The 53412-nt window shown below is 63.6% G+C and carries 44 protein-coding genes and 1 pseudogene (1 of these 45 only partly in view); 16 read left to right on the plus strand and 29 right to left on the minus strand.

Annotated features, from left to right (window positions below; all coding sequences use genetic code 11):
* Positions 1–1018, minus strand: partial view of an ATP-NAD kinase family protein gene (locus LU684_RS19035; protein WP_016484732.1) — the 5' portion only. The gene continues 38 nt to the left of window position 1, outside the view; only the first 1018 of its 1056 coding nucleotides appear in the window; it begins with the start codon at positions 1016–1018; the stop codon falls past the left edge of the window.
* 283 nt (positions 1019–1301) lie between these two features.
* Between LU684_RS19035 and LU684_RS19040 the strand changes: the two genes are divergently transcribed.
* Entirely contained in the window at positions 1302–3155 is a 1854-nt protein-coding gene (locus LU684_RS19040; RefSeq protein ID WP_016484733.1) for a sigma-54-dependent Fis family transcriptional regulator, read from the plus strand.
* A gap of 64 nt (positions 3156–3219) precedes the next feature.
* Here the strand turns inward: LU684_RS19040 and accC are convergent, their stop codons facing one another.
* The 6 genes from accC to LU684_RS19070 form a co-directional block, all read right to left on the minus strand.
* The gene (gene accC, locus LU684_RS19045; RefSeq protein ID WP_016484734.1) at positions 3220–4575 is read right to left on the minus strand and encodes an acetyl-CoA carboxylase biotin carboxylase subunit; all 1356 of its coding nucleotides are present in this window, start codon (positions 4573–4575) and stop codon (positions 3220–3222) included.
* A gap of 17 nt (positions 4576–4592) precedes the next feature.
* A complete protein-coding gene (gene accB, locus LU684_RS19050) occupies positions 4593–5054 on the minus strand; it encodes an acetyl-CoA carboxylase biotin carboxyl carrier protein (RefSeq protein WP_016484735.1) in 462 nt (153 codons plus the stop codon).
* Between the two features lie 98 nt (positions 5055–5152).
* A complete protein-coding gene (aroQ, locus tag LU684_RS19055) occupies positions 5153–5608 on the minus strand; it encodes a type II 3-dehydroquinate dehydratase (protein ID WP_003255330.1) in 456 nt (151 codons plus the stop codon).
* Between the two features lie 179 nt (positions 5609–5787).
* The gene (locus tag LU684_RS19060) at positions 5788–7560 is read right to left on the minus strand and encodes a protein-disulfide reductase DsbD (protein ID WP_023048388.1); all 1773 of its coding nucleotides are present in this window, start codon (positions 7558–7560) and stop codon (positions 5788–5790) included.
* Between the two features lie 176 nt (positions 7561–7736).
* A complete protein-coding gene (locus tag LU684_RS19065) occupies positions 7737–9698 on the minus strand; it encodes a methyl-accepting chemotaxis protein (protein ID WP_102667923.1) in 1962 nt (653 codons plus the stop codon).
* A gap of 154 nt (positions 9699–9852) precedes the next feature.
* Positions 9853–11211 carry a diguanylate cyclase gene (locus LU684_RS19070; protein WP_016484738.1) on the minus strand — a complete coding sequence of 453 codons (1359 nt, stop codon included), beginning with the start codon at positions 11209–11211 and terminating at the stop codon, positions 9853–9855.
* A gap of 248 nt (positions 11212–11459) precedes the next feature.
* Here LU684_RS19070 and LU684_RS19075 point away from each other — a divergent pair, with 248 nt between their 5' ends.
* Both LU684_RS19075 and LU684_RS19080 read left to right on the plus strand, forming a co-directional pair.
* The gene (locus LU684_RS19075; protein ID WP_016484739.1) at positions 11460–12527 is read left to right on the plus strand and encodes a DUF2333 family protein; all 1068 of its coding nucleotides are present in this window, start codon (positions 11460–11462) and stop codon (positions 12525–12527) included.
* A gap of 2 nt (positions 12528–12529) precedes the next feature.
* The gene (locus tag LU684_RS19080; protein WP_016484740.1) at positions 12530–13066 is read left to right on the plus strand and encodes an NUDIX hydrolase; all 537 of its coding nucleotides are present in this window, start codon (positions 12530–12532) and stop codon (positions 13064–13066) included.
* Here LU684_RS19080 and LU684_RS19085 read toward each other — a convergent pair.
* Positions 13057–13668 carry a transferase gene (locus LU684_RS19085; protein ID WP_191087233.1) on the minus strand — a complete coding sequence of 204 codons (612 nt, stop codon included), beginning with the start codon at positions 13666–13668 and terminating at the stop codon, positions 13057–13059. The two genes, LU684_RS19080 and LU684_RS19085, sit on opposite strands and share 10 nt — an antisense overlap.
* Before the next feature lie 252 nt (positions 13669–13920).
* Between LU684_RS19085 and LU684_RS19090 the strand changes: the two genes are divergently transcribed.
* From LU684_RS19090 to LU684_RS19100, 3 genes are all read left to right on the plus strand, one after another.
* Positions 13921–14292 (plus strand): translation initiation factor Sui1, encoded by a 372-nt coding sequence (locus tag LU684_RS19090; protein ID WP_012270332.1) that lies wholly within the window; start codon positions 13921–13923, stop codon positions 14290–14292.
* Positions 14293–14443: 151 nt separating this feature from the next.
* On the plus strand, positions 14444–16357 hold the full coding sequence (gene speA / locus LU684_RS19095) for an arginine decarboxylase (protein WP_016484742.1): 1914 nt from the start codon (positions 14444–14446) through the stop codon (positions 16355–16357).
* Positions 16358–16523: 166 nt separating this feature from the next.
* Positions 16524–16979 (plus strand): REP-associated tyrosine transposase, encoded by a 456-nt coding sequence (locus LU684_RS19100; protein WP_232894911.1) that lies wholly within the window; start codon positions 16524–16526, stop codon positions 16977–16979.
* 122 nt (positions 16980–17101) lie between these two features.
* Here LU684_RS19100 and LU684_RS19105 read toward each other — a convergent pair whose 3' ends face one another.
* Positions 17102–18439: an MATE family efflux transporter gene (locus tag LU684_RS19105; RefSeq protein ID WP_016484744.1), complete on the minus strand. Its 1338-nt coding sequence runs from the start codon at positions 18437–18439 to the stop codon at positions 17102–17104.
* Positions 18440–18717: 278 nt separating this feature from the next.
* Here LU684_RS19105 and LU684_RS19110 point away from each other — a divergent pair, with 278 nt between their 5' ends.
* Positions 18718–23619 carry an alpha-2-macroglobulin family protein gene (locus tag LU684_RS19110; RefSeq protein ID WP_232894912.1) on the plus strand — a complete coding sequence of 1634 codons (4902 nt, stop codon included), beginning with the start codon at positions 18718–18720 and terminating at the stop codon, positions 23617–23619.
* Positions 23620–23783: 164 nt separating this feature from the next.
* Here the strand turns inward: LU684_RS19110 and LU684_RS19115 are convergent, their stop codons facing one another.
* A complete protein-coding gene (locus LU684_RS19115; protein ID WP_016484746.1) occupies positions 23784–24077 on the minus strand; it encodes a hypothetical protein in 294 nt (97 codons plus the stop codon).
* 77 nt (positions 24078–24154) lie between these two features.
* On the opposite strand from LU684_RS19115, the gene pbpC reads away from it, so the two are divergent.
* Both pbpC and LU684_RS19125 read left to right on the plus strand, forming a co-directional pair.
* Positions 24155–26497: a peptidoglycan glycosyltransferase PbpC gene (gene pbpC, locus LU684_RS19120; protein WP_060519225.1), complete on the plus strand. Its 2343-nt coding sequence runs from the start codon at positions 24155–24157 to the stop codon at positions 26495–26497.
* A 92-nt stretch (positions 26498–26589) separates the two neighbouring features.
* A complete protein-coding gene (locus tag LU684_RS19125; protein WP_232894913.1) occupies positions 26590–28254 on the plus strand; it encodes a ShlB/FhaC/HecB family hemolysin secretion/activation protein in 1665 nt (554 codons plus the stop codon).
* Positions 28255–28395: 141 nt separating this feature from the next.
* On the opposite strand, the gene LU684_RS19130 is transcribed toward LU684_RS19125, so the two are convergent.
* The 8 genes from LU684_RS19130 to LU684_RS19165 form a co-directional block, all read right to left on the minus strand.
* A complete protein-coding gene (locus LU684_RS19130; protein ID WP_024717599.1) occupies positions 28396–29172 on the minus strand; it encodes a response regulator transcription factor in 777 nt (258 codons plus the stop codon).
* A gap of 119 nt (positions 29173–29291) precedes the next feature.
* Positions 29292–29762: an A24 family peptidase gene (locus tag LU684_RS19135; RefSeq protein WP_016484750.1), complete on the minus strand. Its 471-nt coding sequence runs from the start codon at positions 29760–29762 to the stop codon at positions 29292–29294.
* A gap of 317 nt (positions 29763–30079) precedes the next feature.
* Positions 30080–30649, minus strand: coding sequence for a DUF4136 domain-containing protein (locus tag LU684_RS19140; RefSeq protein ID WP_016484751.1), 570 nt, complete (start codon positions 30647–30649; stop codon positions 30080–30082).
* Between the two features lie 19 nt (positions 30650–30668).
* A complete protein-coding gene (locus LU684_RS19145; protein ID WP_016484752.1) occupies positions 30669–31304 on the minus strand; it encodes a DUF4136 domain-containing protein in 636 nt (211 codons plus the stop codon).
* Between the two features lie 20 nt (positions 31305–31324).
* Positions 31325–32074, minus strand: coding sequence for a methyltransferase (locus LU684_RS19150; protein WP_016484753.1), 750 nt, complete (start codon positions 32072–32074; stop codon positions 31325–31327).
* Positions 32071–32376 carry a MazG-like family protein gene (locus LU684_RS19155; protein WP_016484754.1) on the minus strand — a complete coding sequence of 102 codons (306 nt, stop codon included), beginning with the start codon at positions 32374–32376 and terminating at the stop codon, positions 32071–32073. The genes LU684_RS19150 and LU684_RS19155 overlap by 4 nt, the downstream gene beginning before the upstream one ends.
* A gap of 64 nt (positions 32377–32440) precedes the next feature.
* Entirely contained in the window at positions 32441–33292 is an 852-nt protein-coding gene (locus LU684_RS19160; RefSeq protein ID WP_060519222.1) for a MaoC family dehydratase, read from the minus strand.
* A 2-nt stretch (positions 33293–33294) separates the two neighbouring features.
* Positions 33295–34647, minus strand: coding sequence for a 3-oxoacyl-ACP reductase (locus LU684_RS19165; protein ID WP_060519221.1), 1353 nt, complete (start codon positions 34645–34647; stop codon positions 33295–33297).
* A gap of 118 nt (positions 34648–34765) precedes the next feature.
* Here LU684_RS19165 and LU684_RS19170 point away from each other — a divergent pair, with 118 nt between their 5' ends.
* Both LU684_RS19170 and LU684_RS19175 read left to right on the plus strand, forming a co-directional pair.
* Complete coding sequence (locus tag LU684_RS19170; RefSeq protein ID WP_232894914.1) at positions 34766–36043, plus strand: acetyl-CoA C-acetyltransferase; 1278 nt, start codon at positions 34766–34768, stop codon at positions 36041–36043.
* Between the two features lie 118 nt (positions 36044–36161).
* On the plus strand, positions 36162–36941 hold the full coding sequence (locus LU684_RS19175) for an AraC family transcriptional regulator (RefSeq protein WP_016484758.1): 780 nt from the start codon (positions 36162–36164) through the stop codon (positions 36939–36941).
* 130 nt (positions 36942–37071) lie between these two features.
* Here the strand turns inward: LU684_RS19175 and LU684_RS30770 are convergent, their stop codons facing one another.
* The 5 genes and pseudogenes from LU684_RS30770 to LU684_RS19195 form a co-directional block, all read right to left on the minus strand.
* Positions 37072–37839, minus strand: coding sequence for a methyl-accepting chemotaxis protein (locus tag LU684_RS30770; RefSeq protein WP_371855233.1), 768 nt, complete (start codon positions 37837–37839; stop codon positions 37072–37074).
* Positions 37840–37929: 90 nt separating this feature from the next.
* Positions 37930–39015, minus strand: a pseudogene (locus tag LU684_RS30775) (cache domain-containing sensor histidine kinase); the annotation flags it as partial.
* 166 nt (positions 39016–39181) lie between these two features.
* Positions 39182–39592 carry a Cu(I)-responsive transcriptional regulator gene (gene cueR / locus LU684_RS19185; protein ID WP_016484760.1) on the minus strand — a complete coding sequence of 137 codons (411 nt, stop codon included), beginning with the start codon at positions 39590–39592 and terminating at the stop codon, positions 39182–39184.
* Positions 39589–41988 carry a heavy metal translocating P-type ATPase gene (locus tag LU684_RS19190; protein ID WP_232894915.1) on the minus strand — a complete coding sequence of 800 codons (2400 nt, stop codon included), beginning with the start codon at positions 41986–41988 and terminating at the stop codon, positions 39589–39591. Before LU684_RS19190 ends, cueR begins: the two co-directional genes overlap by 4 nt.
* Positions 41989–42040: 52 nt before the next feature.
* Positions 42041–42427 carry a hypothetical protein gene (locus LU684_RS19195; RefSeq protein ID WP_016484762.1) on the minus strand — a complete coding sequence of 129 codons (387 nt, stop codon included), beginning with the start codon at positions 42425–42427 and terminating at the stop codon, positions 42041–42043.
* Between the two features lie 145 nt (positions 42428–42572).
* Here LU684_RS19195 and LU684_RS19200 point away from each other — a divergent pair, with 145 nt between their 5' ends.
* Positions 42573–42770 carry a heavy-metal-associated domain-containing protein gene (locus LU684_RS19200; protein ID WP_016484763.1) on the plus strand — a complete coding sequence of 66 codons (198 nt, stop codon included), beginning with the start codon at positions 42573–42575 and terminating at the stop codon, positions 42768–42770.
* Positions 42771–43014: 244 nt separating this feature from the next.
* Complete coding sequence (locus tag LU684_RS19205; RefSeq protein ID WP_232894916.1) at positions 43015–44196, plus strand: multidrug effflux MFS transporter; 1182 nt, start codon at positions 43015–43017, stop codon at positions 44194–44196.
* On the opposite strand, the gene LU684_RS19210 is transcribed toward LU684_RS19205, so the two are convergent.
* Positions 44147–44344, minus strand: a complete 198-nt coding sequence (locus tag LU684_RS19210; protein WP_080640992.1) for a hypothetical protein — start codon at positions 44342–44344, stop codon at positions 44147–44149. The genes LU684_RS19205 and LU684_RS19210 overlap by 50 nt on opposite strands.
* 489 nt (positions 44345–44833) lie before the next feature.
* On the opposite strand from LU684_RS19210, the gene LU684_RS19215 reads away from it, so the two are divergent.
* Entirely contained in the window at positions 44834–45547 is a 714-nt protein-coding gene (locus LU684_RS19215) for an ArsR/SmtB family transcription factor (RefSeq protein WP_016484765.1), read from the plus strand.
* Positions 45548–45566: 19 nt separating this feature from the next.
* Here the strand turns inward: LU684_RS19215 and LU684_RS19220 are convergent, their stop codons facing one another.
* The 5 genes from LU684_RS19220 to LU684_RS19240 form a co-directional block, all read right to left on the minus strand.
* Complete coding sequence (locus LU684_RS19220) at positions 45567–46514, minus strand: adenosine deaminase (protein ID WP_016484766.1); 948 nt, start codon at positions 46512–46514, stop codon at positions 45567–45569.
* Between the two features lie 86 nt (positions 46515–46600).
* The gene (locus tag LU684_RS19225; protein ID WP_232894917.1) at positions 46601–47287 is read right to left on the minus strand and encodes an SDR family oxidoreductase; all 687 of its coding nucleotides are present in this window, start codon (positions 47285–47287) and stop codon (positions 46601–46603) included.
* Positions 47288–47657: 370 nt separating this feature from the next.
* Positions 47658–48242: an IMPACT family protein gene (locus tag LU684_RS19230; RefSeq protein WP_016484768.1), complete on the minus strand. Its 585-nt coding sequence runs from the start codon at positions 48240–48242 to the stop codon at positions 47658–47660.
* A 9-nt stretch (positions 48243–48251) separates the two neighbouring features.
* The gene (locus LU684_RS19235) at positions 48252–48914 is read right to left on the minus strand and encodes a TetR/AcrR family transcriptional regulator (protein WP_016484769.1); all 663 of its coding nucleotides are present in this window, start codon (positions 48912–48914) and stop codon (positions 48252–48254) included.
* Positions 48915–49004: 90 nt separating this feature from the next.
* Positions 49005–49925, minus strand: coding sequence for a LysR family transcriptional regulator (locus tag LU684_RS19240; protein ID WP_024717596.1), 921 nt, complete (start codon positions 49923–49925; stop codon positions 49005–49007).
* A 115-nt stretch (positions 49926–50040) separates the two neighbouring features.
* Here LU684_RS19240 and LU684_RS19245 point away from each other — a divergent pair, with 115 nt between their 5' ends.
* Both LU684_RS19245 and LU684_RS19250 read left to right on the plus strand, forming a co-directional pair.
* Positions 50041–51387: an aspartate aminotransferase family protein gene (locus tag LU684_RS19245; protein WP_016484771.1), complete on the plus strand. Its 1347-nt coding sequence runs from the start codon at positions 50041–50043 to the stop codon at positions 51385–51387.
* Between the two features lie 73 nt (positions 51388–51460).
* The gene (locus LU684_RS19250; RefSeq protein ID WP_016484772.1) at positions 51461–52954 is read left to right on the plus strand and encodes a CoA-acylating methylmalonate-semialdehyde dehydrogenase; all 1494 of its coding nucleotides are present in this window, start codon (positions 51461–51463) and stop codon (positions 52952–52954) included.
* The last annotated feature ends 458 nt before the right edge of the window (positions 52955–53412 follow it).

Raw genomic sequence — 53412 nt, forward strand, 5'->3', positions numbered from 1 at the left:
GCACGGTCAGCAGGTGATGGCGGGCGGCATGCGCCAGGACCGCCTCGACGTCCACGCTCAGCGGCCCTTGGTGGTCGAGCGTGATGGTGGGTGTATCGTGTTCGGCGAATTCGATTTCGCGCTCGCCGTCCAGGGCCAAGGTGCCGCTGGAAAGGCTCAGGCGATGGGCGACGCCAGGCATAAGCGTGCCGCTGGCGGTGATGCCGCAACCTTGCAGCAGGCCGGGCGCCAGGGGCGCGAGCAGCGCCTGTTCGGCACCGGGGTTCAAGCGCACCCAGACGCCATGGGGGGCCTGGCGCGATACCGGGCACCACAGCCCGCACAGGGCTGACAGGCCAATGGCATGGGGCTCGGCGAAGCAGGCAAAAACCTCGCACAGGTCTTCGCTGCGGCTGAGCGCACGGGCGCCGATGAAGCGCTGGGGCGAGACTGCCACCTCCACCAGTGCCCACTCGGCAAGCTGTTGTTCGGGCACTTTGACCAGCAGGCGCTTGTTGCGGCGCAGGCCGACATCGGTCGGTACCCGCCCGCAGGCGAGCAAGCCGCCGGCCAGACCGGCGCTGGTGGCTTCACGCAGTTCGGGGAAAGCATTGTTGGTGCCGGTGGACAAGGTCAGCAGCGGTACGTCACCCGCCTGGGCAGCGACCGCCTTGTGGGTGCCGTCGCCGCCGAGCACGGCGATCATCGCCACGCCACGCTCGACCATGCGGCGGGTAGCCAGATGCGTGTCGGCAACGGTCTGGGTCAACGGCAGGTCGAGTATTTCGATGGCTGGCCAATGCTGGTCACGGGCGACCGGACCCTGGCTGGCCTTGAGCACGGCGGCGGCGATGCCCGTCATGTCGCTGGGCAGCAGCACCTGGCCGACGCCGGTAGCACCGAAGGCAGCCAGCAGCCGCTGGATCGCCGAGGCCTTGTCGGTGCTCGAATAGAGCCCGGCATTGGCGGTCAGGCGGCGCAGGTCGCGGCCAGAGGCAGGGTTGGCAATGATCCCGACGATCGGGGCGGGTAGCGGCATGGCGCACCTCGTATTTTTGTTTGCAAGGGCAGGAGCAAGCCCGGTGCCAGCTTTTCATGGCTTGGCTGAAGCGCCCGTGCCAGAGCGGTTTGCTTGCACGGCAGTACGTGCCCCTGGTGGCGTCCACGAGACGCTGGGTGCCAACGGGGGACGTTGGTTGATGAGACGCTGAGACGCAGCGTCTCAAGCCAGCCGGTAATCACACAGTGCTTGTCGGGGCATGCGTGGAAGCGCTTAATGGCCGGACAACGATAAAAACAGCAACGAGAACCGGAGGGCCTGAATGCTTGCCGCGAACTCCCGAGCCCATGTCGACTGCGTCAGCCGGGTGCTGAAGAATGCCGACCGCCTGCCCCAGGCACCGGTGCCAGCGCTGATCCTCGATTCATGGCGCCGTTCCATGGAGCTGTACCGCCTCGACCCCGGGTCCCAACAGGGGCCGCGCATCCTGTCCCAAAGCCTGCTCAACGAATGCCGCGAACGCGCCGAACTGTTTCTGCGCATCGCTGGCGATGCCGTGGCACGCCTGCACGAGCGGGTGCGCGGCGCCGACTACTGCGTGCTGCTGACCGATGCCCAGGGGCGCACCATTGATTACCGGGTCGAATCGGCCATCCGCAATGACTGCCGCAAGGCCGGGCTGTACCTGGGCACTTGCTGGTCGGAAGGTGAGGAGGGCACCTGCGGTGTGGCGGCGGTGCTGACCAGCAAGGCGCCGGTCACGGTGCACAAGCGCGATCACTTCCGCGCAGCCTTCATCGGCCTGACCTGCACCGCAGCGCCGGTGTTCGACCCGCAGGGCGAGTTGCTGGGCGTGGTGGATGTTTCGGCCCTGCAGTCACCGGATGATCGCCGCAGCCAACACTTGATCCGCCAGTTGGTCGAGCAGACTGCCCGTGAAATCGAAAACGCCTTCTTCATGCACAGTGCACAGGGCCACTGGGTGATGCGTGCCCATGGCACACCGGGTTATGTGGAAAGCCAGCCCGACTACCTGCTGGCCTGGGATGCCGACGGCCGCTTGCAAGCCATCAACAGCCTGGCGCGCAAGCGGCTGGTACAGCACTTGGGGCGCTTGCCTGAGCACATTGGCGAACTGTTCGACATGGGGCAGCTACGGCGCGTCAACACCTCGTCCGCCCAGCGCCTGCCGGGCCTGGGCGGGCTGTATGGCCGTGTCAGCGCCCCGCAGCAGCGCCCGCGCGTGCAGCCCTTGCGTCAGGCTCAGGACCCCCGCATCGAGCAGCACTTGCGGCTGGCCACGCGGGTCAAGGACTGCAACCTGGCGGTGCTGGTACAAGGCGAGACGGGGGTCGGCAAAGAAGTTTTCGCCCGTCAGTTGCACCAGCAGAGCCAGCGCCGCGACGGCCCGTTTGTCACGCTGAACTGCGCCGCCATCCCGGAAAACCTGATTGAGAGCGAGCTGTTTGGCTACGTGGCCGGGGCCTTCACCGGGGCTTCCAGCAAAGGCATGCAGGGGCTGTTGCAGCAGGCTGATGGCGGCACCCTGTTCCTTGACGAAATCGGCGACATGCCGCTGAACCTGCAAACCCGCCTGCTGCGCGTGCTGGCCGAAGGCGAAGTGGCGCCGCTGGGTGCTGCACGGCGCGAACGCGTGGACATTCAGGTGATCTGCGCCACCCACCGTGACCTGGCAACGATGGTGGCGGACGGGCGTTTTCGTGAAGACCTGTACTACCGCCTGGCCAATGCCCGCTTCGAGCTGCCGCCCTTGCGTGAGCGCGAGGACCGCCTGGGGCTGATCCACCAGTTGCTGGCCGAAGAAGCCGAAGCCTGTGGGGTCGACGTGGTGCTGGCCGATGATGCGCTACAGGCGTTGCTGGTTTATCGCTGGCCGGGCAACCTGCGCCAGCTGCGGCAGGTCTTGCGCTATGCCTGCGCGGTGAGTGAAGTCGGGCAGGTTCGCTTGCTGGATTTGCCACAAGCGGTGCGGGGCGAGGCAGTCGTTTCGAGTGACAGCGGTGTATCGTGCCCGGCCCGGCAGTTGCTGCTGGACGCGCTGATCCGCCATCGCTGGAAACCGGCCGATGCGGCGCGGGCGTTGGGGATATCGCGGGCTACCTTGTATCGGCGTGTGCATGAGCACTGCATCGAGATGCCGCGGATGAAGGGGTAGGGCCCCGGCAGGCAATAAAAAACCCCGGAACCAGTCCGGGGTTTTTCGACATCGCACTGCTCGATCAGTCCTGGTTAGCCAGTTTGTGCTCGAGGTAGTGAATGTTCACGCCGCCTTTGCAGAAACCTTCATCACGTACCAGGTCACGGTGCAGCGGGATGTTGGTCTTGATGCCGTCAACGACGATCTCGTCCAGGGCATTGCGCATGCGCGCCATGGCTTCTTCGCGGTCCTTGCCGTAGGTGATCAGCTTGCCGATCAGTGAGTCATAGTTCGGCGGAACCGAATAGCCGCTGTACAGGTGCGAATCGACGCGTACGCCATTGCCGCCCGGGGCGTGGAAGTGTTTTACCTTGCCTGGGCTCGGGATGAACTTCTTCGGGTCTTCGGCGTTGATCCGGCACTCCAGCGAGTGGCCACGGATCACAACGTCTTCCTGGCGGAACGAAAGCTTGTTGCCAGCGGCGATGCTCAGCATCTCCTTGACGATGTCGATACCGGTAACCATCTCCGACACCGGGTGCTCAACCTGCACACGGGTGTTCATCTCGATGAAGTAGAAGCTGCCGTTCTCGTACAGGAACTCGAAAGTACCGGCACCACGGTAGCCGATCTCGATGCACGCATCGACGCAACGTTTGAACACTTCCTGACGGGCTTTCTCGTCGATGCCCGGGGCTGGTGCTTCTTCCAGAACCTTCTGGTGACGGCGCTGCAGCGAGCAGTCACGGTCGCCCAGGTGGATGGCGTTGCCTTGGCCGTCGGACAGAACCTGTACTTCCACGTGGCGTGGATTGGTCAGGAACTTCTCCAGGTAGACCATCGGGTTGCCGAAGGCAGCACCGGCTTCGGTACGGGTGAGCTTGGCCGAGGAAATCAGGTCCTCTTCCTTGTGCACCACGCGCATGCCGCGACCACCACCGCCACCGGCGGCCTTGATGATCACCGGGTAGCCGACGTCACGGGCAATCGCCAGGGCGACTTCTTCGTCTTCTGGCAGCGGGCCATCAGAGCCCGGTACGGTCGGCACGCCCGACTTGATCATCGCGTCCTTGGCCGAAACCTTGTCGCCCATCAGGCGAATGGTATCGGCTTTCGGGCCGATGAAGGCGAAACCGGATTTTTCAACCTGTTCGGCGAAGTCGGCGTTTTCTGCCAGGAAACCGTAGCCCGGGTGAATCGCGGTGGCGCCGGTGACTTCGGCGGCAGCGATGATTGCCGGGATATGCAGGTAGGAATCCTTGGACGATGCAGGACCGATGCAGACCGACTCGTCTGCCAGGCCCAGGTGCATCAGTTCACGGTCGGCGGTGGAGTGCACAGCGACGGTTTTGATGCCCAGCTCTTTGCAGGCACGCAGGATCCGCAGGGCAATTTCCCCACGGTTGGCGATCAGGACTTTTTCGAGCTTCCCAGACATCGTTGGCTCTCCGCGATTCAAACGACGGTGAACAGCGGCTGGTCGAACTCAACCGGCTGGCCGTCTTCTACCAGGATGGCGTCGATGACACCGCCAACATCGGCTTCGATGTGGTTCATCATCTTCATGGCTTCGACGATGCACAGGGTGTCGCCTTTCTTCACGGTCTGGCCAACTTCAGCAAAGTTCGGCGAGGTCGGCGAAGGCTTGCGGTAGAAGGTACCTACCATTGGCGAGCGGATCACGGTGCCTTTCAGGGCCGGGGCTGCGGCAGCGGCTTCGGCGACTGGAGCAGCAGCGGCAACCGGGGCAGCAGCAGGTGCAGCGGCCATCGGTGCTGGTGCGTAGAACTGTTGGGCAGCTGGGGTCTTGCTGTGACGGCTGATACGGACCGACTCTTCGCCTTCCTTGATCTCCAGTTCGTCGATGCCAGACTCTTCCAGCAGCTCGATCAGTTTCTTGACTTTACGGATATCCATTAATCATCAACTCCCAAAGGTTCGGTCAGGGGGCGAAATTTAAAAAACGTATCGATACGTTTCTATCGAACCCTGGCCGACTGAGGCCAGGGTTTTCATCATTTGGGCTGTGCGTTGGCAGCCAGTTGTTCCAGCGCGGACTCCAGGGCCAGGCGATAACCGCTGGCGCCCAGACCGCAGATCACCCCTACGGCAACATCGGAAAAGTAGGAGTGGTGACGGAACGGTTCGCGTTTGTGCACGTTGGACAGGTGCACTTCGATGAATGGGATGCTCACTGCAAGCAATGCGTCACGTAATGCGACGCTTGTGTGGGTGAAAGCAGCCGGATTGATCAGGATGAAGTCCACACCCTCGTTGCGTGCGGCGTGAATGCGGTCGATCAGTTCGTATTCGGCATTGCTCTGCAGGTACTGCAGATGGTGGCCTGCCGCGCGGGCACGTTGCTCCAGGTCCTGGTTGATCTGGGCCAGGGTCACGGCGCCGTAATGGCCTGGCTCGCGGGTACCGAGCAGGTTGAGGTTGGGGCCGTGGAGCACCAGTAGCGTTGCCATCTGCGGATTCCTTGGATTTGTAGGGCAATTCGACACAGCGCGGCGAGTGTGCCGTAAAGCGACGGCAAGTGTCCAGTTCCCGGCAATAGCCAGCACGATGTCCGAGATTCGCGCGAAGTATGTGACCAAATAATTAAATCTGGTCATCTATTTCAGGATTTTTCCCGGCACGCGGGAAGTTATAGACCTACTTTGCCGCGCACGCGGGCCAGAATTTGCGCGAATTCACCGGCGTTTATCTCGCCAATCACCCGATCAGCGGTAATTTCGCTGCCGTTCGCGGCAAAGAACAACAGGGCAGGTGGGCCGAACAGCTGGTAGCGATCGAGCAGTTTGCGTTGCTCGGCATTGCTCTCGGTGATGTCGAAACGCAACAGCTTGAAGCCGGCCAGCTGCGCCTGCACCTGCGGCGCGTTGAGCACTTCATGCTCGATCACCTTGCAGCTGATGCACCAGTCGGCATACCAGTCCAGCAGCACCGGCTGGCCGGCCGCTTTGGCCTGGGCCAGTGCGGCGTCCAGTGCGGTGGGGGTGGTGATGGTCTGCCAGGCGTCCGTCTTTGCCGCCTGGCTGCTGCCGGTGGCCGCAAGTGCTGCAACGGGCAGCGGGCGAAGCGGGTCGCCTTGGCCACTGAGGGCGCCGTACCAGCAGGCCAGGGCGTATACCAGCAAAGCCAGGCCTAGCAGTTGGGCCAGGCGCTGGCGTGCGGTCTTGACGACGAACTCCAGGGCGCCCAGGAAAAGTGCCACGCCGGCTGCGAGGAACCCCACCAGCAGCAAGGTCACAGGGCCCGGCAGCACGCGGCTGAGCAAGCCAATGGACAGCCCCAGCAGCAGCACCCCGATGGCGTTTTTCACCGTGTTCATCCACGGGCCGCTTTTTGGCAGCCAGGCCGCGCCACCGGTGGCCACCAGCAACAAGGGTGCACCCATGCCCAGGCCCAGGGCAAACAGCTTGAGTGCGCCACCCAGGGCATCGCCGCTGGCACTGATATACAGCAGGGCGCCAGCCAGGGGGGCTGATACGCAAGGCGAAACCAGCAGGCTGGAGAGCACGCCCAGCACTGCCGCACCCAGCAGCGAGCCACCCCGGGTGTGATTGGCGACGTTGTTCAGGCGGTTGCTCAGGGCCTGGGGCAGCTTCAGCTCGAACAGGCCGAACATGGCCAAGGCAAATACCACGAAGAACAGGGCGAAGGGCACCAGCACCCAGGCCGACTGCAGGCGCGCCTGCAGGTTCAGGCCCGCGCCGAACAGGCCCATGAGCGCGCCGAGCGCTGCGAAACTGGCCGCCATCGGCAGCACGTACGCCAGCGATAGCGCCAGCCCGCGCAGCCCACCCACCTGGCCGCGCAGCACTACGCCCGACAGGATCGGCAGCATCGGCAGTACACACGGGGTAAAGGTCAGGCCGACCCCGGCGAGAAAGAACAACAGCAGCGATTTCCAGTTCCAGCCGTGTTCGGCCGTTGCGGGTGCGTTGGCACCGCCTTCGCCATCAATACTCAGGCGTGCGGTTTCCGGTGGGTAGCACAGGCCTTTATCGGCACAGCCTTGGTAGCCCACCAGCAGGGTGAAGGCACGCGGGTCGGTGCGCGGCAGTTCGATGTCGAGCACGCCGTGGTACACCTCGACGTCGCCGAAGAATTCATCGTGCTTGGCCTCGCCCTTGGGGATGTTCGGCGCGCCCAGGGTGATGTCTGCCGGCTCGGTGTGGAACTGGAAGCGGTGGCGGTAGAGGTAGTAGCCCTCGGTGGCGACGAAGCGCAGCTTGAGGGTGTGCGCGTCGGCCTGGACCAGGCTGAGCTTGAAGGCGTCGTGAACCGGCAGGAAGTCGGCGTTGTTGGCCAGCGAAGCGGCGCCGAGGGTAGCGCTGGGGCGGTTGTCGAGCAGGCCCGTGGCGAAGGCAGGGCTGGCCAGCAGCAGGAACAGCAGGAAAAACAGGCGGCGCATGGCGGACTCGCGAGGTGGAACGTGCTGCGCATGATAGCGGAGTTGGTGCGGGTTGGGGCCAGCAGCGCTTGCCGTGACATGTTTGGCGCCTGGCAGATCGAGCGCCGCCCGCGCGGCGCAGCTCGCGATGCGCCGCGCGGGCGGCGCTCGATCTGCCAGGCGCTGAAAGGCCCAACTCAAACCCTAAAAGCCCGCACCGCCCGGTTCAGCTCACCGCCCAGGCTGAGCAACTGCTCGCCTTGCACGCGCCCTTCACCAATGCGCTGCAGGTTGTCTTCGCCCAGCTCGTGAATCCGCTCGCTGTGGTCACGAATGTCACTCACCGCACCACTCTGCTGCGCCGTGACATCGGCAATGCGCACCGCTGTGTCGGAAATGGTGCGGATGGCACAGACAATCTCGTCCAGCGCGCCATCCGCCGCCTGAGCCTGGCTGGCCGTAGCCTCGGCATGCTCAAGCTGCGCGCGCATCCCTGCCACCGAACCTTTCGCCGCTTGCTGCAGGCGGTCGATCAGTGCCTGAATCTCGCCGGTCGCCCCCGTGGTGCGCTGCGCCAGCGAACGCACTTCATCGGCTACCACAGCAAAGCCACGGCCCATTTCCCCCGCTCGTGCCGCTTCGATCGCAGCGTTCAGCGCCAGCAAATTGGTCTGTTCGGCAATCGAGCGGATCACTGTCAGCACCCCGCCGATGGTCGCCGACTCTTCCGCCAATTGCTCGATCATGCGGGCGTTGCCTTGCACTTCATCAACCAGCTCGCGCAAGCCCGACAGGCTCTGGCCAATGACCGCCTGGCCCTGCTCCACCGCCCGCCCGGCATCGCGGCTGGCATCGGCGGCGGCGCTGGCATCCCCCGCCACTTGCTGGATGGTCGCCTCCAGTTCACCCAAGGCGTCGCGGATCTGCCCGGTATCGCCCGCCTGGCGCTCGGCGCCGTCGTGCAGGGCAGCGCTCATGCCGGCCAGGGCGTGGCTGCTGCCAGCCACCTGCTCGGCGTTGTGGCGGATGGTACCGACCAGCTCCACCAGGTACTGGCGCAGGCGGTTGAGCGACTCCTGGATATCGTGCAGTTCGCGGTTGGTCTTGCCCAGGGAGATGGCTTGGGCAAAGTCGCCCTCGGCCCAACATGACAAGGCTGGGGCAAGGCTGGTGAGGGTGCGGGTCAGGCGCCGCTGCAAGGTGTCGATCAGCAAGGCGATGAGCAGTATCAGGCCGATCATCAGGCCCTGGATGATGCGCACCTCGGCGGCGATCTTTGCATGCTCGCCGCGTACTTCGGGTTCCAGCGCGGCAATGGCTTGCTGCACCGCCTCCAGGCGCTGACTGGTGCTGGCGGCCAGGGCGGCGCGGCGTTCGATCTGTTCGCGGGTGCGTTGCAGTTCGGCCGGGTAGCGGCTTAGCAGGCTTTGCAGTTCACGCTTCAGGCCCACCGCAATGTCTTCCTGCTGGGCGCTGGCCTGGGTTTCCAGGCCCATCATGGCGGCGAAGTCGTCGGCAACGGATTCGGCTGCGCGGGTCACGCCCAACAACGGCACGCCGTCGATGGCTTGCGCCTGGGTGCGGATCAGTTGCAGTTCACGCTCTACTTCGTCGGCCAGCTCCGGGCGGCCGCTGCTGACCAGCTTGTCCCTTGCCAGCGACAGGCGACCGAGGTGCACGGTGGCGTCGAGCACTGGCAACAGGTAGCGGTTGGCATCGGCGCTGCCGCTGTCGCGGGCGTAGCCGGCCAGTTGTTCGAGGTTGGCCCCCAGCTCCCGCTCGGCCTGCAACAGCAGGGCTTGCGGGTCACCAGCCAGTTTACCGGCGGCCAGCAGCTCGTTGGCGGTGAAGGCCTGCAGGCTGTCGAGGCTGGGGCGCAGTTTGCCAGCCAGCTCAGTGGGCCACTCGGTCAGGGTGGCCTGAAGCTGCTGGTTGGCCTCCATGGCGGCGGCATGGCGCAGGGCATCGCCGCTGCCAAGGTAGAACTGGATATTACGTGCTGCCTGGTTCTGGAACTGCTGAGACAGGCCCAGGTAGCGCTCCATCATCTGGTAGGGGCGCTCCAGGGCACGCTGCGACCACCACAGGGTGGCGCCCAGGGCGAGACACACCGTTACCAGCAACAGGGTGTTGAAATTGGTCAGCCACTTCAGGCGCATCGCCGCGAACTTCCTGCGAAGGGGAGAGGTAGGCGCCTGAAGTTATTGCGATTTTGTGACGGGGTGATGACGACAGGGGCTTGGTGCCAGAAAAAAGTGGCACAGTGCCTTCATTTGTTTCACCTGCTCCGGCCTCTTCGCGGGTAAATCTGTTTCAAGGCTCCACTCGCACTACGCAATTACGCCCCGCATGCTTGGCCCGGTAAAGCGCTTCGTCCGCTGCACTGGCCATGGTCAGCGCGTCCAGCACCTCATCCAGCTGCACCACCCCGGCACTGAAGGTGCACTGCAAATCCCGCGGCTGCGCCGGGTAGATGATCTCTGCAAAGCGCCGGCGAATCTCGTCCAGCACCTTGTGCGCCGCGTCCAGCGCGGTATTGGGCATGACAATGGCGAACTCTTCACCGCCATAGCGGCCAATGAAATCGGTCTTGCGCAAGCGTTGCTTGAGGAACAGCGCCAGGCTCTTGATTACCCGGTCGCCCATGGGGTGGCCGTGGCGATCGTTGATCTTCTTGAAGTGGTCGATGTCGAGCATGGCAAAGCTCAACGGCTGCTGCTCACGGCGGGCGCGGAAGCTGCAGTCTTCCAGCAGTTGCAGGATGTGGGTGTGGTTGTACAGCCCGGTCAGGCTGTCGCGCACCATGCGCGCCTTCAGGTGCCGGGCGCGGGCGGCACGGTTGCGCACGGTGGTGATCAGGTGGCGTGAGCGAAACGGCTTGGTCAAGAAATCATCACCGCCCTCGCTCATGGCATCCAGCTGCTTGTCCAGGTCGTCCTCGGCAGACAGGTAGATGATCGGCACGCTCACATAGCGGTCGCTGTGGCGGATCACCTTGGCCAGTTCCGGGCCGGTGCAGGCTGGCATGTACAGGTCGAGGATGATCAGGTCGGGCTGGAAATCGGCAAGCTCTGCCATGGTGCGGATCGGGTCGGTCAGGCTACGGGTGACCATGCCGGCGCTGGCCAGCACGCGCTCGGTATGCAGGGCCTGGGTGCGCGAATCGTCGATGATCAGCACACGCAGGGGGTCGTGCGGGGCGGCGTTGGTCAGCAACTCGACCTTTTCCAGCAGGCTGGAAGCCTCCAGGCTGCCGGTGAGAAAGTCCTGGCCGCCGGCGCGCACGGCCGCCAGGCGGGTCGGGGTGTCGGCTTCATGGTGGCTGAAGAACAGCAGCGGAACAGGTTGCGCCACGCCCTTCTGCAGCTGGGTGGCCAGCAGCAGGCCTTGGCCGGCACCGGTGAAGTCGACATCCATGATCACGGCCGAGGGCGGGTATTCGCTGATCGAGGCGAGAAACGCCGCAGCGCTGGGCAGCGCTTGCACTAGCAGACCAAAAAATTCCAGTTGTTGAGCCAGGCGCTGGGCACGCTCGTGGTCCTGCAGCAGGATGTACACCGGTTTGCGCAGGGGCGGCTTGAGCACCTGATCGAGTGGGTCATCCTTGCGCAGGCCGCTACGCGTCAGCTGCTGGGCGGGGCACAGCGGGCTCGGCTCGACTGCTTGGCTCATGTCCTGGCTACTTATAGGTTGGGGTGTGCAGGGGCGATGATGGCTCTATGCTAGCAGCTCTTTTCAAAGACGTGACTGCCCTGTATCAACAAAGCGGCCAGAACGAATATTCAGTTGCTGACTGACAGGTCGCTTATGCGTACGGTGGTGTCTGCTTTATAGTGCTGCCATGCGGGCTTGCCGTGGCACCCTGGCGCAGGCCTGTGGTCCAAGCCCTAGAACCGTCGTGACTGATTAAGGACAAAGCCATGCTGGACTGGAAAAACCGCGAGGCCAAAGCCGAGCCCCGTGAGCGTGTCGACGGCCGCGGCGCTGCCGCCCGTAGCTACCTGGGCGGCCTTTGGAGCCGTGCCCTGGGGACCCTGATCGGGTTGTACCTGCTGGTGTGCATCGGCCTGGGCTGGTACTGGAGCCAGGAGCCGGACCTGTTCCCGGTTCAGCAGAATGCCCAGTCTGCCGCTGAGCGCGGTGGCCAGCAGATGGTGGTGGGCTACACCACCATCGAAACCCTCAAGACCGTGGCCGGTACCTTGCTGAACAAGCCTGGTGGCTACATCTCCAACGACCGCTTCCCGCCAGGGCTGTGGATGGACAACATGCCGAGCTGGGAATATGGCGTGCTGGTCCAGGTACGCGACTTGTCCCGCGCCCTGCGCAAGGACTTTGCCCGCTCGCAGTCGCAGTCCACCGAAGATGCCGACCTGGCCAAGGCCGAGCCGCGCTTCAACTTCGACAACAAGAGCTGGATCCTGCCATCGAGCGAGTCGGAGTTCGAAGAGGGCATCAAGTCGCTGTCCCGTTACCAGACGCGTCTGGCTTCTGGCGACAAGGGTGCGATCTTCTACACCCGCGCCGACAACCTGAACAACTGGCTGGGTGACGTGGCCACTCGCCTTGGCTCGCTGTCGCAGCGCCTGTCGGCCAGCGTTGGCCGGGTCAAGCTCAACACCACGTTGAAGACCGAGTCGGTCGTTGCCGGCCAGGCACCGCAGGTGGACGAGGAGGTGGTGGAAACCCCATGGCTGCAGATCGACAACGTGTTCTACGAAGCCCGCGGCCAAGCCTGGGCGCTGTCGCACCTGCTGCGCGCCATTGAGGTGGACTTCGCCGACGTGCTGGCGAAGAAGAATGCCACGGTCAGCGTGCGTCAGATCATCCGTGAACTGGAAGCCTCGCAAGAGCCGCTGTGGAGCCCGATGGTGCTCAATGGCAGTGGCTTTGGCATGTGGGCCAACCACTCGCTGGTCATGGCCAACTACATTTCCCGGGCCAACGCTGCGGTCATCGACCTGCGTCAGTTGCTGTCGCAGGGTTGAGAATGGCCATCAGCCCAAGCGAGGCCGCCCACCGGGCGGCCTCCGACCGCGAGCTGGTTGCCTGGGTGGACGAAGCCGACCAGGTGCTGGGGGCCTTGCCCCGCGCCGAACTGCGTGAGCGACGGCTGATCGGGCGTTGCACGTTCATCCTGCTGTTCAACAGTGCCGGTGAGCTGTGCGTGCATCGGCGTACCCTGAGCAAGGCGCTATACCCCGGTTACTGGGATGTGGCGGCCGGCGGCATGGTGTCGGCAGGGGAGGCTTATGCCGACTCGGCGGCCCGTGAGCTGGCCGAAGAGCTGGGAATCGAAGGTGTCGAGTTGCGTTTTCACGAGCGGTTCTACTTTGACCAGCCCGACAACCGCCTGTGGTGTGCTGTGTATTCGGCGGTGTCGGATGCGCCTTTGCGTTTGCAGCCAGAAGAAGTAATCGAGGCGCGCTTCATCGGGTTGGAGCAGGCAGAGTCAGAAAGCCAGACCCAATCCTACTGTCCGGACTCTTTAGTGGCATTGCAGCGCTACAAGGCCAGTCAGTCGTAGGCAAACTGGTCGACTAGCCCAAGGCGCGGCACGCGGGTACCCGGCAGAAGCAACGCACCCGGCGCGATGACTGCATTCGCGCCAATTTTGCAGCCATCGCCTATCAACGCACCGAACTTGTTTGCGCCAGTGGCGATGACCGCCTGGCCATGGCGAATCCTGATCATTGCCCCGTCCAGTTCATTGCGGTAGTTGGCGATGATTGCCCCGGCTTCGATATTGACGTTTTCGCCGATCAGCGAGTCGCCGACGAAGTTGAAGTGTGCCAACTTGCTTGAGCTGAGCATGAAGCTGCTTTTCACCTCACAGCCTGGTCCGACAATGCAGTTGCTACCGATGTATACCCCGCCGCGCAGGTAGGCGCCCGCAGCCACGAAAGCCTGCGGGCCAATGATAATCGGCCCTTTCAGTACTGCACCGGGTTCGACGATGGCCGTTTCGTGAATGGCGCAATCGCCTTCGCGCCGATAGCCCCTTTCGAGCTGCTCAATGAGTGACAGGACGTTGCTTTCACATGTCAGGGTTACCTGCCATGGTGTCGCGTGCGCTACGCCCAGCTTGGGCCACTTGGCAATGAATACGCCGATTTCAGGTATCGTCACGGGCCTGTCTCCTGAGGAAGGCGCCCCAGTTTGCACCCGCGCGGGCGACGACAGGCGCTGAAGTCGCAAAACATTCGCAAAATGGCGCATTCCAGTACTTAGCAACAGCCGGATTTATCGTTACACTGCGCGCCCTTTTCGGGCTGTCGCAAGTCTTGCGGCAGTAGCGCCGCCCCTGCCAGAGTGGGGCTTCGCGGTCGGCCTCAACCCCAGGGCACGACCAGTTTTTGTCCTCAGCACAGAGGAACAAAAGTGGCCAAGAAAGCTTCTTCCTTTTCCGCCCTTGGCGGTCTCGTTTACTCCACCGATGCCGGTCGGCACTGCCCCGACTGTGGCCAGCCGGTGGATGCATGCATCTGCAAGCAGCAAATCATCCCCGAAGGTGACGGCATTGCCCGTGTGCGCCGTGAGAGCAAAGGCCGTGGCGGCAAAACCGTGACCACTGTCACCGGCGTGCCGCTGCCGCCCGACCAGCTCAAAGAGCTGGCGACCACGCTCAAGCGCCGCTGCGGTACCGGCGGCGCCCTGAAGGACGGGGTTATCGAGATCCAGGGCGACCATGTCGAGCTGTTGATCGGCGAGCTGACCAAACAGGGTTTCAAGGCGAAAAAGTCCGGCGGCTGAGGCCATCGCGCGATTTTTTGCCCAGCGCTTTCTAAACTCGTTCCCGTGGTCAGGGTCTATGCCTGAGCACGGATGAATCGTCATTTTCAGCTTTTACACTCGCTCCGCTGCCTGCGGGGCAGTGTCTTCGACTTATCTATAGGGGACTTGAATGTCCGTACGACGCACACGCAAAGACGATGGTAGCCAGTGGACCGTGGCCGACAGCCGCAGTGTTTATGGCATCCGCCATTGGGGCGCTGGTTATTTCGCCATCAATGAAGCGGGGCGCGTCGAAGTGCGCCCCAACGGCCCCGACAGCGCGCCGATCGACCTGTACGAGCAGGTTGACGAATTGCGCCAAAGCGGCCTGTCGCTCCCCTTGCTGGTGCGCTTCCCCGACATTCTGCAGGACCGCGTACGCCAGCTGACCGGTGCGTTCGATGCCAATATCGCGCGCCTGGAGTACCAGAGCCAGTACACCGCGCTGTACCCGATCAAGGTCAACCAGCAGGAAGCGGTGGTGGAAAACATCATCGCCACGCAAAACGTCTCCATCGGCCTGGAAGCTGGCTCCAAACCCGAGCTGCTGGCAGTGCTGGCGCTGGCACCGAAGGGCGGTACCATCGTCTGCAACGGCTACAAGGACCGTGAGTTCATCCGCCTGGCGTTGATGGGCCAGAAGCTTGGCCACAACGTGTTCATCGTCATCGAGAAAGAGTCGGAAGTGGCCCTGGTGATCGACGAGGCCGCCGAGCTCAAGGTGAAACCCCAGGTCGGCCTGCGCGTGCGCCTGTCGTCGCTGGCCTCCAGCAAATGGGCCGACACCGGTGGCGAGAAGTCCAAGTTCGGGTTGTCGGCTGCCCAGTTGATCTCGGTGGTGCAACGCTTCCGCGATGCCGGCCTGGACCAGGGCATCCGCCTGCTGCACTTCCACATGGGCTCGCAGATCGCCAACCTGGCCGACTACCAGCACGGTTTCAAGGAAGCCATCCGTTACTACGGCGAGCTGCGTGCGCTGGGCCTGCCGGTCGACCACATCGACGTTGGTGGTGGCCTGGGCGTGGACTATGACGGTACCCACTCGCGCAATGCCAGCTCCATCAACTACGACATGGACGACTATGCTGGCGTGGTGGTGGGCATGCTCAAGGAGTTCTGCGACGCGCAGGGCCTGCCGCACCCGCACATCTTCTCCGAGAGTGGCCGCTCGCTGACCGCGCACCATGCCATGCTGGTGATCCAGGTCACCGACGTCGAGAAACACAACGACGACGTACCCACCATCGAGAACAAAGAAGCCCTGCCCGAGACCGTGCAGTGGCTGGCCGACCTGCTTGGCCCGACTGACATCGAGATGGTGACCGAGACTTACTGGCGCGCCACCCACTACATGGGTGACGTGGCGGCACAGTACGCCGATGGCAAGATCAGCCTGAGCGAGAAAGCCTTGGCCGAGCAGTGCTACTTTGCCGTGTGCCGTCGCCTGCATAATTCGCTCAAAGCCCGCCAGCGCTCGCACCGCCAGGTGCTCGACGAGCTGAACGACAAGCTGGCCGACAAGTACATCTGCAACTTCTCGGTGTTCCAGAGCCTGCCGGACACCTGGGCCATTGGCCAGGTGCTGCCGATCATCCCGCTGCACCGCCTGGACGAAGAGCCGCTGCGCCGCGCCGTACTGCAGGACCTGACCTGCGACTCGGACGGCAAGATCAACCAGTACGTCGACGAGCAGAGCATCGAGACCAGCATGCCGGTGCATGCGTTGAAGGAGGGCGAGGACTACCTGCTGGGCGTGTTCCTGGTCGGTGCCTACCAGGAAATCCTGGGCGACATGCACAACCTGTTCGGTGACACCGACTCGGTGAACATCTACCAGAACGCTGACGGCAGCGTGTACCACGCCGGTATCGAGACCCACGACACCATCGAAGACATGCTGCGCTACGTGCACCTGTCGCCGGAGGAGTTGATGACTCACTACCGCGACAAGGTGGCCAGCGCCAAAATCACTGCGCGTGAGCGCACGCAGTACCTGGATGCCTTGCGCCTTGGGCTGACCCGGTCTTCGTACCTGTCGTCGTAATTGCTGGGGCCGCTCCTGCAAAAGCCTGTGCTGCCTTTTGTGGGAGCGGCCTTGCGTCGCGATATGAGGGCGAAGCCCTCACCAGCGTCACAACCGGTAAATTTCCGGCCCTGGTCCATCGCACCAATGCCGCTACCTTTGAATGCAATGTTCAAAGGAGGACGACATGCAACGTCCAGGCTCCCATCGTTTACGTGGCGGTCGAGTGTCTGAATCCGGGCGCCTTTATCTGCTCACCACAACCACTCGTAACCGAACGCCGTTGTTCAATAATTTTCGATTCGCCAGGACCGTGGTCCAGCAATTGCGGTTCAGTGAAGAGAGCATGGCTTGTCGATCTCTGGCCTGGGTCTTGATGCCTGATCATCTTCACTGGCTTATCGAGCTTGGCCCGACGAACCTGGGGACGCTGATGTGTGGGTTCAAGTCCAGAAGCAGTTGTGCTTTGTACAAGGTGGGCGCTGACAGGCGACATATCTGGCAGACCAGCTTTCATGACCGGGCTCTGAGACGTGAGGAGGATGTCCGGGCGGTTGCCCGCTACATCATCGCCAATCCCATTCGGGCTGGCCTGGTCCGGCGAGCGGGCGAGTATCCGCATTGGGATTGTGTGTGGCTGTGAAACCGCAGGTGAGGGCTTCGCCCTCATTTCGCGACACAAGGCCGCTCCCACATTGACCGGCGTATGCAGGCCTTTTGTGGGAGCGGCCTTGTGTCGCGATGGGCCGCAAAGCGGCCCCAACATCACCGAATCCACTCACCCTTCTGCTGCAACCGCCACCCCACCCAGCCCAACGTCACCGCCCGCAACCCCATGAACCCGAGAAACGCCAACCACAACCCATGGTTGCCGAACCCGCTCATGGCCACCGCCACCGGCAGTGCAATCAGCACCGACACCAACATCGCATTGCGCATCTCCCGTGCCCGGGTCGCGCCGATGAACAGGCCGTCCAGCAAGTAACTCCACACCGCAATCAGCGGCAGCAACGCCAGGTACGGCAGGTACGGATAAGCCGCCGCCCTTACACTGTCGATGTCGGTCTGCAAGTCGATGAACAGGTGCCCACCCAGCAGGAACAACCCGGCAAACCCCAGACTGGTGATCAGCGACCAGCCGCAGGCCACCACCAGCGAACGGCGCAGGGTGTCGCGGTCGCGGGCGCCAATGGCATGGCCGCACAGCGCTTCCACAGCATGCGCCAAGCCGTCGAGTGCGTAGGCCGTCAGCAACAGGCCGTTGAGCAGCAGGGCGTTAGCCGCTACCGTGGCTTCACCCAGGCGCGCACCCTGCACGGTAATCAGCAGAAACACCAGTTGTAACGCCAGGCTACGCAGGAAAATATCGCGGTTTACCGCCAGCAGCGGGCGCCAGGCCTGCCAGCGTTTGAGCGCCGCCCATACGACTTGCCCCGGGTAGGCCCGCAGGGCCGGGCGGGTCAGGGCCAGGCCCAGCAGGGCTGCACTCCACTCGGCGATCACCGATGCCCGCGCCGAACCCAGTACACCCCAATCCAGCCCCAGGACGAACCACAGGTTCAAGACAATGTTCAGCAGGTTGGTCGTCAGCAGGATGGCCAGCGGTGCCCGGGCGTTCTGGGTCCCCAGAAACCAGCCAACCAGCGCGTAACTGGCCAACGCTGCAGGCAGCCCAAGCAGGCGCGTGTGGAAGAAGTTTTCGGTGGATTGCTGCAAGGCTGCGCTGGGTTGCATCGCATGAAGTGCAAGCTGGCTGAACGGCAGGGCCAGCAGGCCGATCACAACGGCAAAACCGACCGCCAGCAGCAACCCTTGCACCAGCACCTGGCGCAACGCTGCACCGTCACCACGGCCAGCGGCCTGAGCGGCGAAGCCGGTGGAGCCCATGCGCAGGAAGCCCATCAGGCCGACCATGAAGGTGAACAGCGTGGCGCCCACCGCCACGGCACCCAGCTGGTGGGCGTGGGGCAGGTGGCCGATGACCGTGCTGTCGACCAGCGCCACCAGCGGCACAGAGATGTTGGACAGGATCATCGGCGCAGCCAGCGCCCAGACCTTGTGATGGGTGGGGCGGTGGCGCCAGTCGGCAGCGAGTTGGGGCATTTGCATTCCATGAGACCTAGGGCCGTTGTGCGCCCCTCCGCAGGCTTGCCCGCTCCCACAGGAAAGTGTTGCTCTTGCGGCCGGCGCCAAACCTGTGGGAGCGGGCAGGCCCGCGAAGGGGCGCACAGCGGCCCCCTTTAACGAATGCCACAGTGTAACGACCGGCAACCATTTAGCGCGACCATGGTCTCACTTGCCGCGCAACGCCCGGGTGCTGCACCTGACGTTGAGCTATAGTTGCTGCCCTCACGTACACGCTGCCTAAGAGTTCCTACTCCATGTTCAACAAAGGATTGTTGCTGGCCTGCGCGCTGGCTTTGCTCAGTGCCTGTGACTCTTCGACGCCGGACAAACCGGCGCCGGTCGAGAAACCCGTAGCTACAGCGCCCGTCGAAACCCAAGCGCCCAAGCGCGAAGACCCTGCTGTGCTCGCCAAGCGCTACGAGGGCCGCGAGCTTGCGGTGCTGGATGTTTCTGAAGTGCAGCTCGATGGCGCGGCAACGCTGTCGATCAGCTTCTCCGCACCGCTGGATGCCAAGCAGGACTTCGCCACCAAGGTGCACCTGGTCGACACCGTCAAGGGTAAGCTCGACGGCGCCTGGGAACTCTCCGACAACCAGATGGAGCTGCGCCTGCGCCACCTGGAGCCGCAGCGCAAGCTGGTGCTGACCGTCGACAAGGGCTTGCTCGCGGTCAACGGCAAGCAACTGGACAGCGAGTCGGTCACCCGCCTGGAAACCCGCGACATGCAGCCGACCATCGGCTTTGCCAGCCGCGGTTCGCTGCTGCCCACGCGCCTGGCCGAAGGCCTGCCGGTGATTGCCCTGAACGTCGACAAAGTCGATGTCGAGTTCTTCCGCGTCAAGCCGCAAATGCTCTCGACCTTCCTCGCCAGTTGGGGGCGCAACAGCAGCCTGTACTACTACCAGTCCAAGGAAACCCTGGACATGGCCGAGCTGGTCTATAGCGGCCGCTTCGACCTCAACCCCGCCCGTAACACCCGCGAAACGGTGCTGCTGCCCATCGCCGGCATCAAGCCGCTGCAGGACCCGGGCGTGTACCTGGCGGTGATGCGTGCCTCGGGCACCTATGACTACTCGCAGCCAGCGACCCTGTTCACCCTCAGCGACATCGGTGTGTCGGCGCACCGTTACCGCGACCGCCTCGACGTGTTCGCCCAGGCGCTGGAAGGCGGCAAGGCGCTGAACGGCGTCAACCTCGAAATCCATGACGAGAAGGGCAAGTTGCTGGCCCAGGCAAGCACTGACGGCAAAGGCCACGCTCAGCTGCCGATCACGCCCAAAGCCGATACCCTGATCGCCACCCAAGGTGTGCACACCACGCTGTTGCGCCTGAACACCGCCGCCCTGGACCTGGCCGAGTTCGACATCACTGGGCCCCAGGCCAACCCGCTGCAGTTTTTCATCTTCGGCCCGCGTGACCTGTACCGCCCAGGCGAAACAGTACTGCTCAACGGCCTGCTGCGTGACCAGGACGGCAAGCCTGTCAAAGCCCAGCCGGTGAGCGTGGAAGTGCGTCGCCCGGATGAGCAGGTAAGCCGCAAGTTTGTCTGGGAAGCCGACAGCAATGGCTTGTACCAATACCAGTTGCAACTGGCCACCGAGGCACCCACTGGGCGTTGGCAACTGCTGCTGGACCTGGGGGGCGGGCGCAAGCAGGTGTATGAGTTTCTTGTCGAAGACTTCCTGCCCGAGCGCCTGGCGCTGGAACTGAAGGGCAGCAGCACGCCGCTGTCGCCCGAGGAGGATGCGCGCATCCAGGTCAATGGCCGTTACCTCTATGGCGCCCCGGCTGCCGGTAATCGCCTGAGTGGTCAGGCCTATGTGCGCCCCCTTCGCGAGGCGGTGCCGGCGCTGCCTGGCTACCAGTTTGGCTCGGTCACCGAAACCGAGCTGAACCAGGACCTTGAGCTGGACGAAGTGACGCTCGATCAGGCCGGCAAGGCGGTGATCGACATCGAAAGCCGCTGGGCCGAAGCCCGCTCGCCGCTGCAACTGACCGTGCAGGCCAGCCTGCAGGAGTCGGGTGGCCGGCCAATCACCCGGCGTCTGGAGCAACCTGTCTGGCCAGCCGAGCGCCTGCCGGGCCTGCGTGGCCTGTTCGATGGCGAGGAAACCAATAGCGACGGGCCGGTGGAATTCGAGTTCCTGGTGGCCGACCGCGATGGCAACAAACTGGCGGCCAACGACCTCAAGGTGCGGCTGATCCGCGAGCGCCGCGACTACTACTGGAACTACTCGCAGAGCGACGGCTGGAGCTACGCCTACAACGAGAAGTTCCTGACCCAGGACGAAGAGACAGTCAGCGTCAAGGCGGGCTCCACGGCCAAGCTGAGTTTTCAGGTTGAATGGGGGCCGTACCGCGTCGAAGTGGAAGACCCGCAGACCGGCCTTGTGTCCAGCGAGCGGTTCTGGGCCGGCTATCGCGCCCAGGACAACGCTGAAGGCGGCGCCGTGCGCCCGGATCAGGTCAAGCTGGCCCTGGATAAGCCGTCATACGCCGACGGTGCCACGGCCAAGGTCACCGTCACCCCACCCGCCGCTGGCAGCGGCTACCTGATGATCGAGTCCAGCGATGGCCCGTTGTGGTGGCAGGAAATCGAAGTGCCCGCCGAGGGCAAGGCTTTCGATGTGCAACTGGACAAAGCCTGGGCACGCCACGACCTGTACATCAGCGCGCTGGTGATCCGCCCGGGTGAGCGCAAGGCCAACGCCACCCCCAAACGTTCAGTAGGCGTGCTGCACCTGCCACTGGACCGCGCCGAGCGCAAGCTGGCGGTGAGCCTGCAGGCACCGGAGAAAATGCGTCCGAAACAGCCGCTGACCGTGAAGGTCAAGGCCGCGAATGCTGATGGCAGCGTACCCAAGCAGGTGCATGTGCTGTTGTCGGCGGTGGATGTGGGCATCCTCAACATCACCGATTTCAAAACCCCCGACCCGTTTGCCAGCCTGTTCGGGCGCAAGGCGTACGGTGCCGACCAGCTGGACATCTATGGCCAGCTGATCGAAGCCGGGCAGGGCCGCCTTGCCAGCCTGGCGTTTGGTGGTGATGCGGCGATGGCCAAGGGCGGCAAGCGGCCTAACACCACGGTCACCATCGTCGCCCAGCAGAGCCTGCCGGTGACGCTGGACGACAAGGGTGAGGGCCAGGCCACGGTCGATATCCCTGACTTCAACGGCGAGCTGCGCTTGATGGCCCAGGCTTGGACCGAAGAGCACTTCGGCATGGCCGAAGGCAAGACCGTGGTCGCTGCGCCGCTGATTGCCGAGCTTTCGGCCCCTCGCTTCCTGGCCGGTGGCGACCGCACCAGCCTGGCACTGGACCTGGCCAACCTGTCGGGCCGTGCCCAGCAACTGAACGTTGAAATCACCACCGAAGGGCAACTGAGCCTGGCCACCAATGCCGTGCAGACCGTCGCCCTGGCCGAGGGGCAGCGTTCGACCCTGATGATTCCGGTGCAGGCCCAGGGTGGTCTGGGGCAGGGCAAGGTGCATGTGCGGGTCACTGGCCTGCAACTGCCGAACGAGCCGACCACCGCGTTCGAACGTGAGTGGACGCTGGGCGTGCGCCCGGCCTACCCGGCAATGCTCAAGCACTACCGCGTGGCCTTGAAGGATCAGCCATGGACACTGCCCGAAGCAGACCTGGCTGCGTTCGAACCCGCTGGCCTGGAGGCCAGCCTGGCCTTGTCGAGCCGGCCGCCGTTGAACCTGGCCGAGCAGATCCGTGCGCTGGAGGCGTACCCTTACGGTTGCCTGGAGCAAACCACCAGCGGCTTGTATCCGTCGCTGTACGCGGACGCCGACAGCCTCAAGCGCCTGGGTATCAAGGGCGAGCCGGCGGATGTGCGCAAGCGCAAGATTGAAATGGGTATCGAGCACCTGCTGGGCATGCAGCGCTACAACGGCAGCTTTGGCCTGTGGAGTTCGGACAGCGAAGAGGAGTACTGGCTGACCGCCTACGTTACCGACTTCCTCTTGCGTGCACGTGACCAGGGTTATGGCGTGCCGGCCGAAGCGCTGAAGAAAGCCAGCGAGCGCCTGTTGCGCTACCTGCAGGAGCGCAACCTGATCGAAGTCGACTACAGCGAAAACGCCGACCATACCCGCTTTGCCGTGCAGGCCTACGCGGCGCTGGTGCTGTCGCGCAGCCAGCAAGCGCCGTTGGGTGCGCTGCGTGGCCTGTTCGAGCGCCGTGCCGATGCCCGCTCGGGCTTGCCGCTGGTGCAACTGGCGGTGGCGCTGGACAAGATGGGCGACAAACCGCGCGCCGAGCAAGCTTTGCAGGCGGGCCTGGGCATCAGCCGTGGCAAAGGCTGGATGGCCGATTACGGCAGCGCCCTGCGTGACCAGGCGCTGATATTGGCATTGCTGCAGGAGAGCAACCTGGCCAGCAGCCAGGTCGACCAGCGCCTGTTCGCCTTGTCGGATGAACTGGCGGCCAACCGCTGGCTGTCGACCCAGGAGCGCAATGCACTGTTCCTGGCCGGCCGTGGCCTGCTGGGCAAGCCGGAAGGCAAGTGGCAGGCACGCCTGGACAGTGCGGGCGAGGTCCGCGCGCTCAACAACGCCGAGGCCGGCATGAAGCTGGAAGGCCCGTTGCTGGCCTCGCCACTGAGCGTACAGAACGAAGGCAGCGGGACGCTGTACCAGCAACTGACCTTGTCCGGTTACCCACGCCAGGCACCTGCGGCCGGCGGCAATGGTATGCAGATTCGTCGTGAGTACCTGGGCATGAACGGCCAGGCGCTGGACCTGCACAACCTGCGCAGTGGCGACCTGGTGTTGGTACACCTGGCGCTCAAGGCCGAAGACCGAGTGCCAGATGCACTGGTGGTCGACCTGCTGCCGGCCGGCCTGGAGCTGGAAAACCAGAACCTGGCGCAAAGCGCCGCGAGCCTGGACAATGCCAGCAGCGCTGTGAAGGAATGGCGCGAGTCGATGCAGAACGCCAGCGTGGTGCATCAGGAGTACCGTGATGACCGTTATGTTGCAGCGCTCAAGCTCGATCGCTACGGCACCACCCACCTGCTGTACCTGGCGCGGGCAGTAACCCCGGGCACTTACCGTGTGCCGCCGCCGCAGGTCGAGTCGATGTACCGGCCGAACCTGCAGGCCGTGGGGGATGGGCAGGGTGAAATGACCGTAAAAGCCCGCTAGAGACCCGCTCTACACGGACCATGTGGGAGCGGCCTTGCGTCGCGAAAGGGCCGCAAAGCGGCCCCGGCAATTCAAGCGGCGAAGCTGAAAGCCTGGGGCTGCTGTGCAGCCCTTTCGCGACGCAAGGCCGCTCCCACAAACACCGCGCAGATCAGCTGAGTCATTCAGTGAATCACCCAGCTCATCACCCACAGCCCCAGCACCAGCCAGATAATCCCGAGGATGATCGAGGCGCGCATGAACGCGCGGATTGCCGAGTACAGCAGCATCAGGCCGATGATCAGGGCCAGGATGCTGACCAGCGAGGTATCCATGCCCAGCGTGCGCGCCAGGCCGTCAATGAAATTGCCACCGGCATTGGCCAGCAGGTTGAACAGCCCGCTCAATGCGTCGACGATGACGCGGATCAACGACCCCAGTGCCTGGCCCAGCCACTCGAAAAAACCTTCTACATGCATAGTTGCTTCCTGATGAACGAATTGGCGAGGTTGCCGTTCCCAAGCCTTTGGCCATTACCTGGCCAGGTCGGTTCCCGATGCCAAGCTTAGCGCGTGCGGGCAGGCTGTTGCGCGCCACGCTGTTTGGCCTGTTGGTGTTGTGCGGCCTGTTGTGGCTGGCTGACCGCCTTTGGCCGCTGCCGTTGCCGGGCGACGATCTGGCCCGGGTAGTGCTGGCCGAAGACGGCACGCCCTTGTGGCGGTTTGCCGATGCCGAGGGGGTGTGGCGCTACCCGGTCAGCCCCGACCAGGTATCGCCGTTGTACCTGCAGGCCTTGCTGACTTACGAAGACCGCTGGTTCTACCGTCACCCTGGGGTCAACCCGTTGGCCTTGGCACGTGCGGCCTGGCTGAACCTGCGGGGTGGGCGTGTGGTGTCGGGCGGCAGTACGCTGTCGATGCAGGTGGCACGGCTGCTTGATCCGCATGACCGTACCCTGGCCGGCAAACTGCGCCAGCTGTGGCGTACGCTGCAACTGGAGTGGCACCTGTCCAAGCGCGAGATCCTGCAGATTTACCTGGACCGCGCGCCTTTCGGCGGCACCTTGCAGGGTGTGGCCGCAGCCAGCTGGGCGTACCTGGGCAAGTCACCCATGCACTTGACCCCGGCCGAGGCGGCGCTGCTGGCGGTGCTGCCCCAGGCACCCAGCCGGCTGCGCCCGGATCGCCACCCCGAGCGTGCCCAGCGTGCCCGGGACAAGGTGCTGCAGCGCCTGGCCGAATACCAGGTGTGGCCTGCGCAGCAAATCCGCGAGGCAGCCGAAGAGCCGCTGGTGCTGGCGCCACGCCAGGAGCCAGCCCTGGCACCCTTGCTCGCCCGGCGCCTGAACAGCGCCGACAGCCCGCCGCTGATCCGCACCACGCTCGATGCAGCGTTACAGCGGCGCCTGGAAGACTTGCTGCTGGGCTGGCGCGCGCGGCTGCCGGAGCGCACCTCTGCCGCCATCCTGGTGGTCGAGGCGCAGACCATGGCGGTGCGTGCCTACCTGGGTTCGATCGAGCTGGCCGACGAGCGCCGTTTCGGGCACGTCGACATGGTGCGCTCGCTACGCTCGCCCGGTTCCACGCTCAAACCGTTTCTTTACGGTATGGCGCTGGACGATGGCCTGATCCATTCCGAATCGTTGTTGCAGGATGTGCCACGCCGTTATGGTGACTATCGCCCCGGTAACTTCTCGATGGGCTTTAGCGGGCCCGTGTCGGCCAGCTCGGCGCTGGCCCTGTCCCTCAACCTGCCGGCAGTGCAATTGCTGGAGGCCTATGGCCCGAAACGCTTTGCCGCGCAGCTGCGCATGGCGGGCATGCCACTGGCATTGCCGCCCTTGGCCGAGCCTAACCTGTCGCTGATCCTGGGCGGTGCGGGCAGCCGCCTGGAGGATTTGGTGGGTGGCTACGCGGCGCTGGCGCGGGGTGGCAACAGTGCACGGGTGCGCTTGCAGCCACAGGAGCCACTGGTGGAACGCCGGCTGCTGTCCCCGGGGGCGGCGTGGATCATCCGGCGCATCCTCAGTGGCCAGGCGCGCCCCGACCGCGACCCGCATGCCGAGCTGGTACAGCGCCCGCAACTGGCCTGGAAGACGGGCACCAGCTATGGCTTTCGCGATGCCTGGTCGATTGGCGTGGGCCCGCGCTACCTGATCGGCGTGTGGATCGGCCGCCCCGATGGCACGCCGGTACCCGGCCAGTTCGGCCTGGCGTCGGCGGCGCCGCTGATGCTGCAGGTGCATGACCTGCTGAGCAACCGCGACAGCCAGCGCGGCATCAGCACACCGGTGGAGCGGGTGCCGGCGAATGTCGGTGTGGCGGCGATCTGCTGGCCGCTGGGCCAGCCGATGAGCAAACAGGACCCCAACTGCCGGCGTCAGCGTTTTGCCTGGACCCTGGACGGCACCACGCCCCCGACGCTGCAAGCCGCCGACCAGCCGCTTGGCCTGGGCTTGCGTGAAAGCGTGTGGGTCAACGAACAGGGGTTGCGCGTCGATGGCGGCTGCCCAGGCGCCAAGGCTCGCGACATCGCCTTGTGGCCGGCCCCGCTGGAACCTTGGTTGCCCCGCGTCGAGCGGCGCGCGGCGCGGCTGCCGGCCATCGACCCGACCTGCCCACCGCAGGTGCCGGCCAGCGCGCCGCCGCTGTCGATCGTCGGCGTGCGCCCGGGTGACAACCTGCGCCAACCGGCTACCAGCAGCGAGCCGTTGCAACTGCATGTGTCGGCCTTGGGCGGTGGCGGCCGACGCTGGTGGTTCCTCAATGGTCAGCCACTGGGCGAGACCCAGGGGCAGGACAGCCTGCTGGTGCGCTTGCCGCAGGCCGGGCAGGCCGAGCTCAGTGCGCTGGATGAAAGCGGCGAGACGGCGAGGGTAGCGTTCCAGGTCAGCGAGTAGGCGTTCGACGGCAGCCGGGCCAGCACCTACGCTTGCAAATGACGGGTGTGACCGGCTGGTGCCCCGCAACCCGTGGGAACGTGGAGCGCCCTATGCGTCCTCTGGCCGTGCCCTTGTTGTTGCTGCCTTGGGCGCTTGCGGCCCAAGCCGGGTCGTTGCCGGGTTTTCTCGACAGCCATGAGTACGAACGGCGCCTGCCCGACACTGATCTGCCGGTGGACACCTACTGGCCCGTCAGCCCCAACCTGCGATTGCCTGGGCCCAGTGCCGATAGCCTGGCCTGGGCGCCTGCGGATACGTGCGTGATGCTGCACAAGGTGCGTTTCGAAGGCGGTACGGTGTTCCCCCTGAGCGACTTGCGCGAGCACTACCAGCCGCTGATCGGGCACCTCATCACGCTTGGTGAGTTGCAGCAGTACACCGAGCGCCTGACCGAGCGCTATCGGCAGGAGGGATACCTGCTTTCCTACGCCTACCTGCCCCCTCAGGACTTGGCCGATGGCCGGGTCAATGTCGTGTTGGTCGAAGGTTACATTCGGGACTATCACGTGGCCGGCGATATCGGCCCGGCCAGTGACTATTTGCAGCAGCTGCTGGCGCGGCTGAAAGCCGAGCGCCCGCTGACCCAGGAAACGCTGGAGCGCTACCTGGGGCTCGCCGAACGCCTGCCAGGTGTCTCCATAGAGGCTGAGCTGGCCGTGGCGCAAACCGCTGACGGTGCAGCCCGCCTGAACGTGCAGGCGCGGCGCAAGGCGTTCAACGCCGCCGTTATCGTGACCGACTCCAGTCGCGACGATCCGCAGGCGCTGCTGACGGCAAGCAGCAATGCCCAGACCCGCTTGGCCGAACAGTTCAAGGCCAGCCTGTTGCTGCCGCCGGGGGATGACCAGGTCCATTACCAGCGGCTGGACTACAGCCAGTACCTTGACGCTGCCGGTAGCCAACTGCTGCTGTCGGCTTCGCGCTACCGCAGTGATCCGGGCACGCGTATTCGCCTGGACGATGGCCGTGACATTACCCGCAAGCGCGACAGTGAACGCTATGCGGTGGGCCTGCGCCAGCCAGTGATTGTCAGGGCGGATGAATGGATGGCTGTGCAGGGGCACTTGTATGCGGTCAGTGAGCACGTCGAAGACGCACTGGGTGGGCAGCCTTCGGTACGGGACTACGACACCGGTGTGCGCGCGGTTTCCTTTGAGGGTGACTGGCGCACAGTGGACGGCAGGCGCCTGCGTATTGTCAGTGCCGGGGTCTATCAGGGGCTGGATTACCTGGGCGCGCGCAGCGACGCCGGCTACGACATGGACTTTCTGCGGCTCAGGTTGTCGGGGCTGCAAAGTGACCCGCTGTCGCCGCGTTGGCAGGGCGTAGTGTCGGGGGCGTTGTACTGGAGTGACGACCGGCTGCCCGACAGCGAACGGGCTGGCTTTGGTGGGCAGCATTTCGGCCGTGGCTACCCGCGTGACCAGGCAGAGGGCGACAAGGGTTGGGGCGTATCTTACGAGCTGAACTACAGCCTGCGAGATCACGGGCTGGGGTTGGTTCAGCCCTATGCGGCAGTGGATATGGCGCAGGCCTGGCATAACCGGGGCGCGGTGGAGGATGCGCACTTGGCTTCGGCGGCACTTGGCGCACGGTTGGGGGATGGACGCTACTTCAACGTTGCGCTGGAGGTGGCGAAGCCTTTGGCGGATGTGGCGTTGGACAGCCTGGACCGCGGCCCCCGGCTGACCCTGAGTTTGGCTTTTCAAATGTAGGGGGGCGCTTTGCGCCCCTTTCGCGACACAAGACCGCTCCCACAGGTCCACCGCTATCCTGAGGGTTGCGCGGTGCCTGTGGGAGCGGCCTTGTGTCGCGATGGGCTGCAAAGCAGCCCCGGCAATCTCCAAGCAAACCCCTCAATGGGTAGTAAACCTCAGATGTACCGGCGACGAGCTGGGCGTCAGCGCCAATGCCAGCTGGGTACGGTTGTGCATGTGGGTCAGGCGCAAGACCTGCGACACATACAGCTTGACGGTGTTTTCGGTAATGCCCAGTTCGCAGGCGATCTGGTAATTGGTCTTGCCCTTGCTTACCAGGCGCGCCACCTCCAGCTGGCGTGGTGACAGTTTCTCGAACGCTGCTGGCAGCTCAGTTTCGCTTTCTTCAGCATCAGTGGCACGCCGGTGCGTCCCTTGACCACGGGCTTTTTCCAGGTCCTGATACAGCTCGTCTACCGACTCGGCCAGCTCCTGCAAACGCTGGTTCAATCCCCCAAGGTCACGGAGGTTGCGCTGGCGCTCCAGCAAGGCCTCTTCCTGCCGGCGTACGCCTTCCAGCAGTTCATCAAGGTCCATCGGTTTCTGGTAGTAGTCGGCAAAGCCTTCGCGTAGCGCCCGGATCACGTCCTGTTTATCGGCACGACCCGTCAACATGATGGCCTCGAACATGCGCTGGCTGCCGTTGAGCTCCTTCAAGGCGCGCACCAGCTCGATGCCATCGCGATCCGGCATGTGCAGGTCACAGATGAGCAGGCCTATAGCCGGGTCTGACACATAGTGCTCGATGGCTTCGTCGGTTGAGTGGGCTGCTACGCAGACATAGCCCTTGGTTTCGAGGAATTCACTCAGCTGTTCGACAATGACCGGTTGGTCATCAACCACCAATACCTTCACTTCACTCACTGGTCTGGACACAATCAACTCCCTGTTCTTATACGGCCCTGCTCCCGTGCCAGACACGCTGGCAGTTTAAAAATAGTCGCACTTTGCGTTTATGTACAAGTTATGTACAAGGCATGGGACCACGGGAGGGATTATTGGATCCACACAGCCGTTAGAAGAAAACCTGCTAACACATAGGGTACAAATGCCTGTTTGTCGCCCATTTCTTCGGTCAGGGCCTGTAATCGCTTTTTCACCTTAGGGTTGAGCAGCGTCCACAGGCGCCGACGGGTGAGCAGCCAGACCAGCACGCTGACACCGGCACCGATGAAGGTACCGAGCACGTATTGCGGGCTGGTGGCCAGCGCCAGGGCGCCCATCAGCTTGACGTCGTCGGCACCGAACCGGCCGAGCATGTAGCCGGGCAAGGTCAGCAGCATGACGATGGCCAGCGCCCAGCCGGCATCGCTGGGCTCGGCACCGATCCAGCTGTGGCCGGTGGCGAACAGCCAGACCAGGGCGCCGGCAGCCACGCCCAGGGTCAGCAGGTTGGATATCTGGCGTTGACGCACATCCTGTTCGGAGCACAAGGCAAGCCACAGCAGGAGAACAATGCTTTGCATTGGCAGGTCGCCTTTCCCAAATGTTGAACACATCTACCCGGTCAGTCAGGTTTCCTTATGTGAAGATAGACAAGAACCTGCGCACGAGTGGTGTTGGAAAGGCAAAAAAGGCGGGGTCAAAATGGATTTTGTCGCTCATGACACCGTTCCGGTGGGTGCTACTGCCTTGTTCGACATTCAAAAGCTGGCGCGGTCTCAGTGGGAGCGGGCGCGCCCGCGAAAACGGGCGAAGCCCGTGCCATGCACCGCGGTGTCTGCTTCGCGGGCATGCCCGCTCCCACAGGCGTTGCGGTGCATGCTAAAGCCGCGTTTGAATGTTACTTCTTGCTACCCGGCGGGTAGTTGGCCAGCACCTTGCTCACAGTGTTTTGAATGGCGCTGTTGCGTTCTTCCGGGCTTGGCGGGTAGTTGTTCATGATTTGCTCGGCACTGCCCCGCCACACCAGCTTGCCGTCACGCCCGTCGAACATGTCGACCTGAATGGTGGCGACCTTGTAGTCGACACTGCGGGTTTCGTTGTACATCGGGCCGCCCCAGTAGCCGCCCCAGTAGCCCCCCCAGCCACCGCCGTAGTTGGTGGTGATCTGTTGCTGGCGCTGCTCCACGATCAGGTATGTGCGTACGGTCAGGTCAGGCCGTGCTCCCCCTTGTACCGGGCGCAGGCCGCGTTGGTCGAGCTGGCCAGCCACCGCCTGGCGGATGCGCTGTTCGGTGAGGTCGCTTTTTATGCGTGGGTCGTCCGGGCGGTACTGCAGGCCCGGCTCCTGCCATGCCCAGCTGCGGTAGGCGGCAAAATCGCGGCTGGCATCGAAGTCCTGCTGGACATTATTGCTGGAGCAGGCGGCAAGCAATAACGCGAATGACAGTAGAACGAGACGGCGCAACATGATGGTTCTCCGTTAGCGATTAACTGGGAGGATAGCCGCTGAGCGCCTTGTGCACAGAATCGCGCAAGGCGCTTTCGCGTTCACGGGGCGAGTCCTTGTCGCTGCTGCTTTCGGCACTGGCGCTCCACACCGGCTGGCCGCTGCGGGCGTCGTACAGGTCGATGCGCACCACCATCACCTCAACCTCATAGGTGCGCACGATGGGCACGCTGGCATAGCCGCCGTAGCCATGGCGATAGCCGCCATAGCCGACACCACCATAGGGGTAGGGGCCGTAGTAGGGGTCGTAGGTGTCGTAGTCACGCACCTGGCGCAAGCGTTTTTCCAGGCGCATGTTGGCGCTGACCAGCAAATCGCCGGAGGCCCCTCGGGCAGGGCGCAGGCCATGCTGGTCGAGTGCGCCACTGACGGCATCGGCCAGTTGCGCCGGGTCGGCATTGGCCGAGCCGCTGGGCAGCTGGCCGTCGCGCCAGCTCCAGCTGCGGTAGTGCCCGTAATCCCGGGCGGGCGCCGGGTAGGCGCTGGCGTCGAAGGTGGTCGCCGCCTGGGCGGGGGCGGGGGGCAACGGGCGGCTGCTGGCCACATAGGGGTTGCTGCCCTGGCAGGCAGCCAAGGCAAGCGGCAGCAGGGCCAGGCACAGCAGACGGTACGGCATGTATCCTCCCGGCGGGCGGGTCAACGGGGGCGGCAGACCCAGTGCAGGTAACGGCCAAGCCCGGCGAAGCCGGGGTGGCGGCGGTAAGCCAGTTCCATTTCCAGCAGGTCGAGCAGCTCGGCCTTGCCCTGGAAGTCTTTGGGCATGTAATCGTGGAACACCCGCACGCCGCTCTCACTTTCAACCTGCCACATAGAATCAAGTTGCGCCTTGAGCTCGCGTGGATCAAGGGGTTTTTGCGGGGTCAGGCTCTGCTTTTCACCTTCCAGCCGGTTGCTGCGCAATTTGCGGAAATGGCCCTTGAGCAGGTTGCGATAAACCAGCGCGTCGCGGTTGTAGAAGGCCAGTGACAGCCACCCCGAAGGGGCCGTGAGCTGGTGCAGCACGGGCAGGATGCTTTCGGGCTCTGCCAGCCATTCGAGCACAGCATGGCACAGCACCAGGTCGTAGGGCTCGGTCAGTTGGCCGAGCAGGTCTTGCCAAGGGGCCTGGATGAACGTGGCGCTTTGGCCGGCCTCGGCAAAGCGCGCCCGGGCGCTGTCGAGCATAGGGGCGGCGGGTTCGGCCAGGGTCAGGTGGTGGCCACGCTGGGCAAGCCACAAAGCCATGTGGCCCAGCCCTGCGCCGATATCGAGGATGCGCAGCGGGCGATCGGGCAGCGCCTCGGCCAGGTCGGCCTGCAGCACGGCCAGACGAATCGCGCCCTTGGCGCCGCCGTAGATCTTCTCGGCAAAGCGGGTGGCCAGCTCATCGAAGTGACGGTCATTCATCGGGCGAAGCGCCTCTCGCTGTCGGCCAGCTTGGCCCGCACCACCTGGTCCATGTCCAGGCCCAGCTCGCTGCACAGCAGCAACAGGTAGAGCACAACATCACCGACTTCCTGGCCGGCGTGGGCGAGTTTGTCGGCAGGCAGCTGGCGCGATTGGTCTTCGCTCAGCCACTGGAAGATTTCCACCAGCTCGGCCATTTCGACGCTGGCCGCCATGGCCAGGTTCTTTGGGCTGTGGAAGCCGCGCCAGTCATTCTCGTCGCGGATCTTGTGCAGGCGTTGGGTGAGTTCTTGCAGGTTCATCGGGGGTCTCCTAATGCTGCATAGCTTCGGCCCAGGCCCGATGCAAAGCAAGCGCAGACCGCTTCTACAGGGGAGCCCAGCGCCCGACCATATGCAGCACCCCGGCATGCCCATCCAGCCGCAACGCCCCCACAGGCCCTGCCTCACTGGCACTGAGCACCACCTCCGAAGGCAGCCTCACCGGTTTGCGAAAATCCACTTCAAAGGCATAGCCGCTGTGCGGCAGGTGCCCGCGCAGTGACGCCAGGGCCATGGCCTTGCTCCACATGCCATGGGCAATGGCCGTAGGAAAGCCGAACAGTCGCGCACTGGCGGCACTGAGGTGGATAGGGTTGTAGTCCCCGCACACCTTGGCATAACGCCGGCCTATGTCACTGTCGGCGTACCAGCGGGTGGCCTCGGGCAATGGCTCAGGTTCAACGTCGGCAGGCTCGCCTGCTTCGCCCTCCAGCTTCAAGCCGCGCACCAGCATGCGGCTGGTCTCGCGCCAGAGCAGGCCAATGCCGTCGTTTGCCTCGGTAACCAGGTCGAAGGTGCCGCCCTTGGCATGTGCCTGCAGGTTGTGTGCATACACGGCAAAGCGCAGCCCTTCGATACCACCAAGCGGGCGCAGCACCTCTATGCGGTTGTGCAGATGCACCAGGCCGAGCAGCGGGAAAGGGAAGCCTGGGGCGGTCATCAACTGCAGCTGGAGCGTGAATGCCATGATATGGGGATACGTGCCCGGCAAGCGGCCATCGTCGGTAAAGTGGCAAAGCCGTCGATAAGCTGCCAGGTTGCCCGGCTGAACCGGAATGAAACAGCGCAGGCCATCGTCCGGCAAGCGGTCACCGCTGATGCCGCGCTTGCTGGCTGCACGCAGGTACAGGCTGGCGCGGGTAGCCGGGCTTTGCAGGTCGTGCCAGCTTGTGCTCATGTTCACGCTCCCATCAAGGCTTGGCCGCATACGCGCAGCACTTGGCCGTTGACCGCCCCGGAGCCTGGCTGGCTAAGCCAGGCAATGGCCTCGGCGACGTCCTGCGCCCGCCCGCCCTGGCCCAGCGAGCTCAAGCGCCGCCCGGCCTCGCGCAGGCCCATGGGCATGGCCGCAGTCATGTGGGTTTCGATGAAACCGGGGGCGACCGCGTTGATGCTGCCGCCGTGCGCGGCTAGCAGTGGCGCCCAGGCTTGGGCCAGGCCGATCAGCCCGGCCTTGCTTGCGGCATAGTTGGCCTGCCCACGGTTGCCAGCGATGCCACTGACCGAGGCCAGCAGGGTGATGCGCGCGTTTTCCCCCAGTGCGCCGTTGTCGTACAGCGCCTTGGTCAGTATTTGCGGTGCCTTGAGGTTGACGGCCATGACCGCGTCCCAGTATTCCGGGGTCATGTTGGCCAAGGTCTTGTCGCGGGTGATGCCGGCGTTGTGCACCACGATGTCGATGCCGTCCGGCAGGGCCGCGAGCAGTTGCGTTGCCGCATCGCTGGCGCAGATGTCCAGTGGCAACGCCTTGCCACCGAGGCGTGCTGCGAGGGCGTCGAGGTCCTGGCTGGCCTGCGGCACATCGAGCAGCAGCACATCGGCGCCGTCCCGCGCCAGGGTTTCGGCAATGGCCGCGCCGATGCCGCGCGCTGCACCCGTGACCAGGGCGCGACGGCCACCCAGCGGGCGGGTCCAGTCGCCTACCTGGCGTGTGCAGGCTTCCAGGCGCAGTACCTGGCCTGAAACAAAGGCACTCTTGGGCGAGAGGAAGAAGCGCAAGGCGCCTTCCAGCTGGTCTTCGGCACCGGGCCCGACATACAGCAGCTGGGCGGTCGCACCGTTGAGCAGTTCCTTGGCCAGCGAGCGGCTGAAGCCTTCGAGGGCCCGTTGGGCCACGCTGGCCAACGGGTTGGCGAGGCTTTCCGGAGCGCGCCCCAGCACCACGATATGGGCGGATGGGGCCAGGCTGCGTAGCAGTGGCTGGAAAAACTCGCGCAACTGCTTCAGCGCATCGCTGTCGGACAGATGACTGGCATCGAACACCACGGCTTTGATTTTCGGCCCCAGGCCGGCTACCCAGGGTTCGGCCTGCAGGTGCTCGGCGTTAAAGCTGTAAAGCGCGTCGGTCAGGCGCGGGGCAATGGCTTCGACCTGGCCTGCCAACGGCCCGCCACCCAGTACCAGGGCCCCTTCAACCGGGCGCAGGCGGCCGGCCTGCCAGCGCTCCAGCGGCGCCGGGCGTGGCAGGCCAAGGGCATCCACGAGGCGGCGGCCGAGGTTGGAGTTGGCAAAACCGAGGTAGCGATCGCTCATGACTGGGTCTCCGCAAAGGCAAGCATGAAAGTGTGGACCAACTTTGTGGCAAGGTCGTTCGAATGCGGTAAAAACACCTAGGCTGTACGGATCAAATTGTTACAGGAGGAACATGTACATGCGTTCACCTCGCCGGGTCGCGATCCTGGGCGGCAATCGAATTCCCTTTGCCCGCTCCAATGGCATCTATGCCACCGCCAGCAACCAGGCAATGCTCACCGTCGCCCTCGAAGGGCTGATCGAGCGTTATCGCCTGCATGGGCTGCGGCTGGGCGAGGTGGTGGCTGGCGCGGTGCTCAAGCATTCCCGTGACATGAACCTGACCCGGGAATGTGTGCTGGGTTCGCGCCTGTCGCCGCAGACCCCGGCCTATGACATCCAGCAAGCCTGCGGCACCGGGCTTGAGGCTGCGCTGCTAGTGGCCAACAAGATTGCCCTGGGGCAGATCGACTGCGGTATTGCCGGCGGCGTAGACAGCACCTCTGATGCACCGATTGCCGTCAACGAAGGCCTGCGCCACATCCTGCTGCAGGCCAATCGTGGCAAAAGCCTGGGCGGGCGACTCAAGCCTTTCCTCAAGCTGCGGCCTCACCATTTGAAACCCGAGTTACCACGCAATGGCGAACCGCGCACAGGGTTATCCATGGGCGAGCATTGCGAGCGCATGGCGCAGGCCTGGCGCATTGGCCGTGCAGAGCAGGACGAGCTTGCATTGCTCAGCCACCAGAAGCTGGCCGCCGCATATGCCGAGGGTTGGCAGGATGACTTGCTGACGCCGTTTCTGTCGCTGACACGGGACAACAACTTGCGTCCCGACTTGACCCTTGAACAGTTGGCCAGGCTCAAGCCCGCCTTCGATCGCAGTGGCCAAGGCACGCTGACGGCGGGTAATTCCACGCCGCTGACCGACGGCGCCTCGGTGGTGTTGCTGGGCACGGAGCAATGGGCTGCGCAGCAAGGGCTTGAGGTGTTGGCTTACCTGGTCGATGGTGAAACTGCGGCAGTGGATTTCGTCACGGGTCGAGAAGGGCTGTTGATGGCGCCGGTGTATGCCGTGCCACGCTTGCTGGCGCGTAATGGCCTGACCCTGCAGGACTTCGATTACTACGAGATCCATGAAGCCTTTGCCGCCCAGGTGCTGTGCACGCTCAAGGCCTGGGAGGATGCCGACTACTGCCGCGAGCGGTTGGGGCTGGATGCGCCGCTTGGGGCGATTGACCGCAGCAAGCTCAACGTCAAGGGCAGCTCGCTGGCGGCTGGGCACCCGTTCGCCGCGACCGGTGGGCGGATATTGGCCAACCTGGCCAAGGTGCTGGCGACGGCGGGGAAGGGGCGCGGGCTGATTTCGATTTGTGCGGCAGGTGGGCAGGGGGTGACTGTTATCGTAGAGCGGTGAGTACCAGAGAAATTGCATTGACCGCTTCGCGGGCAAGCCCGCGAAGAAGGCAGCGCAGGTGCCACAGTCATATCCCCGAGCTGTTAGGCTTGTCTGCTCAGAACGATAAGAAACCGCCATGCCGATCATCGGACGCCCCCGCGCTCTCCCGGCGCTGGACCACTTGCCCAGGCCTCTTTACGCCCGTGCCGAAAGCCTCGGCGCCGGCTCCTGGACCACCCGCCACCAGCACGACTGGGTACAGTTTTCCTACGCCATCAGCGGCGTACTCGGTGTGTACACGCGCGACGGCAGCTACTTTGCGCCGCCCCAGTGGGGGGTGTGGATCCCTGCCGATGCCGAGCACGAGGTGGTCACCTCGATGCAGGCGGAGATGCGCAGCCTGTATGTGCGCCGCGATGCCTGCCCATGGGCACCGGAGCAATGCCGGGTGCTGGAGGTGACGCCACTGGCGCGCGAGCTGATCAAGCAGTTCTGCCTGTTCCCGGCTGACTACCCGGAGGGCGATAGCGCCGAGGCGCGTCTGGTGGCAGTGCTGCTGGACCAGCTGCGTACCTTGCCGGAAGTCGGGTTTTCGCTGCCGTTGCCACGCCACCCGGGCTTGCTGGCGCTGTGCAATGGCTTGATCGCCGCACCGGACCAATCGCAGACCTTGCAGCAATGGGCGCGGGAGCTGGCGTGTTCGGAGAAGACGCTGATGCGGCTTTTCCAGCGGGAGACGGGGTTGAGCTTTCGCAACTGGCGGCAGCGCATGCGGCTGTTGTCGTCGCTGGCGTTGCTGGAGGCGGGGGAGAATGTGACCGAGGCGGCGTTGGGGTGTGGGTATGACTCCACCTCGGCTTACATTGCGGCGTTCAAGCAGCTGTTTGGGGCTACCCCTGGCGAGTTGAAACTCTAGGCATGGTCTGCCTGTACCGGCCCTCTCGCCGGCAAGCCAGCTGCCACTGGGATTGCAAAGCCCCTGAGGGCAGCGGGGTCCAGTGGGCGCTGGCTTGCCGGCGACAGGGCCGGTACAGGCAATGCATCAATCAGGTGCGGAACCTGCGCACCAGCGAGTCCAGTTCATTGGACAGCCCAGCCAGGCTCTCGGAGTCCTGTCGCGCCGCCTGGGCCAGTTCGGCCACAAGTTGCGCATCCCCGTGGATCTGGCTGATGTGCCGGTTGATGTCTTCGGCCACCTGGTGTTGTTCCTCGGCCGCCGTGGCGATCTGCGTGTTCATGTCACGAATCACATCCACCGACTCACGGATTTGCCCGAAGCTGTCGCGGGCCAGGCCGATACGGCTCACCGACTGCTGCGACACTTCCAGGCTGGCATGCATCTGCTCGGCCACTTCGGCCGTGCGGCTGGCCAGGTTGCCCAACAGGCCGTCGATTTCGGCAGTGGAGTCGGCAGTGCGCTTGGCCAGGGCCCGCACTTCGTCGGCCACCACGGCAAAGCCACGGCCCTGTTCACCGGCACGGGCGGCTTCGATGGCAGCATTGAGGGCCAGCAGGTTGGTCTGTTCGGCAATCGAGCGGATGGTACCGAGGATCGACTGGATGGCGTTGCTGTCACGCTCCAGTTGCTGGATCGACTGCGCAGATTGTTCGATTTCCTGGCTCAGGCGGTCGACGCTTTGCACCGCGGCATCGATCTGCTGCTGGCCTTCGCGGGCTTGCTGCTGACCGCTGTCGGCCGACTGCGCCGCCTGGCTGCAGGAGCGCGCCACTTCGTTGGCGGTGGCGACCATTTCGTGAAAGGCGGTTGACACCATGTCCACGGCTTCGCGCTGGCGGCCTGCGGCTTCGGCCATGTCGCTGGAAACACGGGTGGAGCTGCTGGAGGTGCTGAGGATCTTGCCGGCAGCAGCGCCGATGTGCTGGATCAGGCTGCGAATGGCGCCGAGGAACTGGTTGAACCAGCTGGCCAGTTGCGCGGTTTCGTCGCGGCCACGGATTTCCAGGTTGCGGGTCAGGTCGCCTTCACCTTGGGCAATGTCTTCCAGGCCATTGGTGACGCTGTTGATCGGGCGCACGATCAGTTTGGCGAAAGCCGCACCGACCACGGCGAACAGCACGGCCAGCACCAAGGCGATGACGCCGATCAGCCAGGTCAGCCGGGTGGTGTTCTGCATCACTTCGCTTTGTTCGATCAGGCCGATGAAGGTCCAGCCCAGTTGTTCGTCGGGGTAGACGTTAGCCATGTAGCGCACGCCATTGAGCTCGACCTCCACCAGGCCTTTGCCGGCCTTGGCCAGTGCGGCATAACCGTCGCCGAAGCTGGCCAGCTGCTTGAAATTGTGAGCGGCGTCGCGAGGGTCGACCATGACGTTGCCGTTGCTTTCAACCAGCATCAGGTAGCCGCTTTCACCCAGCTTGATCTGTTTGACGATCTCGGTCAGGCCCTTGAGCGATACGTCGATGTTGACCACGCCGCCGGGGTTGCCCAGCTGGTTCGCCACGGCCCGCACGGTGCTGACCAGCACCGCGTCGTCGGCGGCCCAGTAGTAGGCACCGGTACGCACGGTCTTGCCCGGGTTGGCCATGGCCAATTGGTACCAGGGGCGGGTGCGTGGGTCGTAATTGACGAACTTTTGCCCGGCAGGCCAGCCGGTGTAGCCGCCATCGTTCACCCCGTAAGAGAGGTAGGCATAGGAGGGGTGTGCGTTGGCCAGACGGGTCATGAAATCAAGGAGCTTGCTGGCTTGCTCGCCCAGTTCGTAGGACGGGGCGGCGCTCATGTACTTGTTCAGCTCGCTGCCGGTGGCGGCGACCATTGGCTGGGAAGCCATGTACTCGACGTTCTGGTTGATGCCTTGGAAGAAGATGTTCATCGCGTTGCTGACCTGGCGGATTTCCCGGCTGCTACCGTCGAGGAATCCGTCGCGGGCTTCGCCACGCAGGTTGAGGACCACCAGCGTGGCCACGAGGACAATGGGCAAGCCGGCGATGACCGCGAATGCCCAGGTCAATTTCTGTTTGATGCTCATCGACGCTCCCGGAATTTTTATTGTCGACCCACGAGGCAGGTAGCCAATACATCGGCAGCATCCCGGTTTTATGAAGCAAAACCCCCGTATTTATTGGATAAAGTCGCAGTTGGTGACTATTCGGTCGTGTTTGGACACTTTTGGCATACCAAACGCGGGTGAACGATCAGCGACAGCAGCTTTCAGCAGCTCCATTGGCCAAGTCTTTGAGGATAGGGCAGTCCGGGCGGTCGTCCCCCTGGCAATGCGAAACCAGCTCGCCGAGGGTATCGCGCAGGCTCACCAGCTCTTCGATGCGCCGGTTCAGCTCATTAATGTGCTGCATGGCCAGCGCTTTCACATCGGCGCTGGCACGTTGGCGGTCCTGCCACAGGGTCAGCAGCTTGCCGACCTCTTCCAGGGAAAAGCCCAAGTCGCGTGACCGCTTGATGAAGGCCAGGCTGTGCAAGTCTTCTGCCTGGTACAGGCGGTAGCCGCTGTCGCTGCGCGTGGCAGGCTTGAGCAGGCCGATGGATTCGTAATAACGGATCATCTTGGTGCTAAGCCCGCTGCGGCGGGCGGCCTGGCCGATGTTCATGGCGCCTCCTCGGTGGTGCTGGTGGGTTTCCATGCCTTGAGCCACAGCGCGTTGCTGACCACGCTGACGCTGGACAAGGCCATGGCGGCGCCGGCCAGTACCGGGTTGAGGTAACCCAGCGCCGCCAGCGGGATGCCGACCAGGTTATAGATGAACGCCCAGAACAGGTTCTGGCGGATCTTGGCGTAGGTCTTGCGGCTGATTTCCAGGGCTGCAGGCACCAGGCGCGGGTCACCTCGCATCAGGGTGATGCCGGCGGCCTGCATGGCCACGTCGGTACCGCCACCCATGGCAATGCCGATATCGGCGGCGGCCAGGGCCGGGGCGTCGTTGATGCCATCGCCGACCATGGCGACCACGCCATTTTGCTTGAGCGCAGCCACGGTGGCGGCCTTGTCTGCGGGCAGCACTTCGGCATGGACATCATCGATGCCCAGGGCGTCAGCCACCACGTTGGCGCTGCCGCGGTTGTCGCCGGTCAGCAGGTGGCTGCTGATGTGCTGTGCGCGCAGGGTGTCGATAGCCTGCGCGGCGCCGGGCTTGAGGCTGTCACCAAAGGCGAACAGGCCCAGCACACGAGGTTGAGTGCCGCGTTCAATCAACCACGACAGAGTGCGCCCTTCTGCTTCCCAGGCCTGGGCCTTGGCGGCCAGGTCACCGGGCTGCAGAGCGCTTTCGTCGAGCAGGCGGCGGTTGCCCAGGGCGAGCTCGCGGTCCTCTACACGCCCGGCGATGCCGCGACCGGTCAGCGACTGGCTGCCGGTAACAATTGGCACCTCCAACCCCTGATCGGCGCAGGCATCCAGCACCGCCTTGGCCAGTGGGTGCTCGCTGCCGCGCTGCAGGGCACCGGCCAGGCGGTGCAGGTCGGCACTGCTGCCTACTTGCGCCTGGCTGTGGACCACCCGTGGGCTGCCGGAGGTAAGCGTGCCGGTCTTGTCGAAGACCACGCAGTTGACCGCATGGGCACGCTCCAGGGCTTCGGCGTCCTTGATCAGGATGCCATGGCGGGCGGCAACCCCGGTGCCGGCCATGATTGCTGCAGGCGTGGCCAGGCCAAGGGCGCAGGGGCAGGCGATGACCAGCACCGCTACGGCGTTGATCAGCGCGGTTTCCAGCGGTGCGCCGGCCAGCCACCAGCCGATCAGGGTGATCAGTGCCAGCACCAGCACAGCCGGGACGAACACTTGGCTGACCCGGTCGACCAGCTTTTGGATCGGCGCCTTGGCGGCCTGGGCGTCTTCGACCAGGCGGATGATACGGGCCAGCACGGTTTCGGTGCCCAGCGCCTGGGTGCGCACCCGCAACCGGCCTTCGCCATTGATGGCACCACCGGTGACACTGTCGCCGGGTTGCTTGGGCACCGGCAGGCTCTCGCCGCTGATCAGGGCTTCATCGGCATGGCTGCTGCCGTCCTCGACCACACCATCGACCGGGAACCGCTCGCCGGGCTTGACCAGTACCAGGTCGCCCAGGCGCAGCTGGGCGATGGCCACATCTTGCTCCTGGCCGTCGACGATACGCACGGCGCGTTCCGGTCGCAGCGCTTCAAGAGCGCGGATGGCACTCGCGGTCTGGCGTTTGGCACGGCTCTCCAGGTACTTGCCCAGCAGCACAAGGGCAATCACCACGGCCGAGGCCTCAAAGTACAGGTGTGGGACCATGCCGGCAGGCGCCTGCGCCCACTGGTACAGGCTCAAGCCGTAGCCTGCGCTGGTGCCCAGGGCCACTAGCAGGTCCATGTTGCCGGCACCGGCGCGCACGGCCTTCCAGGCCGCTACGTAGAAGCGTGCGCCGAGTATGAACTGCACGGGTGTGGCCAGCAGGAACTGCGCCCACGCGGGCAACATCCAGTGCAGGCCGAACGGCTGCACCAGCATTGGCAGTACCAGTGGCAGGGCCAACAGCAAGGCTGCGCCGACCGCCAGGCGCTCATTGCGCAATTTGCGCTGGGCAGCGTTTTGTTCGTCTTTGACCGTTTGCGGCAGGCTGGCGCTATAGCCGGCCTTTTGCACCGCGTCGATCAGCAGGCTGTCGTCGAGGGCCTCGAGCACCTTGAGGTGCGCGCGTTCGCTGGCGAGGTTGACGCTGACCTGCTCGACCCCGGGCAGCTTGCCCAGGGCGCGCTCCACGCGGCCGACGCAGCTGGCGCAGGTCATGCCGCCAATTTGCAATTCGACAGTACGGCTGGGCACGCTGTAGCCGGCTTCGCGCACGGCGTCGACCAGGGCGGGCAGGCTGTTGGCCGGGGCCTGGACCCGGGCCTGTTCGGTGGCGAGGTTGACGCTGACCTGTTCAGCGCCGGTGACCTTGCGCAGGGCGCGCTCGACCCGGCCGGCACAGCTGGCGCAGGTCATGCCGGCGATCGGCAGGTCATACGTGGTGGATGCGGGCATGGCTCTCCTCCTTGGACAGGCCTCCAGCATCAACCTTGCCATGCAGGTAAGGTCAATAGCCCAGGCCGGCTCGCTTCAACTCCAACCCATATTGCCCCATGGCGATGCGGTATTTGTTGATCTGGCCCGACTGCAAGTTCAAACGTGTGCTGCGTTGATCTTCGATACCCTGTGCACAGCCTGGCACCTGCCCTGGTAGCAGGCGCAGGCGCACATCCACCGGGCCGGGCGGCAGGTTGAAGGAGGTGGACTGCTCCTGGAACACGCGCCCGGAAAGCTGATCGTTGAGGTAGACGCCGATTTCGCAGTTGGTGGCCACTTCCAGGCGTTCCCGGGAGATGATCAGTACGCTGTAGTCCGAGTTGCCCTCGGCGCTGGCCGGTGGCACCACAGCCAGAGTGCTCAATAGCCCGACCACGCCCAATGCTGCCCTGAACATGAAGAATCTCCTGCTTGCCTGATCGTCAAACGCGAAGCTTGGCCGACGCGGGCGCGGATTTCCAGCCCAGGTGTTGCTGGCAGGGCTTGACCTTGCCCCGATGGCAAGCTTGAGACTCGTTGAAAACCTGAAGGAGGCAACCCCCATGCAAGTGTTCAATGTACAAGGCATGACCTGTGGCCATTGCGTGAAAGCCGTGACCCGCGCGGTGCAGGAGCAGGATGCAGCGGCCAAGGTCGAGATCGACCTGGCAGCCAAGCAGGTACGAGTGCAGAGTGAACTGGGGCAGGAGCAGATCCTTACCGCCATTCGTGATGAAGGTTATCAGGCCGAACTCGCCTGAAGACTTGCCAGTGGGAGACTCACCTGTGGGAGCGGGCGTGCCCGCGAACACCGGCGTAACCGGTGCCATCCACCGCGTTGCCTGATTCGCAGGCACGCCCGGTCCCACAGGGACTACGGCAGTTTTCAGGTTCCGAGCGAGGCAGTTGTCCTCGCAACGCGCAGGTTTGTTGCAAATGTTTTCAGCCTGGTAGGCCCCACAGCAGGTAGAATTGTGCACTTGCTTAGCCTGCTATGGATTCCTGATGAACCTGCGAATGGTGCTCATCCTGGGTGCACTCAGTGCGTTCGGGCCCTTGGCGATCGACTTTTACCTGCCCGCCTTCCCGGCCATGGCGCAGGCGTTCGCCACCGATGAAAAACACATCCAGGCCACTTTGGCCGCCTACTTCCTCGGCCTGTCTATCGGCCAGTTGGCCTATGGCCCGGTAGCCGACCGCTTTGGCCGGCGCATACCGCTGATGTTCGGGGTAACCCTGTTCACCCTGGCGTCGCTGGCCTGTGCCTATGCCCCCAACCTCGACACCCTGGTGCTGGCACGCTTCGTCCAGGCTTTGGGTGGTTGTGCCGGCATGGTGCTGTCGCGGGCCATCGTCAGCGATAAGTGCGACCCGGTGGCCTCGGCCAAGGTGTTTTCGCAACTGATGCTGGTCATGGGGCTGGCGCCGATCCTGGCACCGATGCTGGGCGGGGTGCTGGTGAACCTCGCGGGCTGGCAGTCGATTTTCCTGGCCTTGAGCCTGTTCAGTGCCGGCTGCCTGCTGGCGGTCAGCCTGGGCCTGCCGGAAAGCCTGCCTGCGCACATGCCGCGTCAGCCGCTGTCTGGCGCTTTGCGCCAATACCTGCGGTTGCTGGCTGACCGGTTGTTCCTTGGCCATGCGTTGACCGGCGGCATCGCCATTGCCGGCATGTTTGCCTACATCGCTGGTTCGCCTTTCGTGTTCATCAGGCTGTATGACGTGCCGGCCGAGCACTACGGCTGGCTGTTCGGCACCAACGCTGCCGGCTTTATCCTGGTGGCGCAGGTGAATGCACGTTTGTTGGCCAAGCGTGGGCCGGCGTTTCTGTTGGCGCGCGGGGTGTGGGTGTACCTGGCGGCAGGCCTGGCGCTGTTGGGTGTGGCTGCCTTGCAGCCGACACAGTTGTGGCCGCTGCTGGTACCGCTATTCATCTGCATCGCCAGCCTGGGCTGCATCATCCCTAACGCCTCTGCATGCGCGATGAGCGGGCAGGGTGCGCGGGCTGGCAGCGCCTCGGCACTGATGGGCTGCTTGCAGTTCAGCGTCGCCGCAGGGGCGGCGGCACTTGTCGGTGTGCTGCATGATGGCAGTGCGGTACCGATGGCGATGGTGATCAGCGTGTGCGGTGCACTGGCGGTCAGTGTCGCGCTGCTGACCCGGCGCTTGCAGGCCAGGCGTCCCGCATAAGCGGGTGAGGTGCCTGCAGGCGGGTTTCCAGCGTGGCGACAAAGGCCCGCGCCTCAGCCTCGCTGCGGAAACTGACCACGTGTTGATCGAGCTGGACCTGCCAGGGGCAGGCAGGGTTTCGGCTCGATGCGCTGACGACAATTTTCATCGCGGCATACCTCCAGAAGGGGGGAGCCGCTCAAGTGTAGCGCTGCCCCTCTAGCCTGCCACGAGCTGTATCCGTGTCCTGACTGACGGTCGACAGGCGCATTTTCCACACCACGTTTCCTGCTTTGGGCGTAATGCCCGCAAATCTGCAGAACCTTCGCTTCGTTTCGCGCTATTTGTGGAACATCGCTGTAGGCCGTATCTGAAATTGCAGGGCGTCTATTTTTATCAAGATATTTCAGCCCCATTGCGAGCGTATGTGAGAGCGTTGACTGACCGGGCTTCGGGCAGTTTTGCAAGGCCGTTTCACTGGTTGCCATGGGTAGGCATACCCAGTGGCTTTACGCCGTAGGTGCGTCGGTACCTGGTCGCCTGAACGGCGTTTTCTGCGGCCTATACTGGCGACCCGGGCCAGTGACAGCGAGAGGCGCTGCCCTGCCAGAGTTGGCCATCGCATCCACACAGTGAACTTGCAGGGAGTTACAGGGATATGAACGCAGCCAGCAGTATCAGCCAGATTGCCAGCCTGATGGCCGACCCCAAGCGTAGTGCCATGTTGTGGGCACTGATCGATGGTACGCCGCGGCTGGCCAATGAGCTCGCCATAATGACCGGCCTGACCTCGTCATCGGCGTGCGCGCACCTTTCGTTACTGTCGTCGGCCGGTTTGCTCAGGCATGAAGCGCGGGGCCGCAAGCGTTATTTTCGCCTGGCGACACCGCAGGTGGGGGCAGCCGTGGAGGCCCTGGCCAGCGTTCAGTTGGAGAGCGCCAGAGGGGCGCGTGCCAAGGCGCCGGTCTCACCGCTGCCCATGTCGATGCGCCGGGCGCGCCGTTGTGGCGATCACCTTGGCGGGGAACTGGCCAGCGAGCTGTACCATCGACTGGTGGTGGCCGGCTGGCTGGAAGGTAGCGGTCGACAGTTGATGGTCAGTGACGAGGGGCGTTTACAGTTGGCCTCGGTCGGGGTCTACATCGATGCCTTGGCGCCCCACCAGCAACGTGGTTGCGTGATTTGCCGTTGCACCGAGTGGGACGACCAGGCCCCGCACTTGGGCGGTGTGCTGGGCCAGGCACTGTTCAGGCTATTCCTGCAATCGGGCTGGATGCGTGAGGCCGAGGACACGCGGGCATTGCATATCTCGGCGCTGGGCATCCAGCAGATCAATCGCATAGCCCGCGTGGCAACGTTGCAGGTTGGGTAAGCGCAACGCCGTCGTGCAATCAGACCAGCCGGGCATCCAGGCTGTTCTGCGCCAGGCGACGGGCCTGGTCTTCAGTCATGCCCAGATGGGTGTGCAGGGCGTGGAAGTTTTCCGTCACGTAGCCGCCGAAGTAGGCCGGGTCGTCCGAGTTCACCGTGACCTTCACGCCGCGCTCCAGCATGTCCAGGATGTTGTGCTGGCTCATATGGTCGAACACGCAAAGCTTGGTGTTGGACAGCGGGCACACTGTGAGCGGGATCTGCTCATCGATGATGCGTTGCATCAGGCGCTCGTCTTCGATGGCGCGTACGCCGTGGTCGATACGCTTGATTTGCAGCAGGTCCAGCGCTTCCCAGATGTACTCGGGCGGGCCTTCTTCGCCGGCATGGGCGACGGCAACAAAGCCTTCGTTGCGGGCACGGTCGAAAACGCGCTGGAATTTGCTCGGCGGGTGGCCCATTTCCGAGCTGTCCAGGCCAACGGCAATGAACGCTTCGCGGAACGGCAGGGCCTGGTCGAGGGTTTTTTGCGCTTCCTCTTCACTGAGGTGGCGCAGGAAACTGAGGATCAGGCCACTGCTGATGCCCAGCTGCTTGCGGCCATCCTTCAGCGCCTGGTTGATGCCATTGAGCACCACCTCGAAGGGGATGCCGCGGTCGGTGTGTGTTTGCGGGTCGAAGAACGGTTCGGTGTGGATCACGTTCTGGGCTTTGCAACGTTGCAGGTAGGCCCAGGTCAGGTCGTAAAAGTCCTGCTCGGTACGCAGCACATCTGCGCCCTGGTAATACAGGTCGAGGAACTCCTGCAGGTTGTTGAAGGCATAGGCACCGCGCAAGGTCTCCACATCGGCCCAGGGCAGGGCAATCTTGTTGCGCTCGGCCAGGGCGAACAGCAACTCAGGCTCCAGCGAGCCCTCCAGGTGCAGGTGCAGTTCGGCCTTGGGCAGGGCGTTCAACCAGTCATACATAGTGGATCATCTCAATCAGGTACGGTTGCCGCCATTCTACAGGGCCTGGCCGGGCATTGCGCCCGGCCAGGCTGCGACCCGGTGAATCACCAGACCAAGGGTTCGCCCTTGTAGTTGATGAAGCGCAGGCCGCCGGTGCCGCTTTGTGCATTGATCTGGTCGAGCATGCCGCGGGTGCTGGTGAACACGTCAATTTCGGCGTTTTCGCCACCCATGTCGGTTTTCACCCAGCCTGGGTGCATGGCCAGTACGCACAGGTCGGGGCGCTGTTGCTCGACCACGAAGCTGTTGATCATTGAGTTCAGCGCTGCCTTGCTGGCCTTGTACAGGCAGATTTCACCACCGTCGGGGATGGTCACGCTGCCCAGGATCGAACTCATGAAGGCCAGCACGCCGCTGCCTTCGCGTACCTGGCCCACCAGGCGACGGGCCACGCGGATCGGGGCCACGGCATTGGTCATGAACAAGTCGCCGATGTCGCTGCGCTGTACCGTTTCCAGGTTTTGCGGCAGGGGCCCCATGACGCCCGCGTTAACGAACACCAGATCGAACACTTGGCCATGCAGGCGTTGTTGCAAGCCATCGAGCTGGGCGGTTTCGTTCATTTCCAGCTGTTCGATGCGCACGCCAGGCACGTCTGCCAGGGCGCCGGGTTGCTGCGGGTTGCGCACGGTGGCGGTGATGTTCCAGCCGTCTTCGTTCAGGCGCTGCACCAGGCCAAGGCCAAGCCCGCGCGAGGCGCCAATGATAAGTGCGGTTTTTGCGTTAGCCATGTGAACGCGCTCCATGGTCGGTGGTAAGGAAAGGTATTGAGGATAATGCACAGCGGCAGTCACTGCCTTGCCAATGGCTGTATAAAAAGTGATCAGCTGCACCCGGGCCTTGCCTGGCCGGGCGTTGCGCCTGTTGGCGCACGGGTTATCCACAAGCTGGTCCACAGTTATTGTGTGCAAGCTCAGGGCGGTGCAGGCCCGCCCGTCGGGTTGCGTACTGGGGATAACTCTTGGGCTTTCAGCACTTTGCGGCTGTCATCAAACGGTGATCAAAATATGATCAAAGCTCTGCAGGCTATGAAAACTGTAGCCTGCAAGCGATTGCCCCAAGCTTATCCACAGGCGGGCCCACAGTTGTTGTGGGCAATGTTCAGCGTGCTTCGAGCAGGATGCGCCCGCGGCTCAGGTCCGCCAGTTGCTGCTGCAGCGGCGCCAGGTGGGCGTCACCGAGTGCAATCAGCAGGTCGACGCCATTGGCAGTGAACTGTTCATCCAGTACCAGGCCGTCGACCTCCGCCAGCCGAAGTTTTACCAGCGCAAGTTCGCTGAAACTGCAGCTGCAGGTGAATTCGCTGCGCTGCACCAGCAGCCGCTTGGGCGCCTGTTGCAGGCACTTGTTGGCGCCGCCGCCATAGGCCCTGGCCAGGCCACCAGTGCCCAGCTGGATGCCGCCGTACCAGCGGATCACCAGCACCACGACCTGGTCGCAGTCCTGCGCTTCGATAGCGGCCAGGATCGGCCTGCCTGCGGTCCCGCCGGGTTCGCCGTCATCGCTGCTGCGGTACTGCGCGCCGAGCTTCCAGGCCCAGCAGTTGTGAGTGGCAGCCAGGTCGCTGTGGCGTTCGATGAAACTCATCGCATCGGCAGCACTGCTGATCGGCCCGGCAAGGGTGATGAAGCGGCTTTTGCGTATTTCCTCGCGGTATTCGCAGAGGTCGAGCAGGGTAGAAGGCATAAATGACGGTTACACAGCCGGCTTGATGCCGCAGCCCTTCAGAATGATGTGGATAAGGTTGTTGCTCGCCTCTTCCATGTCCTGCTTGGTCAGGCGGCTGCGGCCGGTGACCTGGCAGATCTGGGTGGCGAAGTCGGCGTAGTGCTGGGTACTGCCCCATAGCAGGAAGATCAGGTGCACCGGATCGACCGGGTCCATCTTGCCCGCATCGATCCACGCCTGGAACACGGCAGCCCGGCCACGGAACCACTCGCGGTAGTCGGCACTGAAGTATTCGGTCAGGCAGGTGCCGCCGCTGATCACTTCCATGGCGAAAATCCGCGAAGCCTGTGGGTTGCGCCGGGAGAACTCCATCTTGGTGCGGATGTACTGGCTCAGGGCTTCCCCCGGGTCGTCATCGACGCTCAAGGCGTTGAAGGTGCTGTCCCACAATTCGATGATGTTGCTGAGCACGGCAATGTACAGGCCCAGCTTGTTGGTGAAGTAGTAGTGCAGGTTGGCCTTGGGCAGTTCCGCCTTGAGGGCGATGGTGTTCATGCTGGTGCCCTTGAACCCATGGCGAGCGAACTCGTCTTCGGCTGCCTGGATAATGGCCTGTTCGTTTTTCTGGCGGATTCGGCCCGCGGGCTTGCCCGAGGCGGAGAGGCGGTGCGCAGGGACTTCTAGGGTCATGGACGATTCCGTACGGGTCAGTGGCTGCGGCTGTCGGACAAGATTACCTGCCTGCGCCGAAGTGACAAGCGTTTGCGGCAGAGACTGGCATCAACGTGTCGCAGCCAGGCTCTCCAGGAAGCTTTCCAGAACCAGGTTCGGCCGCCGGCCCTTGCGGGTTACCCAGCTCAGGCTCAGGTCATAGAAGCGCTGTTGGGGTTTGAGGGCACGCAAGCGGCCTTGCTGCACCCAGAACGTGGCGTAGTGGTCGGGCAGGTAGCCGATGTAGCGCCCGGTGAGGATCAGAAACGCCATGCCTTCGCGGTCCGAAGCACTGGCCGTGCAGTTCAACGCCTGGTAATGGGCCTGGATGTCGGCTGGCAGGCGGAAGGTGGGGGTAATGGCTTCCTGGCTGTTGAGGCGGTCGTCGTCGACCTGCTGGTCATCGGCATAGAACAGCGGGTGCCCAACGGCGCAATACAACAGCGAGCGTTCGCTGTACAACGGTTGGTACTCAAGGCCCGACAGCGGGCTGGTTTGGGGTACCACACCGACATGCAGGCTGCCGTCGAGCACGCCATGTTCGACCTGGCTGGGGGCGATCATGCGGATCTGGATACGCACCTCGGGCCCACGGTCCTTGAGTTCGGCCAGGGCATGGGTGATGCGCATGTGCGGCAGGGTGACCAGGTTATCGGTAAGGCCAATGTTCAATTCGCCACGCAAGTGCTGGTGCAGGCCGTTTACCTCGGTGCGAAAGCTTTCCAGGGCGCTTAGCAGTTGCAGTGCCGAATGGTAGACCTCGCGGCCTTCCTCGGTCAGCGAGAAACCGGCGCGGCCGCGCTGGCACAGGCGCAACCCCAGGCGTTGCTCAAGGTCGTTCATTTGCTGGCTGATGGCCGAGCGGCCAATGCCCAGCACGTTTTCGGCGGCCGAGAAGCCGCCGCATTCGACCACGCTGCGGTAGATCTTCAGCAAGCGGATGTCGAAATCGCTGACTTGGGCGAGTGGATCGGGGCGTCGGCTCATCAGTTTAGTCACGGCCTGTCTGAAGATTAGAAATGTTGGCTTTTTCAGACTTTATCGCCGTGCCAATTTAGCTGCAACAACATCCATCGTTGCCTAATCGTCTTTCGAGGAACCGCCGATGAACATGCCCGAAACCGCTACCGTCGGTATCGCCAGCCAGCTCAAGCTGGATGCCCACTGGATGCCCTACACCGCCAACCGCAACTTCCACCGTGACCCACGGTTGATCGTGGCGGCCGAAGGCAACTATTTGGTCGATGACCAAGGGCGCAAGATCTTTGATGCCCTGTCGGGTCTGTGGACCTGCGGCGCCGGGCACACCCGCAAGGAAATCACCGACGCGGTGACCCGCCAGCTGAGTACTCTGGATTACTCTCCGGCGTTTCAGTTTGGCCACCCGCTGTCGTTCCAGCTGGCCGAGAAGATCACCCAGCTGACCCCTGGTGAACTGAATCACGTCTTTTATACCAACTCCGGTTCCGAGTGCGCCGATACCGCGCTGAAGATGGTCCGTGCCTACTGGCGCCTCAAAGGCCAGGCGACCAAGACCAAGATCATTGGCCGTGCCCGTGGCTATCACGGCGTGAACATCGCTGGTACCAGCCTGGGTGGCGTCAACGGTAACCGCAAGATGTTCGGCCAGTTGCTTGATGTCGACCACCTGCCTCACACCGTACTGCCGGTGAACGCCTTCTCCAAGGGGCTGCCAGAAGAGGGCGGTATTGCCCTGGCGGACGAAATGCTCAAGCTGATCGAGCTGCACGATGCCTCCAACATCGCTGCGGTGATCGTTGAGCCGCTGGCCGGCTCGGCCGGTGTACTGCCGCCGCCGAAGGGTTACCTGAAGCGCCTGCGTGAAATCTGCACCCAGCACAACATCCTGCTGATCTTCGACGAAGTGATCACCGGCTTCGGCCGCATGGGGGCGATGACCGGCGCCGAAGCGTTCGGCGTGACCCCGGACCTGATGTGCATCGCCAAGCAGGTAACCAACGGCGCCATCCCGATGGGCGCGGTGATTGCCAGCAGCGAGATCTATCAGACTTTCATGAACCAGCCGACCCCTGAATACGCCGTGGAATTCCCGCACGGCTACACCTATTCGGCTCACCCGGTAGCCTGCGCCGCCGGTATCGCCGCGCTGGACCTGTTGCAGAAGGAAAACCTGGTGCAGTCCGCCGCCGAGCTGGCGCCGCACTTCGAGAAGCTGCTGCACGGCGTGAAAGGCACCAAAAACGTCGTTGATATCCGTAACTACGGCTTGGCCGGCGCCATTCAGATCGCCGCCCGTGACGGTGATGCCATTGTCCGCCCTTACGAAGTGGCGATGAAGTTGTGGAAGGCAGGCTTCTATGTACGCTTCGGTGGCGACACCTTGCAGTTCGGCCCAACATTCAACACCACGCCGCAGCAACTGGATCGCCTGTTCGACGCCGTTGGCGAAAACCTGAACCTGATCGACTGATCTTTCCGATTTTGATGCCAGGCGCGTGCACGTGTCCCGCGCCTGCATTTACCTTCTTTATCTGGAGTTTTGCATGAGCATTGTTCAGCACCTGATCCATGGCGAGCTGGTTTCCAAGGGTGAGCGCACCGCCGATGTCTTCAACCCGTCCACCGGCCAGGCTGTGCGCAAGGTCGAATTGGCCAGCCGCGCGACCGTGCAAGAAGCGATCGACTCCGCCAAAGCGGCCTTCCCGGCCTGGCGCAACACCCCGCCGGCCAAGCGCGCCCAGGTGATGTTCCGCTTCAAGCAATTGCTGGAGCAGAACGAAGCCAAGATTTCGCAGATGATCAGCGAAGAGCATGGCAAGACCCTGGAAGACGCAGCCGGCGAACTGAAGCGCGGTATCGAGAACGTTGAGTTCGCCTGCGCAGCACCAGAAGTGTTGAAGGGCGAGTACAGCCGCAACGTCGGCCCGAACATCGATGCCTGGTCCGACTTCCAGCCGTTGGGCGTGGTCGCTGGCATCACCCCGTTCAACTTCCCGGCCATGGTGCCGCTGTGGATGTACCCCCTGGCTATCGCCTGCGGCAACGCTTTCATCCTCAAGCCTTCCGAGCGTGACCCGAGCTCGACCCTGTACATCGCCCAGCTGCTGCTGGAAGCCGGCCTGCCGAAGGGCATCCTGAACGTGGTGCACGGCGACAAGGAAGCGGTGGATGCGCTGATCGAAGCGCCTGAAGTAAAAGCACTGAGCTTCGTCGGTTCAACGCCGATCGCCGAATACATCTATGCCGAAGGCACCAAGCGCGGCAAGCGCGTACAAGCCTTGGGTGGCGCGAAGAACCACGCAGTACTGATGCCGGATGCCGACCTGGACAACGCCGTCAGCGCACTGATGGGTGCCGCCTACGGTTCGTGCGGCGAGCGTTGCATGGCTATTTCGGTGGCGGTCTGCGTGGGCGATCAGGTGGCCGATGCCCTGATTGCCAAACTGGAGCCGCAGATCAAGGCACTGAAGATTGGTGCCGGCACCTCGTGTGGCTTGGACATGGGCCCTCTGGTGACTGCTGCTGCCCGTGACAAGGTAGTGGGTTATATCGATGACGGTGTTGCTGCTGGTGCCAAGCTGGTGGTAGATGGCCGTGGTTTGCGTGTGGCCGGCAATGAAGATGGCTACTTCGTGGGTGGCACCCTGTTCGACAAGGTGACCCCGCAGATGCGCATCTATAAAGAAGAGATCTTTGGCCCGGTGCTGTGTGTAGTGCGTGTGAACAGCCTGGAGCAGGCCATGCAGCTGATCAATGATCACGAGTATGGCAACGGTACCTGCATCTTTACCCGTGACGGTGAAGCGGCGCGCCTGTTCTGCGACGAGATCGAAGTGGGCATGGTCGGTGTAAACGTGCCGCTGCCGGTCCCGGTGGCCTATCACAGCTTTGGCGGCTGGAAGCGTTCGCTGTTCGGTGATCTGCATGCTTATGGGCCGGATGGGGTGCGCTTCTATACCCGTCGCAAAGCGATTACCCAGCGCTGGCCGCAGCGTTCCAGCCATGAAGCGTCGCAGTTTGCATTCCCTAGCCTTTAAGGTCGGTCAATAACGCGGGGAGGCCGAAAGGCCTCCCCGCTTTGTTTTTCAGCAATATCAGGGTTTCTTGAAATTAAAGGTTGACGCCCTTCTGAATCCCCTTATAATGCGCCCCACTTCCAGCGACATCGGAACGACAAACTCCTTGAGATTCAATGAGTTAGGTAGTTAAGGTGGCGTTGAAAGGGCTACGATCGAAAGATCGCAAGCGGTTGAAATGGTGGTTGACAGCGCTTCTAAACGCTGTATGATTCACCTCCCGCTACGAGAGATCGCAGCGAGTTAAGTGTTTGAAGCTAAACGAGTTTCTCGCAAAAAACTTCAAAATAAACGCTTGACAGGCTCTGAGGAAAGCGTATAATGCGCGCCTCGGTTGAGACGAAAAGCTCTTAACCAAACGCTCTTTAACAAATCGAATCAACCAATTCGTGTGGGTGCTTGTGAGTACGGACTGATAG

It is taken from the genome of Pseudomonas sp. NMI542_15 (assembly GCF_021283425.1).
GTDB lineage: Bacteria > Pseudomonadota > Gammaproteobacteria > Pseudomonadales > Pseudomonadaceae > Aquipseudomonas > Aquipseudomonas fortuita.

What these genes read in the sequence shown, in the direction of transcription:
- LU684_RS19230 (WP_016484768.1), bottom strand. Translation starts at nt 48,242, where the DNA reads ATGCCTTCTACCCTGCTCGACCTCTGCGAATACCGCGAGGAAATACGC.
- LU684_RS19145 (WP_016484752.1), bottom strand. Translation starts at nt 31,304, where the DNA reads ATGCCGTACCGTCTGCTGTGCCTGGCCCTGCTGCCGCTTGCCTTGGCT.
- LU684_RS19195 (WP_016484762.1), bottom strand. Translation starts at nt 42,427, where the DNA reads ATGTTCAGGGCAGCATTGGGCGTGGTCGGGCTATTGAGCACTCTGGCT.
- LU684_RS19105 (WP_016484744.1), bottom strand. Translation starts at nt 18,439, where the DNA reads ATGCCCCAACTCGCTGCCGACTGGCGCCACCGCCCCACCCATCACAAG.
- LU684_RS19080 (WP_016484740.1), top strand. Translation starts at nt 12,530, where the DNA reads ATGGCCATCAGCCCAAGCGAGGCCGCCCACCGGGCGGCCTCCGACCGC.
- LU684_RS19070 (WP_016484738.1), bottom strand. Translation starts at nt 11,211, where the DNA reads ATGAGCCAAGCAGTCGAGCCGAGCCCGCTGTGCCCCGCCCAGCAGCTG.
- LU684_RS19040 (WP_016484733.1), top strand. Translation starts at nt 1,302, where the DNA reads ATGCTTGCCGCGAACTCCCGAGCCCATGTCGACTGCGTCAGCCGGGTG.
- LU684_RS19225 (WP_232894917.1), bottom strand. Translation starts at nt 47,287, where the DNA reads ATGGCTAACGCAAAAACCGCACTTATCATTGGCGCCTCGCGCGGGCTT.
- aroQ (WP_003255330.1), bottom strand. Translation starts at nt 5,608, where the DNA reads ATGGCAACGCTACTGGTGCTCCACGGCCCCAACCTCAACCTGCTCGGT.
- LU684_RS19205 (WP_232894916.1), top strand. Translation starts at nt 43,015, where the DNA reads ATGAACCTGCGAATGGTGCTCATCCTGGGTGCACTCAGTGCGTTCGGG.
- LU684_RS19210 (WP_080640992.1), bottom strand. Translation starts at nt 44,344, where the DNA reads ATGAAAATTGTCGTCAGCGCATCGAGCCGAAACCCTGCCTGCCCCTGG.
- LU684_RS19200 (WP_016484763.1), top strand. Translation starts at nt 42,573, where the DNA reads ATGCAAGTGTTCAATGTACAAGGCATGACCTGTGGCCATTGCGTGAAA.
- LU684_RS19220 (WP_016484766.1), bottom strand. Translation starts at nt 46,514, where the DNA reads ATGTATGACTGGTTGAACGCCCTGCCCAAGGCCGAACTGCACCTGCAC.
- LU684_RS19190 (WP_232894915.1), bottom strand. Translation starts at nt 41,988, where the DNA reads ATGCCCGCATCCACCACGTATGACCTGCCGATCGCCGGCATGACCTGC.
- LU684_RS19160 (WP_060519222.1), bottom strand. Translation starts at nt 33,292, where the DNA reads ATGAGCACAAGCTGGCACGACCTGCAAAGCCCGGCTACCCGCGCCAGC.
- accC (WP_016484734.1), bottom strand. Translation starts at nt 4,575, where the DNA reads ATGTCTGGGAAGCTCGAAAAAGTCCTGATCGCCAACCGTGGGGAAATT.
- LU684_RS19235 (WP_016484769.1), bottom strand. Translation starts at nt 48,914, where the DNA reads ATGACCCTAGAAGTCCCTGCGCACCGCCTCTCCGCCTCGGGCAAGCCC.
- LU684_RS19135 (WP_016484750.1), bottom strand. Translation starts at nt 29,762, where the DNA reads ATGCAAAGCATTGTTCTCCTGCTGTGGCTTGCCTTGTGCTCCGAACAG.
- pbpC (WP_060519225.1), top strand. Translation starts at nt 24,155, where the DNA reads ATGCCAAGCTTAGCGCGTGCGGGCAGGCTGTTGCGCGCCACGCTGTTT.
- cueR (WP_016484760.1), bottom strand. Translation starts at nt 39,592, where the DNA reads ATGAACATCGGCCAGGCCGCCCGCCGCAGCGGGCTTAGCACCAAGATG.
- LU684_RS19250 (WP_016484772.1), top strand. Translation starts at nt 51,461, where the DNA reads ATGAGCATTGTTCAGCACCTGATCCATGGCGAGCTGGTTTCCAAGGGT.
- LU684_RS19140 (WP_016484751.1), bottom strand. Translation starts at nt 30,649, where the DNA reads ATGTTGCGCCGTCTCGTTCTACTGTCATTCGCGTTATTGCTTGCCGCC.
- LU684_RS19060 (WP_023048388.1), bottom strand. Translation starts at nt 7,560, where the DNA reads ATGCGCCGCCTGTTTTTCCTGCTGTTCCTGCTGCTGGCCAGCCCTGCC.
- LU684_RS19100 (WP_232894911.1), top strand. Translation starts at nt 16,524, where the DNA reads ATGCAACGTCCAGGCTCCCATCGTTTACGTGGCGGTCGAGTGTCTGAA.
- speA (WP_016484742.1), top strand. Translation starts at nt 14,444, where the DNA reads ATGTCCGTACGACGCACACGCAAAGACGATGGTAGCCAGTGGACCGTG.
- LU684_RS19075 (WP_016484739.1), top strand. Translation starts at nt 11,460, where the DNA reads ATGCTGGACTGGAAAAACCGCGAGGCCAAAGCCGAGCCCCGTGAGCGT.
- LU684_RS19110 (WP_232894912.1), top strand. Translation starts at nt 18,718, where the DNA reads ATGTTCAACAAAGGATTGTTGCTGGCCTGCGCGCTGGCTTTGCTCAGT.
- LU684_RS19115 (WP_016484746.1), bottom strand. Translation starts at nt 24,077, where the DNA reads ATGCATGTAGAAGGTTTTTTCGAGTGGCTGGGCCAGGCACTGGGGTCG.
- LU684_RS19150 (WP_016484753.1), bottom strand. Translation starts at nt 32,074, where the DNA reads ATGAATGACCGTCACTTCGATGAGCTGGCCACCCGCTTTGCCGAGAAG.
- LU684_RS19170 (WP_232894914.1), top strand. Translation starts at nt 34,766, where the DNA reads ATGCGTTCACCTCGCCGGGTCGCGATCCTGGGCGGCAATCGAATTCCC.
- LU684_RS19155 (WP_016484754.1), bottom strand. Translation starts at nt 32,376, where the DNA reads ATGAACCTGCAAGAACTCACCCAACGCCTGCACAAGATCCGCGACGAG.
- LU684_RS19125 (WP_232894913.1), top strand. Translation starts at nt 26,590, where the DNA reads ATGCGTCCTCTGGCCGTGCCCTTGTTGTTGCTGCCTTGGGCGCTTGCG.
- LU684_RS19165 (WP_060519221.1), bottom strand. Translation starts at nt 34,647, where the DNA reads ATGAGCGATCGCTACCTCGGTTTTGCCAACTCCAACCTCGGCCGCCGC.
- accB (WP_016484735.1), bottom strand. Translation starts at nt 5,054, where the DNA reads ATGGATATCCGTAAAGTCAAGAAACTGATCGAGCTGCTGGAAGAGTCT.
- LU684_RS19245 (WP_016484771.1), top strand. Translation starts at nt 50,041, where the DNA reads ATGAACATGCCCGAAACCGCTACCGTCGGTATCGCCAGCCAGCTCAAG.
- LU684_RS19065 (WP_102667923.1), bottom strand. Translation starts at nt 9,698, where the DNA reads ATGCGCCTGAAGTGGCTGACCAATTTCAACACCCTGTTGCTGGTAACG.
- LU684_RS19215 (WP_016484765.1), top strand. Translation starts at nt 44,834, where the DNA reads ATGAACGCAGCCAGCAGTATCAGCCAGATTGCCAGCCTGATGGCCGAC.
- LU684_RS30770 (WP_371855233.1), bottom strand. Translation starts at nt 37,839, where the DNA reads ATGGCCGAAGCCGCAGGCCGCCAGCGCGAAGCCGTGGACATGGTGTCA.
- LU684_RS19175 (WP_016484758.1), top strand. Translation starts at nt 36,162, where the DNA reads ATGCCGATCATCGGACGCCCCCGCGCTCTCCCGGCGCTGGACCACTTG.